The sequence below is a fragment of the Streptomyces sp. ISL-12 genome, from assembly GCF_018614415.1.
GTDB lineage: Bacteria > Actinomycetota > Actinomycetes > Streptomycetales > Streptomycetaceae > Streptomyces.
On the sequence record NZ_JAGGOO010000084.1, the window covers coordinates 1 to 57,175 of the forward strand.

51 protein-coding genes, 2 tRNA genes and 1 riboswitch (1 of these 54 cut by a window edge) are annotated in these 57,175 nt (G+C 71.5%); of the genes, 31 read left to right on the forward strand and 22 right to left on the reverse strand.

What is annotated here, in order from left to right; genetic code table 11:
- Positions 1-71 precede the first annotated feature (71 nt).
- Together J7I94_RS23170 and J7I94_RS23175 are read left to right on the forward strand one after the other, a co-directional pair.
- Positions 72-257, forward strand: coding sequence for a helix-turn-helix domain-containing protein (locus tag J7I94_RS23170; RefSeq protein ID WP_215169578.1), 186 nt, complete (start codon positions 72-74; stop codon positions 255-257).
- 64 nt (positions 258-321) lie between these two features.
- Positions 322-1,698 carry a tyrosine-type recombinase/integrase gene (locus J7I94_RS23175; protein ID WP_215169580.1) on the forward strand — a complete coding sequence of 459 codons (1,377 nt, stop codon included), beginning with the start codon at positions 322-324 and terminating at the stop codon, positions 1,696-1,698.
- Positions 1,699-1,835: 137 nt separating this feature from the next.
- Here J7I94_RS23175 and J7I94_RS23180 read toward each other — a convergent pair.
- Together J7I94_RS23180 and J7I94_RS23185 are read right to left on the reverse strand one after the other, a co-directional pair.
- Positions 1,836-1,922, reverse strand: a tRNA-Ser gene (locus tag J7I94_RS23180).
- A 92-nt stretch (positions 1,923-2,014) separates the two neighbouring features.
- On the reverse strand, positions 2,015-3,496 hold the full coding sequence (locus J7I94_RS23185) for a S1C family serine protease (RefSeq protein WP_215169582.1): 1,482 nt from the start codon (positions 3,494-3,496) through the stop codon (positions 2,015-2,017).
- Between the two features lie 278 nt (positions 3,497-3,774).
- Between J7I94_RS23185 and J7I94_RS23190 the strand changes: the two genes are divergently transcribed.
- The 3 genes from J7I94_RS23190 to J7I94_RS23200 all read left to right on the forward strand — a co-directional run bounded on the left by J7I94_RS23190 (position 3,775) and on the right by J7I94_RS23200 (position 6,708).
- Entirely contained in the window at positions 3,775-4,602 is an 828-nt protein-coding gene (locus tag J7I94_RS23190; protein WP_215169584.1) for a glycerophosphodiester phosphodiesterase, read from the forward strand.
- A 122-nt stretch (positions 4,603-4,724) separates the two neighbouring features.
- Positions 4,725-5,363 carry an ATP-binding protein gene (locus J7I94_RS23195; RefSeq protein ID WP_215169585.1) on the forward strand — a complete coding sequence of 213 codons (639 nt, stop codon included), beginning with the start codon at positions 4,725-4,727 and terminating at the stop codon, positions 5,361-5,363.
- Positions 5,364-5,745: 382 nt separating this feature from the next.
- Positions 5,746-6,708: a DUF5926 family protein gene (locus J7I94_RS23200; RefSeq protein ID WP_215169587.1), complete on the forward strand. Its 963-nt coding sequence runs from the start codon at positions 5,746-5,748 to the stop codon at positions 6,706-6,708.
- Between the two features lie 308 nt (positions 6,709-7,016).
- On the opposite strand, the gene J7I94_RS23205 is transcribed toward J7I94_RS23200, so the two are convergent.
- On the reverse strand, positions 7,017-7,682 hold the full coding sequence (locus J7I94_RS23205; RefSeq protein WP_215169589.1) for a bifunctional DNA primase/polymerase: 666 nt from the start codon (positions 7,680-7,682) through the stop codon (positions 7,017-7,019).
- 654 nt (positions 7,683-8,336) lie between these two features.
- Here J7I94_RS23205 and J7I94_RS23210 point away from each other — a divergent pair.
- Positions 8,337-9,731: a PP2C family protein-serine/threonine phosphatase gene (locus J7I94_RS23210; protein WP_215169591.1), complete on the forward strand. Its 1,395-nt coding sequence runs from the start codon at positions 8,337-8,339 to the stop codon at positions 9,729-9,731.
- Positions 9,732-9,833: 102 nt separating this feature from the next.
- Entirely contained in the window at positions 9,834-11,297 is a 1,464-nt protein-coding gene (locus tag J7I94_RS23215) for an aminopeptidase P family protein (protein ID WP_215169593.1), read from the forward strand.
- Between the two features lie 66 nt (positions 11,298-11,363).
- Here J7I94_RS23215 and J7I94_RS23220 read toward each other — a convergent pair whose 3' ends face one another.
- Positions 11,364-11,816, reverse strand: coding sequence for an ATP-binding protein (locus tag J7I94_RS23220; protein ID WP_215169595.1), 453 nt, complete (start codon positions 11,814-11,816; stop codon positions 11,364-11,366).
- 283 nt (positions 11,817-12,099) lie between these two features.
- On the opposite strand from J7I94_RS23220, the gene J7I94_RS23225 reads away from it, so the two are divergent.
- The 9 genes from J7I94_RS23225 (at position 12,100) to J7I94_RS23265 (ending at position 22,085) form a co-directional block, all read left to right on the forward strand.
- On the forward strand, positions 12,100-12,942 hold the full coding sequence (locus tag J7I94_RS23225; protein WP_215169597.1) for a hypothetical protein: 843 nt from the start codon (positions 12,100-12,102) through the stop codon (positions 12,940-12,942).
- Between the two features lie 112 nt (positions 12,943-13,054).
- Positions 13,055-13,795, forward strand: coding sequence for a YcnI family protein (locus J7I94_RS23230; protein WP_215169599.1), 741 nt, complete (start codon positions 13,055-13,057; stop codon positions 13,793-13,795).
- An 87-nt stretch (positions 13,796-13,882) separates the two neighbouring features.
- Positions 13,883-14,536 carry an SCO family protein gene (locus J7I94_RS23235; protein WP_215169601.1) on the forward strand — a complete coding sequence of 218 codons (654 nt, stop codon included), beginning with the start codon at positions 13,883-13,885 and terminating at the stop codon, positions 14,534-14,536.
- A 26-nt stretch (positions 14,537-14,562) separates the two neighbouring features.
- Positions 14,563-15,030, forward strand: coding sequence for a copper chaperone PCu(A)C (locus J7I94_RS23240; protein WP_215169707.1), 468 nt, complete (start codon positions 14,563-14,565; stop codon positions 15,028-15,030).
- A gap of 13 nt (positions 15,031-15,043) precedes the next feature.
- On the forward strand, positions 15,044-17,152 hold the full coding sequence (locus J7I94_RS23245; protein WP_215169603.1) for a copper resistance CopC/CopD family protein: 2,109 nt from the start codon (positions 15,044-15,046) through the stop codon (positions 17,150-17,152).
- Positions 17,153-17,160: 8 nt separating this feature from the next.
- Positions 17,161-18,450, forward strand: a complete 1,290-nt coding sequence (efeB, locus tag J7I94_RS23250) for an iron uptake transporter deferrochelatase/peroxidase subunit (protein ID WP_215169605.1) — start codon at positions 17,161-17,163, stop codon at positions 18,448-18,450.
- 52 nt (positions 18,451-18,502) lie between these two features.
- The gene (gene pheA / locus J7I94_RS23255; RefSeq protein WP_215169606.1) at positions 18,503-19,438 is read left to right on the forward strand and encodes a prephenate dehydratase; all 936 of its coding nucleotides are present in this window, start codon (positions 18,503-18,505) and stop codon (positions 19,436-19,438) included.
- Between the two features lie 536 nt (positions 19,439-19,974).
- Positions 19,975-21,252, forward strand: coding sequence for a serine--tRNA ligase (serS, locus tag J7I94_RS23260; RefSeq protein ID WP_215169608.1), 1,278 nt, complete (start codon positions 19,975-19,977; stop codon positions 21,250-21,252).
- Positions 21,249-22,085: an HAD family hydrolase gene (locus J7I94_RS23265; RefSeq protein WP_215169610.1), complete on the forward strand. Its 837-nt coding sequence runs from the start codon at positions 21,249-21,251 to the stop codon at positions 22,083-22,085. Before serS ends, J7I94_RS23265 begins: the two co-directional genes overlap by 4 nt.
- Before the next feature lie 14 nt (positions 22,086-22,099).
- Here the strand turns inward: J7I94_RS23265 and J7I94_RS23270 are convergent.
- The 5 genes from J7I94_RS23270 to J7I94_RS23290 all read right to left on the reverse strand — a co-directional run bounded on the left by J7I94_RS23270 (position 22,100) and on the right by J7I94_RS23290 (position 26,015).
- Positions 22,100-22,213: transfer RNA gene (locus tag J7I94_RS23270), tRNA-OTHER, on the reverse strand.
- 293 nt (positions 22,214-22,506) lie between these two features.
- Positions 22,507-23,226, reverse strand: coding sequence for an ABC transporter permease subunit (locus J7I94_RS23275; protein WP_215169612.1), 720 nt, complete (start codon positions 23,224-23,226; stop codon positions 22,507-22,509).
- An 11-nt stretch (positions 23,227-23,237) separates the two neighbouring features.
- The gene (locus J7I94_RS23280; protein ID WP_215169614.1) at positions 23,238-24,149 is read right to left on the reverse strand and encodes an ABC transporter ATP-binding protein; all 912 of its coding nucleotides are present in this window, start codon (positions 24,147-24,149) and stop codon (positions 23,238-23,240) included.
- Positions 24,146-25,054, reverse strand: a complete 909-nt coding sequence (locus J7I94_RS23285; RefSeq protein ID WP_215169616.1) for an ABC transporter permease — start codon at positions 25,052-25,054, stop codon at positions 24,146-24,148. The genes J7I94_RS23280 and J7I94_RS23285 overlap by 4 nt, the downstream gene beginning before the upstream one ends.
- A complete protein-coding gene (locus J7I94_RS23290) occupies positions 25,044-26,015 on the reverse strand; it encodes an ABC transporter ATP-binding protein (protein WP_215169709.1) in 972 nt (323 codons plus the stop codon). The genes J7I94_RS23285 and J7I94_RS23290 overlap by 11 nt, the downstream gene beginning before the upstream one ends.
- Before the next feature lie 306 nt (positions 26,016-26,321).
- Between J7I94_RS23290 and J7I94_RS23295 the strand changes: the two genes are divergently transcribed.
- The 3 genes from J7I94_RS23295 to J7I94_RS23305 all read left to right on the forward strand — a co-directional run bounded on the left by J7I94_RS23295 (position 26,322) and on the right by J7I94_RS23305 (position 29,076).
- Positions 26,322-26,885: an RNA 2'-phosphotransferase gene (locus J7I94_RS23295; protein WP_215169618.1), complete on the forward strand. Its 564-nt coding sequence runs from the start codon at positions 26,322-26,324 to the stop codon at positions 26,883-26,885.
- A 60-nt stretch (positions 26,886-26,945) separates the two neighbouring features.
- Positions 26,946-27,848, forward strand: coding sequence for an LLM class flavin-dependent oxidoreductase (locus tag J7I94_RS23300; protein ID WP_215169619.1), 903 nt, complete (start codon positions 26,946-26,948; stop codon positions 27,846-27,848).
- A gap of 358 nt (positions 27,849-28,206) precedes the next feature.
- A complete protein-coding gene (locus tag J7I94_RS23305) occupies positions 28,207-29,076 on the forward strand; it encodes a Cof-type HAD-IIB family hydrolase (RefSeq protein ID WP_215169621.1) in 870 nt (289 codons plus the stop codon).
- A 36-nt stretch (positions 29,077-29,112) separates the two neighbouring features.
- Here the strand turns inward: J7I94_RS23305 and J7I94_RS23310 are convergent, their stop codons facing one another.
- The 5 genes from J7I94_RS23310 to hisC all read right to left on the reverse strand — a co-directional run bounded on the left by J7I94_RS23310 (position 29,113) and on the right by hisC (position 38,139).
- On the reverse strand, positions 29,113-30,156 hold the full coding sequence (locus tag J7I94_RS23310; RefSeq protein ID WP_215169623.1) for a M23 family metallopeptidase: 1,044 nt from the start codon (positions 30,154-30,156) through the stop codon (positions 29,113-29,115).
- 218 nt (positions 30,157-30,374) lie between these two features.
- On the reverse strand, positions 30,375-34,154 hold the full coding sequence (cydD, locus tag J7I94_RS23315) for a thiol reductant ABC exporter subunit CydD (protein ID WP_215169625.1): 3,780 nt from the start codon (positions 34,152-34,154) through the stop codon (positions 30,375-30,377).
- A gap of 35 nt (positions 34,155-34,189) precedes the next feature.
- Complete coding sequence (cydB, locus tag J7I94_RS23320; protein ID WP_215169627.1) at positions 34,190-35,194, reverse strand: cytochrome d ubiquinol oxidase subunit II; 1,005 nt, start codon at positions 35,192-35,194, stop codon at positions 34,190-34,192.
- A 21-nt stretch (positions 35,195-35,215) separates the two neighbouring features.
- Positions 35,216-36,721 carry a cytochrome ubiquinol oxidase subunit I gene (locus tag J7I94_RS23325; RefSeq protein ID WP_215169629.1) on the reverse strand — a complete coding sequence of 502 codons (1,506 nt, stop codon included), beginning with the start codon at positions 36,719-36,721 and terminating at the stop codon, positions 35,216-35,218.
- A gap of 338 nt (positions 36,722-37,059) precedes the next feature.
- The gene (gene hisC, locus J7I94_RS23330) at positions 37,060-38,139 is read right to left on the reverse strand and encodes a histidinol-phosphate transaminase (protein WP_215169631.1); all 1,080 of its coding nucleotides are present in this window, start codon (positions 38,137-38,139) and stop codon (positions 37,060-37,062) included.
- 400 nt (positions 38,140-38,539) lie between these two features.
- On the opposite strand from hisC, the gene J7I94_RS23335 reads away from it, so the two are divergent.
- The 3 genes from J7I94_RS23335 (at position 38,540) to J7I94_RS23345 (ending at position 42,054) form a co-directional block, all read left to right on the forward strand.
- Positions 38,540-39,652, forward strand: a complete 1,113-nt coding sequence (locus J7I94_RS23335) for a LacI family DNA-binding transcriptional regulator (protein ID WP_215169632.1) — start codon at positions 38,540-38,542, stop codon at positions 39,650-39,652.
- 249 nt (positions 39,653-39,901) lie between these two features.
- A complete protein-coding gene (locus tag J7I94_RS23340) occupies positions 39,902-40,993 on the forward strand; it encodes a metallophosphoesterase (RefSeq protein ID WP_251075599.1) in 1,092 nt (363 codons plus the stop codon).
- Positions 40,994-41,175: 182 nt separating this feature from the next.
- Entirely contained in the window at positions 41,176-42,054 is an 879-nt protein-coding gene (locus J7I94_RS23345; RefSeq protein ID WP_215169636.1) for a hypothetical protein, read from the forward strand.
- A 175-nt stretch (positions 42,055-42,229) separates the two neighbouring features.
- Here the strand turns inward: J7I94_RS23345 and J7I94_RS23350 are convergent, their stop codons facing one another.
- Together J7I94_RS23350 and thiC are read right to left on the reverse strand one after the other, a co-directional pair.
- Positions 42,230-43,069 carry a hypothetical protein gene (locus tag J7I94_RS23350; protein ID WP_215169638.1) on the reverse strand — a complete coding sequence of 280 codons (840 nt, stop codon included), beginning with the start codon at positions 43,067-43,069 and terminating at the stop codon, positions 42,230-42,232.
- Between the two features lie 115 nt (positions 43,070-43,184).
- On the reverse strand, positions 43,185-44,996 hold the full coding sequence (thiC, locus tag J7I94_RS23355) for a phosphomethylpyrimidine synthase ThiC (protein WP_251075600.1): 1,812 nt from the start codon (positions 44,994-44,996) through the stop codon (positions 43,185-43,187).
- Positions 44,989-45,178: riboswitch (TPP riboswitch) on the reverse strand. Its footprint overlaps the gene before it by 8 nt.
- Before the next feature lie 72 nt (positions 45,179-45,250).
- On the opposite strand from thiC, the gene J7I94_RS23360 reads away from it, so the two are divergent.
- Positions 45,251-46,996 carry a YibE/F family protein gene (locus J7I94_RS23360; protein ID WP_308114667.1) on the forward strand — a complete coding sequence of 582 codons (1,746 nt, stop codon included), beginning with the start codon at positions 45,251-45,253 and terminating at the stop codon, positions 46,994-46,996.
- 245 nt (positions 46,997-47,241) lie between these two features.
- Here J7I94_RS23360 and J7I94_RS23365 read toward each other — a convergent pair whose 3' ends face one another.
- The 4 genes from J7I94_RS23365 to J7I94_RS23380 all read right to left on the reverse strand — a co-directional run bounded on the left by J7I94_RS23365 (position 47,242) and on the right by J7I94_RS23380 (position 49,514).
- Positions 47,242-47,679 (reverse strand): SsgA family sporulation/cell division regulator, encoded by a 438-nt coding sequence (locus tag J7I94_RS23365; RefSeq protein WP_215169640.1) that lies wholly within the window; start codon positions 47,677-47,679, stop codon positions 47,242-47,244.
- 98 nt (positions 47,680-47,777) lie between these two features.
- Positions 47,778-48,623: a helix-turn-helix domain-containing protein gene (locus J7I94_RS23370; RefSeq protein WP_215169643.1), complete on the reverse strand. Its 846-nt coding sequence runs from the start codon at positions 48,621-48,623 to the stop codon at positions 47,778-47,780.
- Positions 48,624-48,815: 192 nt separating this feature from the next.
- On the reverse strand, positions 48,816-49,028 hold the full coding sequence (locus J7I94_RS23375) for a DUF5326 family protein (RefSeq protein WP_215169645.1): 213 nt from the start codon (positions 49,026-49,028) through the stop codon (positions 48,816-48,818).
- Positions 49,029-49,196: 168 nt separating this feature from the next.
- Entirely contained in the window at positions 49,197-49,514 is a 318-nt protein-coding gene (locus tag J7I94_RS23380; RefSeq protein ID WP_215169647.1) for a cupin domain-containing protein, read from the reverse strand.
- A 59-nt stretch (positions 49,515-49,573) separates the two neighbouring features.
- On the opposite strand from J7I94_RS23380, the gene J7I94_RS23385 reads away from it, so the two are divergent.
- The 6 genes from J7I94_RS23385 (at position 49,574) to J7I94_RS23410 (ending at position 54,405) form a co-directional block, all read left to right on the forward strand.
- Positions 49,574-49,951 (forward strand): phage holin family protein, encoded by a 378-nt coding sequence (locus J7I94_RS23385; protein ID WP_215169649.1) that lies wholly within the window; start codon positions 49,574-49,576, stop codon positions 49,949-49,951.
- 4 nt (positions 49,952-49,955) lie between these two features.
- Positions 49,956-50,450 (forward strand): low molecular weight protein-tyrosine-phosphatase, encoded by a 495-nt coding sequence (locus J7I94_RS23390; protein WP_215169651.1) that lies wholly within the window; start codon positions 49,956-49,958, stop codon positions 50,448-50,450.
- On the forward strand, positions 50,447-51,622 hold the full coding sequence (locus J7I94_RS23395; RefSeq protein WP_215169653.1) for a cystathionine gamma-lyase: 1,176 nt from the start codon (positions 50,447-50,449) through the stop codon (positions 51,620-51,622). The genes J7I94_RS23390 and J7I94_RS23395 overlap by 4 nt, the downstream gene beginning before the upstream one ends.
- Positions 51,623-51,851: 229 nt before the next feature.
- Positions 51,852-52,757 carry a LysR family transcriptional regulator gene (locus J7I94_RS23400; protein ID WP_215169655.1) on the forward strand — a complete coding sequence of 302 codons (906 nt, stop codon included), beginning with the start codon at positions 51,852-51,854 and terminating at the stop codon, positions 52,755-52,757.
- Between the two features lie 63 nt (positions 52,758-52,820).
- Positions 52,821-53,303, forward strand: a complete 483-nt coding sequence (locus J7I94_RS23405; RefSeq protein WP_215169657.1) for an NUDIX domain-containing protein — start codon at positions 52,821-52,823, stop codon at positions 53,301-53,303.
- 232 nt (positions 53,304-53,535) lie between these two features.
- Positions 53,536-54,405, forward strand: coding sequence for a GNAT family N-acetyltransferase (locus J7I94_RS23410; RefSeq protein WP_215169659.1), 870 nt, complete (start codon positions 53,536-53,538; stop codon positions 54,403-54,405).
- 91 nt (positions 54,406-54,496) lie between these two features.
- Here J7I94_RS23410 and J7I94_RS23415 read toward each other — a convergent pair whose 3' ends face one another.
- On the reverse strand, positions 54,497-54,919 hold the full coding sequence (locus tag J7I94_RS23415) for a heme-binding protein (RefSeq protein ID WP_215169661.1): 423 nt from the start codon (positions 54,917-54,919) through the stop codon (positions 54,497-54,499).
- Positions 54,920-55,070: 151 nt separating this feature from the next.
- The gene (locus J7I94_RS23420; protein WP_215169663.1) at positions 55,071-56,276 is read right to left on the reverse strand and encodes an MFS transporter; all 1,206 of its coding nucleotides are present in this window, start codon (positions 56,274-56,276) and stop codon (positions 55,071-55,073) included.
- A gap of 139 nt (positions 56,277-56,415) precedes the next feature.
- On the opposite strand from J7I94_RS23420, the gene J7I94_RS23425 reads away from it, so the two are divergent.
- Both J7I94_RS23425 and J7I94_RS23430 read left to right on the forward strand, forming a co-directional pair.
- Positions 56,416-56,880 carry a MarR family winged helix-turn-helix transcriptional regulator gene (locus tag J7I94_RS23425; RefSeq protein ID WP_215169665.1) on the forward strand — a complete coding sequence of 155 codons (465 nt, stop codon included), beginning with the start codon at positions 56,416-56,418 and terminating at the stop codon, positions 56,878-56,880.
- 52 nt (positions 56,881-56,932) lie between these two features.
- Positions 56,933-57,175: the 5' portion of a GNAT family N-acetyltransferase gene (locus tag J7I94_RS23430; protein WP_215169668.1), read on the forward strand. Its footprint extends 210 nt past the window's final position; 243 of the gene's 453 nt are visible here — the first part of the coding sequence; the start codon lies at positions 56,933-56,935; its stop codon lies beyond the right edge, outside the window.

Below are 57,175 nucleotides of genomic sequence, written 5' to 3' on the forward strand. Positions count from 1 at the left end.
TCGCGATGAGTCACGACTCAGAGCAATGTGCGCCGAACTCATCCCCCTGAAGTCCACGAGGAGTAGCCACCGTGGCCAGCACCGAGAAGCTCAAGCTCCGTGAAGTCCTCGAAGAGATCGAAATGAGCCGCGCCGCCTTCTACCGGCTGCGCGCCCGTGGCAAGGCTCCCAAGCTGATCAAGTTGCCGAACGGGCAGCTCCGCTGCCGCCGCAGCGACCTTGACGCCTGGTGGGCCAAGTGCGAGATGAGTGCCTGACCCCGAACCACCCCAGAGGGACCCCCGCCAACCGGCGGGGGTCCCTCTCTCGTGAAGGAGATCGATGCACAGCTACGACGTGCGCCTCTGGAACGTCCGCAAGCGCAACAGCAAGGCCGCCCCCTATCAGCTCCGCTGGCTGGTCAGTGGCGAGGAGTTCCAGGAGAAGTTCGCGACCAAGACCCTGGCCGACTCCCGTCGGTCGGAACTGCTCTCTGCGGCGCGCAAGGGTGAGCCGTTCGACACGGAGACCGGCCTCCCCGTGTCGGAAGTGCGCGAGCGCAACCGTACGAGCTGGTACAGCCACGCCCGCGCTCACGCGGCCCGGAAGTGGCCGACCGCTGCGGCCAAGCACCGCGCGAGCATCGCTGAAAGCCTGACCATCGCGACGATGGCGCTCTGTCCGACCGGGAAGGGGCGCCCTGCGGACGACCTCTTGCGCCGTGCCCTCTACCAGTGGGGGTTCAACGCCGGACGCCATGACCAGGAACCCCCGGGCCCGGAAGCCAAGACCCTTGCTTGGGTAGAGGCCAACGCGCCGGCCGTGGTCGACCTGGACAGCGCCAAGCGCGTGCGCACGGTTCTGGAACACCTGGCCAAGCGACAGGACGGGAAGCCGGCCGCCGCCAACACCTTCCGCCGGCGTCGCGCGGTGCTGAGCAACTGCCTGCGGCTCGCTGTCGAGAACGAGTTGCTACCCGGCAACCCCCTGCTTCGTGTCCACTGGGAGACGCCCAAAGCGGTGGAGGAGCTGGACACCCGGAGCGTCGCAACGCCGGCGCAGGCACGGGCGCTGCTGGACGCCGTGCGGGCACAGGGAACGCGTGGCGCCCACCTGGTCGCGTTCTTCGCGTGCATGTACTACGCGGCCATGCGGCCCGAGGAAGTGTCCATGCTGAGCGCCGACCAGTGCGATCTTCCGGAGGAGGGGTGGGGGCGGCTCATGCTCACCGGCGCCCGGCCGCAGGTCGGTTCCGCCTGGACGGACGACGGCAAGCCGTACGAGGAACGCCAGTTGAAGCACCGGGCCCGACGCGCGATCCGGCCCGTGCCGATCCCGCCCGTGCTGGTCGGCATCCTGCGCACCCATCTGGAGACGTTCGGGACCACACCCGAGGGCCGACTATTCAGCGCCGTACGCGGCGGGCCGATCCGGTCGCAGGAGTACGGCGCCGTATGGAAGGAGGCCCGCCGGAAGGCTCTCACCCCGGCGCAGGTCTCCTCTCCGCTCGCTGCCATCCCGTACGACCTGCGGCACGCCTGTGTGTCGTTCTGGCTCCGCTCCGGGGTGAGCCTGGCCGAGACCGCCCGCCGGGCCGGTCAGAGCGTCGCCGTTCTTCAGCGCTACTACGCCAAGGTGCTGGACGGCGAGGAAGCGACGATGAACGCCCTGATCGAACGGGGCCTGGCAGAGCACGAGGGCGAGGCAGAGGGGCCGTGAATCCTGGCCGCAGGTTGGCCGCACGCACTGGTCAGAAGTGGGATACGGCCGGAACGGGGTGAGACAGGCCGCATGCCGAAGGGGTGCCGTTCCGGAGAGTGGCACCCCTTCTGACCTGCTAGGTCTCTGACCTGCTGCGGTGGGTGTGGGATTTGAACCCACGGTGACATCGCTGCCACGACGGTTTTCAAGACCGTTCCCTTAGGCCGCTCGGGCAACCCACCTCTGCCCCGTCCCGCCTGGGGCGGAGCGGGTACAGCGTACCGGCACGCGGTCGTGGACGGGGGCCGGAGGTGCGGGGAGGTGGTCGGGTGGATCAGTCGTCGCCGGTCTTGGAGCCCAGGGTGAGTTCCACCGTGTTCTCCTTGCCGTCGCGCTCGTAGGTGACCTTCACCTTGTCGCCGGGCTGGTGGGTCCAGATCTCGCCGATCAGGGTGGGACCGCTGTCGATGACGTGGTCGTCCAGCTTGGTGATGACGTCGCCGGGCTTGAGGCCGGCCTTGTCCGCGGGGCCGCCCGACTCGACGGGCTCGGCGCCGCTGACGCCCTGCTCGGTGATCTGGGCGCCGTCGGTCGTCTCCTCCAGGGAGACGGACGCGCCGATCTTCGCGTACACCGGCTCGCCGGTCTTGATCAGCTGCTGGGCGACGTACTTGGCCTGGTTGATCGGGATGGCGAAGCCGAGGCCGATGGAGCCGGCCTGGCCGGTGCCGCCGAGGCCGTTGCTCGCGGACTGGATCGCGGAGTTGATGCCGATGACGTTGCCCTGGGCGTCCAGCAGCGGGCCGCCGGAGTTGCCCGGGTTGATGGAGGCGTCGGTCTGCAGGGCGCTCATGTAGGACGCCTTGCTGGTGGCGCTGCCGTCGCTGGAGGCGACCGGGCGGTTCTTGGCGCTGATGATGCCGGTCGTCACCGTGTTGGACAGGCCGAAGGGGGCGCCGATGGCGATCGTGGAGTCGCCCACGGCCACCTTGTCGGAGTCGCCCAGGGCGAGCGGGTTCAGGTTCGACGGCGCGTTCGCCAGCTTGATGACGGCGACGTCGTAGCCCTGGGCGTGGCCGACCACCGAGGCGTTGTACTTCTTCCCGTCCGGGAACGTGGCGGTGAGCTTGCCGCCGTCGACCGCCTCGGCCACCACGTGGTTGTTGGTCAGGATGTGGCCCTGCTTGTCGAAGACGAAGCCGGTGCCGGTGCCGCCCTCGCCGCTGGTGCTCTCGGCCTCGATGGTGACCGTGCTGGGCAGCGCCTTGGCGGCCACGCCCGCGATGGTGCCCGCGTCGCGCTTGACCGAGCCGCCGGTGTCCGAGGCGGAGACCGTGGTGGAACCCGAGTCGTTGTTCTCGGCCAGGGTGTAGCCGAGACCGCCGCCGAGACCGCCCGCCACCAGCGCGGCGACCAGGACCGCGGCGACCAGTCCGCCGCGCCCGCCGCCGGACTTCGGCGCGGGCTGCTGGTACGGGGCGCCCCAGCCGCCGCCAGAGCCGTCACCGCCGCCGAAGCCCACACCGCTTCCGGTGCCGGCGCCGCCGCCCGCGTACGGGTTGGCCGGCGGCGGGGGCGGCGGCCAGGAGGCGTCGGGGGCCGAGCCCTGCGTGGCCGCTCCGTAGGGGGCCTGTCCCGGCGCCGGGTCGCCTGGGGCGCCGGGGTGGCCCTGGGAGGCGCCGTTCGGTCCCGCGGGCGGCGTCGGCGTGCCGCCCTGGGGCGCCGACGGCTGCGGGGAAGCTGCGGGAGAGTCCACCGGCACGGGGGGTGCGGACGGGGCCGGAGGTACCGCGGTGCCCTCGTTCTCGGTGCTCACAGCTTTTCTCCTCGGTCCACGGCTGTTGTTCGGTCCCACTGAGCAGCACTCAGCCACGCTCGTGCGCGCCGGCCCGAAGGGCTCCGACGCGGTGCAGCTGTGCATGTCTTTTTTGTATGCCCCAGCTTTTCCCACGGGCCGTCAGAGCACCATAAGCGGTCGCTGTGGGTCCGTGGCGATTTCTTACATAGGAAATGTAAGACATACCGGCCTGGATGCCCCGCCCCTGCCCCTACGTCCGTCTCACACCTGCCCCCGCGCGGTGACACCATGACGCGGTGACCCACGCACGACAGCACCGTATCCAGGTCGTCGCCCACCGCGGGGCCTCGGAAGAAGCCCCCGAGCACACCCTCGCCGCGTACACGAAGGCCATCGAGGAGGGTGCGGACGCCCTTGAGTGCGACGTGCGCCTCACAGCCGACGGGCACCTGGTGTGCGTCCACGACCGCCGCGTCAACCGTACGTCCAACGGGCGCGGCGCGGTCTCGGCGATGGAGCTGGCCGACCTGGCGGCACTGGACTTCGGCTCCTGGAAGACGCGCGAGGCGTGGCGGATCCGCGGCGAGGAGCCCCAGTGGGAGCACCGTCCGGAGGACCGGGAGGCGACCTCCGTACTCACCCTCGAGCGGCTGCTCGAACTCGTCGCCGACGCGGGACGCAGGGTCGAGCTGGCCATCGAGACCAAGCACCCCACGCGCTGGGCGGGGCAGGTGGAGGAGCGGCTGCTGGCGCTGCTGAAGCGGTTCGGGCTCGACGCGCCGGCCGACGCGGACGACACGCGCGTGCGCGTGATGAGCTTCTCGGCGCGTTCGCTGCACCGGGTGCGGGCCGCCGCGCCGGCACTGCCCACCGTCTACCTGATGCAGTTCGTCTCACCCCGGCTGCGCGACGGGCGGCTGCCGGTCGGCGTCCGGATCGCGGGTCCCTCGGTACGGATCGTGCGCAGTCATCCCGCCTACATCGAGCGTCTGAAACGAGCCGGTCACCAGGTGCACGTATGGACCGTGAACGAGCCGGAGGACGTGGACCTCTGCGTGAGCCTCGGCGTCGACGCCATCATCACCAACCGGCCCCGCGCGGTCCTGGAGCATCTCGGCCGCTGAGACCGCCGGCCGGCACGCGCACGCTGCGGACCAGCAGTCAAACCGGCACATTCCAGCCATTCAGCGACCATCTGATTACCCGGAGTGCCCCGGCGCGTTCGGTGCGTGGCCGCGTGTGTCGAATGCGTCACCGGGCGGGGATCGGCCGGTTTCCGGTTCAGGCCAATGGGGCATCCACACCGTGGCGTGGGGCAAAGGAGGTCTCGGGGGTGGCGTTGGTGGTGGCACAGGAGGTGCCGACGTCGTCGAGCATGGCCGTTCCCCATGGCCCTTCGGGCGTGGGGGGAGCAAGGCACCGCATGCGTGATCAGTTGCGCAGGAGCGGAGTCGCGGAAGCGGTCATCGACGACGCCGTACTGATCCTTTCGGAACTCTTGAGCAATGCGTGCAAGCACGGCCGGCCCCTGGGTGGCGCCCTGGCCGGAGACGGTGACGTGCGTGCCGCCTGGCGGGTGGACGCCGGCGGCCGGCTCCTGGTCGAGGTGACCGACGGCGGCGGACCGACCCGTCCGGCCCCGGCGACCCCCTCGGTGACGGCACACGGGGGCCGCGGGCTCAACATCATCACCGCGCTGGCCGACGACTGGGGCGTCCGCGACGACGCCCGGGGCGAGGTCACGGTCTGGGTCGTCGTCCATGCGGATGTGTACGACCCGGACGCCGGACACCGCCGCGACGACTTCGCCGCGCGGGTGGGCGCCCCGGCGGTGGCCGACATCCCGGGGCTGGACTTCGCGGACGCCTTCGACGACTTGGGCTGACGCGAACGCGGCGGCGAGCTGACGGCACGTCGGGCGACTCCTCGGCGGACGGGGGCGGCTGACGGGTTCGACCGACACTTCGGCCGACGGGTTCGATCATCGGGTTCAACTGACACTTGGGCCGACGCGTCCGGCCGACGGGACCAACTGACGCTTCAGCCGACCTGTTCGACCGACGGGCCGGACCGACGGGGGTTCGGGTCACGCTTCGGCCGACGGGTGCGACGGGCAGCCTCCCGGACGTCCCGCGAAACCCGTGCCGTAGTCCACAGTCCTGGAGCTGTCCACAGTCCCGGAGTTGTCCACAGGTTCCCGTCGGCCGCCGCCTGAACGGCTAGGCTCGCGCCCGTACGAGTAGAGCCGTAACCGGGAGACACCCACGATGGCCAAGAAGCGCCCCCAGACGAAGGCCAAGCGCCCTCAGCTCGATGCGGAGGTCCCGGTCGTCGGCGCCCGCGAGCCCTGCCCCTGCGGCAGCGGTCGCCGTTACAAGGCGTGTCACGGGCGGGCCGCCGCCCAGGCCGTGACCGAGCTGGTGCAGCGCCCGTTCGAGGGACTGCCCGGCGAGTGCGACTGGGTGGCGCTGCGCGAGTTGGTGCCGGCGGCGACGGCCGGGCTGCCGCTGAAGGGCGGCCTGCCCGAGGGCGTGCCGTCCGTGACCCTGGCGACGGTTCTGCCGATGGCCTGGCCGGCGCTGCGCCGTGACGACGGCTCGGTCCTGCTCGGCCTGCAGAACGACACGCCCTCCGGTGACATCAGCCGCGACCTGGCCGACACCCTCCAGCGGGCCCTGAGCGCCGAGCCGGGTACGCCGGTCCAGGCCCGCCGCGCACCGGCGGACGGGCCCCGGCTCCAGGACCTGCTCGACGCCGACGGCGTTTTCGAGCCAGTGGTGCACGAGGGCTTCGAGTTCTGGGTCCCGGACGCGGAGAACGCCACGCCCGAGGTGGCCGCCTCCCTGGAGCGGGCCAACGCCGCGGCCATCCCGACCGTCCGGCTCCAGGGCGTGGACGCCGCCTACTGGTGCGAGACGCCGGAGAAGAACCACCTGCGCTGGGTCATGCCGCACGAGGAGGAGCGACTTCTGGACGCTCTCGCGCGGCTGCACGCGGCGGGCCGGTCGTCCCTCGGGGAGGGCACCCGGCTCGTCGGTTCCTTCCGCGCCCACGGGCTGATCGTGCCGGTCTGGGACCTGCCGCGCGCCGTCTCCGCACAGGACGTCGAGAAGCCTGCGGCCGAGTTCGCCGAGCGCCTCGCCGAGGCTCTGGGCACGGACGCGCCGCTCACCGCCGAGGAGCGCCGGGCCCGTGGCGGTCTGACCAACCGGCAGGTCACGCTCAGCTGACGACCGGCCCCGGGGTGGGTGACTTCGGTCACAACTCCCGGTCAGCGCAGGTCAGTCGATGACCGGAAACGCAGAGACGGAATTTGCTAACCGCCGATCTCTTGTTACCGTTTCCAATAGCCCGGTTGCTGGTGCATCCCCCGTCGCCAGCAACCGGGCCTTTGTGCGTCCGGTGCCGTTCAGCACCGCACGGTGCCGTTCAGCGCCATTCACGTTCAGCACCGTTCAGCACCGCTCAGCGCCGTTCGTTCCGCCCTCGTTCACCGGGCGCCCACGGCCGCGCGCCCCGCGGCCGTACCTCCCGCGCCCTACATCTCGGGCGCGTTCACACCCGTACGAGTCAGGGCGTCGACCACCGCGTCGACCACGGCCTCCACGTCGGGCACCCAGGGCGAGGACGAGCCGGGCAGCGGAGCCCGCTCCCAGCGGACGGGGCCCGCGCCGCACTCGGACGGGGGCAGGGCGAGGTAGCCGCCCTCGCCGTGGAAGCGCAGGGAGCCGGGGACGAAGTCCTTGGCGTAGAGCAGTTCGCCCAACTGCTCCAGGGAGTACGGCTTGACGAGGATCGACCAGCGGGCCGGCGAGGCGACGACCGGGCCGAGCCGCATGCCCGTCCGGTCGAGCGCGGCCAGGGCGCGGGCGGCCGGCAGCGCGGGCAGGGACACGGCGCACGGGGCGTTGCCCCCGGTGGCCAGGATGATCGGGGCGGCCGGCCGGTTGGCCCACCACCAGCGCACCATACGTCCGTCGGCGGTGGCCGCGAGGAGCCCCGGGTCGAAGGGGTGCGCGCCGGGCACCGTGCACTCCGGGTCGGGGCAGGAACAGCCGGAACGCCCCTCCGGATCCGCCGCCACGCCCGGGAGAACGGGCCACTGCCATTCCGTGGCGTAGGTCAGGGCCGCGCTGATCAGGTCAGGCCCCCCGTCACCGCGCCGGGACAGGAGCCTGCGTCGCCTTCCGAGGATCTCGCGCATGAGCGCTCGTTCCTTTCCGTTGCACGCCTGGCAACACCGAGGTCCACATCACACCATGTGTCGATCTCTTCACTGCGCGAATCGCTTGCGCGCACTTGCGCGTATCTGTCGGCGCGTCACACCTTGCCGGGAGGCAAGGGGAACCCCTATGGGTCGAGCATCGGCTGCGTCCGCGGCCGGTCCGTCCATACTGCGTCGGGCAAAAGCATGGGCGTGGCGCGGGGGTGGCGGAGTCTGGCGTTTTGCCGTCCCGCGTATTTCTCTCCGCCTCCGCCACGGGAGGATGGGGCACGGTCGTCGGTGGATAGGACGCCCGGGTCCATCGCCAGGTTCCGGATGGTGCCGAGCACCCGCCGACCACCCCTGGCTTTCACCGAGTACGTACCCATCACGACCGCTGTGACGCTCCGTGAAGCACCACCAGTCGACCGCAACAAGAGGTACTGCGGGGCGTTTTCCAGCCAACTTTGTTTCTTCGCACAACACAGACCAGGACGCCACTTACGCCTCATGGACACCAGGAATTCCAGCAGGACAATGCTGGACATCCCCTCACGAGTGCGTGTACATGTGGAGACACTGCCGGCGACGCAGAATGACATGGGGGTTTGCGATGCTTTTGAGCAGTAAGAGCCGGTCGGGAAGCCGACTGCCATGAACGCGCCGCACCCTCCGAAAGTGGCCGGAATCGATTCAACGGTTCCCTCACCCGCCCACACTGCCGCGTCCGTCCCGCCGGGCGCCCCGGCGGTCCGCCCGGCCTCTCCCGGCGCTCCCGGCGCCCTCCTCCAGGACCGCCTCGCCGGCTGGGTCTCCGACCTCACCACGCTGCACGAACTGACCGAGCGCCTGGTCCGCACCGGCACCCTCGCCGACGCCTTCGACGAACTGCTGCGTGCCGGAGCCGCCCTGGTGGGCGCGCGCCGCGGCCTGGTCGTCCTGGAACCCGCCGACGGACTCGGCCCGGACACCTCGGCCGGCCTCGGCCTGGCCCGCGCCGACCTCGGGCACATCGAGACCGTGCCGCGCGCCTCACTGGCGTACGGACGGATCCTGGACGGGCTGCCGGTCGGCGAGGCCGGGATCGCCGAACCCGATCTGCTCGCCGAGGAGGGACTCGACCCCCGCCACCGCGACGTCGCCGTCCGCCTCGGCTACGCCGCCAGCTACGCGCTCCCGCTGCGGACCGAGACCGCCGGCCGCCTCGGCGCCGCCGTATGGCTGTACGACGAGCCCGCCGAGCCGCGTGAGCGGCAGCGGCACCTGGCCGGGCTGTACGTCCGCTACGCCGCCGAGCACCTGGACCGGCTCCGCGAACTGGAGCGCACGCGCGCGTGCATGGCCACGATCGCCGAGGAGTTGCTCCCCGCGCGGCTGCCGCGCGCTCCCGGTGTCCGGCTCGCCGCCCGGCACCGCACCGGCCCGCGCGGCGGCGGCGACTGGTACGACGCGCTGCCGCTGCCGGACTCCGCGCTCGGCCTGTGCGTCGGCTCCGTCACCGGCTCCGGGCCCGGCGCGCTGGCCGCGATGGGCCGGATGCGGGCCTCCCTGCGGGCGTACGCCGTGATGGAGGGCGAGGACCCGGTCGCCGTCCTGTCCGACCTGGAGCTGCTGCTGCGGCTCACCGAGCCCGCCCGCTCGGCCACCGCCCTGTTCGGCTACTGCGAGCCCGTGCTGCGCCGGATCACGCTGGCCGGCGCCGGGCACAGTCCGCCGCTGCTGACCGGGGAGCGGCGCACGGAGTTCGTGGAGACCTCCGTCTCCGCGCCGCTGGGCATGCTGGCGTGCTGGGAGGCGCCCAGCGTGGAGGTGTGCGCCGACCCCGGGGAGACGGTGCTGCTGTACACCGACGGGCTGCTGCGCCGTACCGGCGACCCCGTCGACCGCGCCTTCGCCCGCCTGCACGCGGCCGCCGCCGGGGTCCCCCGGGCCCGACGGCACGATCCGGACGCGGTCGCCGAGCACGTCCTGCGCACCGTGCTGCCGGACGGGCTGGACGAGGCGGACTCCGAGGAGGACGTGGTGCTGCTCGCCGTCCGGTTCGAGTAGCGGCGCGGCCGTCCCGGCCGCCGGTGTAACGGGTCCTCGGGCCCTGGGCCCCCTTCCGTACGACCGTACGATGGGAGGTGGTCCAGTGCCGTAACAAGGAGGATGACCGTGTCGGAGGAGCTGCCGGAGACCCCGGAATCCGCTGAGGAAGAGCCGATCAAGCAGCGCAAGAACGGCCTGTACCCGGGCGTGTCCGACGAGCTCGCCGAGAACATGAAGTCCGGCTGGGCCGACACCGAGCTGCGCGACGTGGAGCCGATCGCCCAGGCCGCCGAGACCGCCGCCCGCCGGGCCGCGCTGTCCGCTCGCTTCCCCGGCGAGCGCCTGGTGATCCCCGCGGGCAACCTGAAGACCCGTTCCAACGACACCGAGTACGCCTTCCGCGCCTCCGTCGAGTACGCGTACCTCACCGGGAACCAGACCGAGGACGGCGTCCTGGTGCTGGAGCCCGAGGGCGAGGGCCACCGGGCCACGATCTACCTGCTGCCGCGCTCCGACCGGGAGAACGGCGAGTTCTGGCTGGACGGCCAGGGCGAGCTGTGGGTCGGCCGCCGCCACTCCCTCACCGAGGCCGAGAAGCTGTACGGCATCCCCGCCTCCGACGTGCGCGAGCTGGCCGGCAGGCTGCGCGAGGCCACCGGCCCGGTCCGCGTCGTGCGCGGCCACGACGCCGGCATCGAGGCCGCGCTGACCGACAAGGTCACCGCCGAGCGCGACGAGGAACTGCGCGTCTTCCTCTCCGAGGCCCGCCTGGTCAAGGACGACTTCGAGATCGGCGAGCTGCAGAAGGCGGTCGACTCGACCGTGCGCGGCTTCGAGGACGTCGTGAAGGTGCTCGACAAGGCGGAGGCGACCAGCGAGCGCTACATCGAGGGCACGTTCTTCCTCCGCGCGCGCGTGGAGGGCAACGACGTCGGCTACGGCACCATCGCCGCCGCCGGCCCGCACGCCTGCACCCTGCACTGGGTCCGCAACGACGGCCCGGTCCGCTCCGGCGACCTGCTGCTGCTCGACGCGGGCGTGGAGACGCACACGTACTACACCGCGGACGTCACGCGCACGCTGCCGGTCAACGGCCGCTACAGCGACATCCAGAAGAAGATCTACGACGCCGTCCACGAGGCCCAGGAGGCCGGTATCGCGGCGGTGAAGCCGGGCGCCAAGTACCGCGACTTCCACGACGCGGCGCAGCGGGTGCTGGCCGAGAAGCTGGTCGAGTGGGGGCTCGTCGAGGGCCCGGTCGAGCGGGTGCTGGAGCTGGGGCTGCAGCGCCGCTGGACGCTGCACGGCACCGGCCACATGCTCGGCATGGACGTCCACGACTGCGCCGCCGCGCGGGTCGAGTCCTACGTCGACGGCACCCTGGAGCCCGGCATGGTGCTCACCGTGGAGCCGGGCCTGTACTTCCAGGCCGACGACCTGACCGTGCCCGAGGAGTACCGGGGCATCGGCGTCCGGATCGAGGACGACATCCTGGTCACCGCCGACGGCAACCGGAACCTGTCGGACGGGCTGCCGCGCCGCTCCGACGAGGTCGAGGCGTGGATGGCCTCGCTCAAGGGCTGATACGGGGGTTCACGGCCGGCCCGGAACACAGCGGCCGTTCACGGACCCGGGGCGCCCGCCCCGGGTTCACACCGCCACGAGCGGGGCGTCGTTCCGCCACTTGATGATCTTGTCGAAGCTCACCACCGCGCCGCCGCGCGCCGTCGCGCTGCCGATGTGGACGTGGTCGGCGAGTTCCCGGATGAGGCACAGCCCCCGGCCGTGCTCGGCGTCGGCGGGGGCCGGTGCCGGCCGGGACGGGCGGCCGGCGGTGAAGCCGGGTCCCGAGTCGGTGACCTCGATGCGGCACCGCTCGCCGTCCAGGTAGGCCGTGACGCGGTAGGCCGCGGAAGGGTCGCCGTGCGCGCCGTCCCCGCCGTGCTCGACGGCGTTGGCGCACGCCTCGGTGAGGGCGACGGAGAGGTCGTAGGAGATGTCGGGGTCGACGCCCGCCGTCTCCATGGTGCCGAGGAGCAGGCGGCGGGCCAGTGGCACGCTCGCAGCCTCGCGCCGCAGATGGAGTGACCACCAGATGCTCATGCTCCACCAGCCTCCTGGGCGCGGCTCGACATACCGTTACGTATTGCCCGGCGTGCCCGGCCGTAAGCGCGGGGTTGACGTGAGACCGCCCATACGGCGGATGCGCCCCGGCGGCCACCGGTGTATGCGGGGCTCCCGCACCGGGGTGCGAGGGGCTCCCGGGGCTCCCGGAAACGGCTCGTGCACGAGGGCGCACTCCCCCAGACGGTGACCTTCCGGTCGTACGGCATCTTGCGGACCTGCCGCACGGTGCGGGTGGGTCCAGTGCGATGATGAGCCCGCCATGACTGCCTCCCACCCGCCTACGGCGCGCTCCGGGAACGACCTCCGGATCCTGCGGGCCGCGGTGTTCGCCGCGGTCTGCGTCGTGCTGGCCGGGGCGGGGCACACGCTCGCCTCCTGCGCCGGTGTCCCGTTGTGGTCGCTGGGCGCCGGGTTCCTCGGGGTGGTCGTGGTCGCGGTACCGCTCGCCGGGCGGGAGCGGTCGCTGCCCGGTATCGCGGCGCTGCTCGCGGTCGGACAGACGGCGCTGCACGCGCTGTTCGGGCTCGGCCAGCACGGGGCCGCGGCCGCTGACACGACGGCCACGGCCACGGCCGCGACGGCGGACGCGACGCTGGTGCAGCAGGCGGCGCGGCTGGTGTGCGGGACCACCGCGGCGGCGCTCAGCCCGGCGCAGGCGCAGCGCATCCTCAGCGACGCGCGGGTCCGGCCGGACGCCGCCGACGCCACCGTCCACACGGCCCACCACCCGGCGGACGCCCTGTCGGCCGCCGTCGGCTCCCCCGCCGCCCTGCTGCCGTCCCTGCCGATGCTCCTGAGCCACGTCCTGGCGGCGATAGCCGCCGGCTGGCTGCTGCGCCGCGGGGACCTGGCCCTGGCGCGGCTCGTGGAGCTGTCGGCGCACTCCGCGCACCTCGTCACCGAGGGCGCGCTCGTACGCTCCCTGCGCGCCGCGCTCGCTCTGGTGCGCGCCCTGCGCGCCGGGCTGCCGGGCGCGCCGGACGAGGCCGCGCGCCCGCCGCGTACGGCCCTGCTCGCCGGACCCCGGCCCCGTACCACCGCACTCCAGCACACGGTGATCCGGCGCGGACCGCCGAGCGCCGCGTTCGTTCTCGCCGCCTGACACGACGCGACCGCCGCTCCGCCCACCGGTGGAGGGGGACGCCGTCGTGCGGCACGCGCGCGTGCGCGCGCTCCCCCATCACCTGCACATCGAGAGAAGCGGAGTGCTCTTCATGAAGGCTTCCCGTATCGCCGCCGCCGGCGCCGTCGCCGGCACCGCCGTGCTCGTCCTGTCCTCGCCCGCCTTCGCGCACGTCACCGTGCAGCCGGAGGGCGAGGCCGCCCAGGGCGGTTACGCGGTCGTCGACTTCAAGGTCCCCAACGAGCGGGACAACGCCTCCACCACCAAGCTGGAGGTCACCATGCCCACCGACCACCCGCTGGCCTCGGTGATGCCGCAGCCGGTCGAGGGCTGGGACATCAAGACCACCAAGAGCAAGCTGGACGAGCCGGTCGAGTCGCACGGCGAGAAGCTCACCGAGGCCGTCACCAAGGTGACCTGGACGGCGACCGGCGAGGGTATCGAGCCGGGCTACTTCCAGAAGTTCCCGGTCTCCCTCGGCGCGCTGCCCGAGGACTCCGACGAGCTGGTGTTCAAGGCGATCCAGACGTACTCCAACAAGGAGGTCGTGCGCTGGATCGAGGTGCAGCAGGAGGGCCAGGAGGAGCCCGACACCCCGGCCCCCGTGCTCGAACTGACGGCCGCCGAGGACGACTCCGCCGACGCCCACGGTTCCTCCGCCGCGGCGGCCGACGACACCGAGGCGGCGGCCGAGACCACCGAGGCCGCCTCCGACGACTCCGGCTCCACCGACACCACCGCCCGCGTCCTGGGCGTCGTCGGCATCGTCGTCGGCGCGGCGGGCGTGGCCTACGGCGTGCTCGCCGGACGCCGGCGCTCCACCACCGCCTGAGGCGGCCCGTACGTCCGGTGCGTGCCGGGGACCCGACGGTCCGGGCCCCGGTGCGCGCCGCAACACTCACCACTGGGACATTTCTCTATGCGCACCAAGACGTTCACCGCGGCGGCCCTGCTCGCCGCCGCCTCCCTGACCCTCACCGCCTGCGGCAGCGGCGACGACACCGGCTCGCCCGTCACGGTGGTCTCCGAGGACGCCTCCTCCCAGCAGGCCGCCACCGTTCTCGACCAGCCCTTCGACAAGCCGGACCTGGTCCTCACCGACACCCAGGGCGAGAAGTACGACCTCCGCGAGGAGACGGCCGGCAAGCCGACCCTGATCTACTTCGGCTACACCAACTGCCCCGACGTCTGCCCCCTGACGATGAACAACATCGCCGTGGCCAAGAAGCAGCTGTCCCAGGCGGAACAGGACGAGCTGCGCGTCGTGTTCGTCACCTCCGACCCCGAACGGGACACCCCGGCCGCGCTCGGCAAGTGGCTCAAGGGCATCGACCCGCAGGTCGTCGGGCTGACCGGCGACTTCGACACCATCCAGGCCGGCGCCCGCACCCTCGGCATCTCCATCGACCCGGCCACCAAGGACAAGAACGGCAAGGTCGTCTCCACCCACGGCACCCAGGTCGTCGCCTTCTCCCCGAAGACCGACAAGGGGTACGTGCTGTACGGCGAGGACGCCACGGTGGACGACTACACCAAGGACCTCCCCAAGCTGATCAAGGGGGAGAAGCCGTGAGCCACCGCCCCGCCCTGGGTGCGGTGATGCTGGCCGGCGCCCTCACCCTCACGGGGTGCGGCGCCGAGGACTCGGGCGACGCCGACCTCTCCGTCAGCGCCGCCTACGTGCCGCGGCCCGTCTCCGACACCATGGCGGCGGGCTTCCTGACCATCACCAACGACGGCGGCGCCGAGGACGAGCTGACCTCGGTCACCAGCGACGCCGGTGAGGTCACCGTGCACGAGACCGTCGACGGCGCCATGCGGCAGGTCGACAGCCTCCCGATCCCGGCGCACGGCAGCCTCGCCCTGCAGAGCGGCGGCGACCACCTGATGTTCGAGAAGCTGAAGCAACGGCCCGAGGAGGGCCAGACGCTCTCCGTCGAGCTGCACTTCGCCGACTCCGACCCCGTCACGGTCGAGATGCCGGTGAAGTCCGCCACGTACCGGCCCGGCACCTCCGACGCCGGACAGACGGAGCACGGCACACCGTCCGAGCACTCCAGCCACTGAGGGAGGGACCACCTTGACGCGGACCATCGCCCCACGCGCGCGGACCCTGGTGCTGCTGTTCGTGGCCGTGGCCGGCGCGCTGCTCGCCACCGCCGCCCCGGCCTCCGCGCACGCCGCGCTGACCGGCAGCGATCCCCAGCAGGGGGCGGTGGTCGACCGGGCCCCGGCCCGGGTGTCACTGACGTTCTCCGAGAACGTCTCCATGGACGACGACGCACTGCGCGTCCTCGACCCCAAGGGCAAGCGCGTCGAGGACGGCGCGCCGGCCAACGTCAGCGGCACCACGTACGGCGTCGCCCTGCACTCCGGGCTGCCGGACGGCACCTACACGGTGACCTACCAGGTCGTCTCCGCCGACAGCCACCCCGTCTCCGGCGCCTTCACCTTCTCCATCGGCGCCCCCTCCGAGACCTCGGTGTCGGCCACCGCCCAGGAGGCCGGCGGCGGGATCGTCGGCTGGCTGTACGGCCTCGGCCGCTACGTGGCCTACGCCGGCTTCGCCGTGCTGGTCGGCGGCGCCGCCTTCGTCCTCGCCTGCTGGCCGCGCGGCTCGGGCGTGCGGAGCGTACAGCGCCTGGTCGTCTCCGGGTGGCTCGCGCTGACCGCCGCCACCCTCGCCATGCTCCTGCTGCGCGGGTCCTACACCGGCTCCGGGAAGGCCGCCGACATCGTCGACCTGGAGCTGCTCGGCCAGGTCCTCCAGACCAAGACGGGCGCCGCCCTGGTCTCCCGGCTGCTGCTGCTCGCCGCGGCGGCCCTGTTCGTCGCCGTGCTCTTCGGCGCCCACGACAGGCGCGAGGACCAGGAGAAGCGGGACCTGACCTTCGGGCTCGCCGTCGGCGGGACGGTCGTCGCGGCCGGTCTCGCCGCCACCTGGGCCATGGCCGAGCACGCCTCGGTCGGTCTCCAGCCCGGCATCGCCATGCCCGCCGACGTCGTCCACCTGCTGGCCGTCGCCGCATGGTTCGGCGGGCTCACCACCCTGCTGGTCGCCCTCTACAAGGCGCCCGCCGACAACCCGGTCGACACCACCGCCGTTCGCCGCTTCTCCCTGGTCGCGTTCGGCAGTGTGGTCGCGCTGGTGATCACCGGTACGTACCAGTCCTGGCGCCAGCTGGGGTCCTGGTCGGCGCTGACCGACACCCGGTACGGACAACTGCTGCTCGCCAAGATCGCGCTGGTGGCGGTGCTCGTCGGCATCGCGTACCTGTCCCGGCGCTGGACGGCACGGCTGGCCGGGACGGCGGGCGACGTACCCCGTCCCCGGGAGAAGGAGCGGTCCGGGGCCGCCGGCACCGCGACGGCCGGCAGGACGGCCGCCCCGGCAGCCACGACGACCTCCACCTCGGCATCGGCCAAGGCGTCCACCGGCACAGTTGCCGAGAAGACGTCCGGCACGGCCTCCGGCCCGACGTCCAGCGGGGCGTCCAGCGGGGCGTCCGCCAAGGCGTCCGACGGGGCATCCGCCGCGGCCTCCGGCGGGGCGTCCGCCCCGGCGTCCGCCGGGCAGCGCACGGGCGGGGTCAAGCCCGTGGGCAACGCCAAGCGCGCCGCCCAGCTCGCCCGGCAGCGGGCCGCCGTGGACGCCGCGCGGCAGAAGCGGTTGCGCGACGGCGACCCCCACCGCTTCGGACTGCGCCGCTCCGTCCTCGCCGAGGCCGGTGTCGCCGTCGTCCTGCTCGCCGTCACCACCGTCCTGACCCAGACCGAGCCGGGACGGACCGAGCAGGAGACGGCGGCCGCCACCTCGTCCGCCGGCTCCGCCGACGCCCAGGCGACCGGCGCCGTGACCCTGGACATGCCCTTCGACACCGGCGGCGAGGACGGCAAGGGCGTGATCCGGGTCGAGGTGGACCCCGCCCGGGTGGGCGCCAACGACGTGCACGTCTACGTCGAGGACCCCAAGGGCCGTGCCGTCGACATCCCCGAGGTGAAGCTCGCCTTCACCCTGGAGACCAAGGACATCGGGCCGCTGCCCGTCGCCCCCGACCACATCACCACCGGACACTGGTCGGCGAGTGAGGTACAGATCCCCATGGCCGGCGACTGGGAGGTCGCCGCGACCGTGCGGACCTCCGACATCGACCAGGTGACCGTCTCCAAGAACGCGCAGATCGGCTGAACCGCACCATGGCTGACCACTCCATCCCGGAGGCCCGTACCCCCGAAGCCCCGGTCGTCGAAGAGACCCCCGCCGCCGCGGAGGGCGTCTCGCGGCGCCGGCTGCTCACCACGGCCGGCGCCACCGGGCTCGTGCTCGGCACCGCCGGCGGTGCCGTCGGCTACGCCGCCGCGCCCTCCGGGGCGACGCCGCTGACCTCGCTGGGCGAGGGGCAGGTGCCGTTTCACGTGAAACACCAGCCCGGCATCACCACCCCCGCCCAGGCCCGCGGCCATCTCATCGCGTTCGACCTGGCGGCGGGCGCCGGACGCAAGGAGGCGACCGCGTTGCTGCGCTGCTGGTCCGACACCGCCCGGCGGCTGATGGCGGGCGAACCGGCCGGCTCCGGCGACACGGACGTGGCCCGCGACGCCGGGCCGTCCTCGCTCACCGTCACCTTCGGGTTCGGCCACAGCTTCTTCGGCCGGACCGGCCTGGAGAAGCAGCGCCCGGTCTCCCTCGATCCGCTCCCCGACTTCTCCTCCGACCACCTCGACAAGAACCGCAGCAACGGCGACCTGTGGGTGCAGATCGGCGCCGACGACGCCCTGGTCGCCTTCCACGCCCTGCGCGCCCTCCAGAAGGACGCCGGATCGGCCGCCCGCGTCCGCTGGCAGATGAACGGCTTCAACCGGTCGCCGGGCGCCACCGCCCACCCCATGACCGTGCGCAACCTCATGGGCCAGGTCGACGGCACCCGCAACCCCAAGCCGTCCGAGGCCGACTTCGACCAGCGGATCTGGGTGCCGGAGTCCGGCTCGGACGACCCGGCCTGGATGGCGAACGGCTCCTACGTCGTCGTACGCCGCATCCGCATGCTCCTCGACGACTGGGAGGAGCTGTCGGTCAAGGAGCAGGAGAACGTCATAGGGCGCCGCAAGTCCGACGGGGCACCGCTGTCCGGGGGCGGCGAGACGACCGAGATGGACCTGGAGAAGACGGACGAGGCCGGGAACCTGGTCGTCCCGATCAACGCCCACGCCCGGATCACCCGCCCCGACCAGAACGGCGGCGCGGCCATGCTCCGCCGGCCCTTCTCCTACCACGACGGCTTCGACACGGACGGCGTCCCGGACGCCGGTCTGCTGTTCATCTGCTGGCAGGCCGATCCCCTGCGCGGCTTCGTGCCCGTACAGCGGAAGCTGGACCGGGGGGACGCCCTGTCGACGTTCATCCGGCACGAGGCGAGCGGCCTGTTCGCGGTGCCGGGCGGCGCGGCGGAAGGGGAGTACGTGGGGCAGCGGCTGCTGGAGGGGTGAGGGCCGTCCGCTCGGCGCACGGGGCGGCGGCAGGGCACATTAGGGTGAGGTCATGCCTGCCAGCTACGCGTATCTCGGTCCCGAGGGCACCTTCACCGAAGTCGCCCTGCGCACGCTCCCGGAGGCGGCGACCCGCGAGCTGGTGCCGTACGTCTCCGTCCAGTCCGCGCTCGACGCGGTGCGCTGCGGCGAGGCCGAGGCGGCGTTCGTGCCGATCGAGAACTCCGTCGAGGGCGGCATCACCACCACCCTCGACGAGCTGGTCTCCGGCCAGCCGCTGATGATCTACCGCGAGGTGCTGCTGTCGATCACCTTCGCGCTGCTGGTACGCCCCGGCACCAAACTGTCGGACATCAAGACGGTCACCGCCCACCCGGCCGCCCAGCCGCAGGTGCGCAACTGGCTGAAGGCCCATCTCCCGGAGGCCGTCTGGGAGTCGGCCGCCTCCAACGCGGACGGCGCCCGCCTGGTCCAGGAGGGCCGCTACGACGCCGCCTTCGCCGGTGAGTTCGCCGCGCCCCGCTACGGTCTGGAGCCGCTGGAGACCGGCATCCACGACTCGCCGCACAACGCCCAGACCCGGTTCGTACTGGTGGGCCGTCCCGCCCGGCCCGCCGCGCCGACCGGCGCCGACAAGACGTCCGTCGTGCTGTGGCAGCGCGACGACCATCCCGGCACCCTGCGCGATCTGCTGGGCGAGTTCGCCACCCGGGGCATCAACCTCATGCTGCTCCAGTCCCGGCCCACGGGCGCCGGCATCGGCAACTACTGTTTCTGCGTCGACGCCGAGGGACACATCTCCGACCGGCGGATGTCCGAGGCGCTCATGGGGCTGAAGCGGGTCTGCCTCCAGGTGCGGTACCTCGGCTCCTACCCGCGCGCGGGCGTCGGCCCCGGCGAGGCGGCCGACCGGTTCCCGGGGACCTCGGACGAGGAGTTCGTGGCGGCGGCGGAGTGGGTCGCGCGGTGCCAGGACGGCCGGTTCTGACGGTCAGCGGCGGGAGGCTCTGACCGTCGTATCTGCTGATCTTAGTTATCCACAGGCGTTATCCACAGGTCCTCATCTCGACCTGAGGACAAGTCGACAACGACGTCCCATTCGGTCGACAAATCACCCTTCAGGGCATATCTCCATCCACAGAGCCGCAGGTCACCCTTCGTCTACCTGTTTCTCACCCCTCATCCTCCGGAGTGACGCGTTTCCACTCGTAAGTGGCCGTTCCGGGGGTTTGGAAGAGGAATTCTCCGTCCCGGATGTCCGATTAGGAATGATCACTTCCGCAGTCCACAGAACTTCCGCACAGCCTGTGGATAACTCTCCGGGGATGTGGATTCCTGTGGACAGCGAGGCCCCAAGTCCCGCTCCGCGCAAGGCGATCAGGTCAACCCACCGCTCCGCACCTGCCTCGTTCCAGGGAATGAGACGCTTTTTATTGACCGCCGTGGACCATCGCGGACCGTCGCGGAGCGCCTCGGTCAATAGTGAGTCGAACGCCGTCACCGGGCACCGGTAGCCTTGACCGTGTGATTGACCTTCGCCTGCTCCGTGAGGACCCCGACCGTGTGCGCGCTTCCCAGCGTGCCCGTGGAGAGGACGTCGCGCTCGTCGACTCCCTCCTTTCCGCCGACGAGCGGCGCAGGTCGTCCGGCGTCCGCTTCGACGAGCTGCGCAACGAGCAGAAGGGACTCGGCAAGCTCATCGGCAAGGCCACCGGCGACGAGAAGGCCGAGCTGCTGAAGCGCGCGAGCCAGCTCGCCGCCGACGTCAAGGCCGCCGACGCCGAGCGCGACGCCGCCGACGCCGAGACCCAGGAACTGCTCCAGAAGCTCGGCAACCTGGTCCACCCCGACGTCCCCGTGGGCGGCGAGGAGGACTTCGTCACGCTGGAGACGCACGGCACCCACCGCGACTTCGCCGCCGAGGGCTTCGAGCCCCGGGACCACCTGGAGCTGGGCCAGCTCCTCGGCGCCATCGACGTCGAGCGCGGCGCCAAGGTCTCCGGCTCCCGCTTCTACTTCCTCACCGGCGTCGGCGCGCTGCTGGAGCTGGCCCTGGTCAACGCGGCGATCGCGCAGGCCACCGCGGCCGGCTTCACGCCGATGCTGACCCCGGCGCTGGTCCGCCCGCAGTCGATGGCCGGCACCGGCTTCCTCGGCCAGGCCGCGCAGGACGTCTACCACCTCGACAAGGACGACCTGTACCTGGTCGGCACCTCCGAGGTGCCGCTCGCCGCGTACCACATGGACGAGATCATCGAGGCCGAGCGGCTGCCGCTGCGCTACGCCGGCTTCTCGCCCTGCTTCCGCCGCGAGGCCGGCTCGCACGGCAAGGACACCCGGGGCATCTTCCGCGTCCACCAGTTCGACAAGGTCGAGATGTTCTCCTACGTCCTCCCCGAGGACGCGCGGGCCGAGCACCAGCGCCTGCTGGAGTGGGAGAAGCAGTGGCTGACCTCGCTGGAGCTGCCGTTCCGCGTCATCGACGTTGCCTCGGCGGACCTCGGCGCCTCGGCCGCCCGCAAGTTCGACTGCGAGGCGTGGATCCCGACCCAGGGCAAGTACCGCGAGCTGACCTCGACCTCGGACTGCACCGAGTTCCAGTCGCGGCGCCTGTCGATCCGGGTGCGCGAGGACAAGAAGGTGCGCCCGCTGGCCACGCTCAACGGCACGCTGTGCGCCGTACCGCGGACCATCGTGGCGATCCTGGAGAACCACCAGCAGGCCGACGGCTCGGTCCGCGTCCCCGAGGTGCTGCGCCCGTACCTGGGCGGCCGGGAGGTCCTGGAGCCGGTGGCCAAGTGAGCGACGCCGTCTCCGACACGGGTTCCGCCGGCTTCCCGTACCGCCTGGTCGCGACCGACCTCGACGGCACGCTGCTGCGCTCCGACGACTCCGTCTCCGCGCGCACCCGGGACGCGCTCGCCGCGGCCACCGCGGCGGGCGCCGCCCACATCGTGGTCACCGGCCGCGCGGTCCCCTGGACCCGGCACGTCCTGGACGACCTCGGGTACGACGGGCTGGCCGTCTGCGGGCAGGGCGCGCAGGTGTACCACGCCGGGGAGCACCGGCTGCTCACCTCGGTCACGCTGGACCGCCAGCTGGCCGGGGTGGCGCTGGCGAAGATCGAGGCGGAGACGGGGCCGCTGTACCTGGCGGCCAGCCGCGACGGTCTGGACGGGGAGGTCCTGGTCGGGCCCGGGTACGCGGTCGGCGGCGGTCTGCCGGCGATCCCGTTCACGGACGCCTCCGACCTGTGGTCGGCCCCGCTGAACAAGATCTACATCCAGCATCCGACGCTGTCGGACGACGAACTGGCGCAGGTGGCCCGGCGGACGGCGGGCGGTTTCGTCACGGTCGTCATGGCGGGTGCCGGGATCGTCGAGCTGCTCCCACTCGGCCTGTCCAAGGCCACCGGCCTGTCGCTGGCGGCCCGCCGCCTGAAGCTGAAGGCCGCGGACACGATCGCCTTCGGCGACATGCCCAACGACATACCGATGTTCGGCTGGGCGGCGCGGGGCGTGGCGATGGCCAACGCCCACGCCGACCTGCGGGCGGTGGCGGACGAGGTGACGTCCTCGAACGACGAGGACGGTATCGCGGTGGTGCTGGAGCGGTTGCTCGACGGCCTCGGCTGACCTGCCGTCGTCGGCGGAGGATGCACGGATCGAACGTGCGCGGGCTTTCCAGGCCCGACCGCGGCCCGCTTCCCGGTCCGTGCGGGACAGGGGAGCGGGCCGGTGCCTTACCACTCGGCCAATCCTCCGGGTGGGCGGTCCACGCGACCGCGGTGCGCGCCGCGTGCTCGAAGCGACCGCCCCGGGCGGCTTCCCGTGTGCGGCAGGCTCGACGGAGGGTGGGTTACTGCTCCGGAGCCCGCCGCGGGCCGCCCTGTCGGGAGCCGGACGGACTGTCGTACCTGGACATCGCCCCGCTCCTCTCCCGGTCCACGGCGCCCCGCGACCAGCGGGGCCCGAACATGACACGAGTGTGCGGGAACGGGCAGGCCGGGCGCCACCGATTAAATCGGACGCCCGGCCGCTGCTCCCCGTCTCCGGCTCACTCCTCCCCGGCGAGGGTCAGCGCGCGCAGTTTCTGCCCGGCGTACCAGGTGGCGAGCACGGTCACCAGGACCAGCAGGACCGTCGCGGTGGTCAGGCCGACGTCGGAGGTCACCAGTTCGCCGCCGGCGATGTTCTGGGCGACGGCGAGCGACCACTGCTGGACGCTGAGGGTGCGGGCGCCGGGTACCAGGGAGCCGAAGAGGGCCTCCCAGACCAGCGCGTACACCAGACCGAACACCACCGCGTGCCGGGAGACCGTGCCGAGCAGCAGGAAGAGCGCGGCGTAGGCGATGGAGGCGACCAGCGCGGCGACCGTGTAGGCGACGGCGATCTGCTGGCCGTTGCCGTTGAGGATCAGGCCGGCGAGCAGGGTGGGCAGCGCGGAGAAGACCATCGTGACGGCGATGGCGACGATCAGCTTGGTGAAGATGATCGTCGGCCGCTTGAGCGGCTTGGACAGCAGGTACACCACCGAGCCGTCGTCGATCTCCGGGCCGATGGCGCCGGTGCCGGCGATGACGCCGATGATCGGCACCATGGTGGCGAGCGCGAAGCCGCCGAGGACGTCGGAGGCGGTCTGGTCGTCGGCGCCGGTCAGGGCGCGTACCGCGACCGCGATGACGAGCAGCAGCAGGGGCAGGGCGCCCAGGATGAGGGCCCGGCGGCGGCCGAGCAGGGCCCGGTAGGTGAGCCGGGCGACTGTGGGGTCGTACATTCTTCGGCCTCCTACGCCGCGACGAGATACGAGAAGACGGACTCGAGGGACTCGTCGGAGGGCGAGACCGTGAGCAACCGGATGTTGTGGTCCCGGGCGACCTTGGGCAGCAGGGTGGTGAACCGGGCGAAGTCGACGGCCTGGACGCGCAGCGCGCCCTCGGCGTGGTCGACCTCGATGCCGGAGGTCGACGGGTCGGCGATCAGCGCGGCGGCCAGCGCCCGGTCGTCGCTGGAGCGGACCAGGTAGCGGTGCGGGCGGTCGGTCATCAGGCGGCGGATGCGGCGGAAGTCGCCGCTGGCCGCGTGGCGTCCGGCGACGATGACCTCGATGTGCCAGGCGAGCTGTTCGACCTCTTCGAGGATGTGCGAGGAGAACAGCACCGTGCGGCCCTCGTCGCCCATGCGGCGCAGCAGGTCCATCAGCTGCATGCGCTGGCGCGGGTCCATGCCGTTGAACGGCTCGTCGAGCAGGAGGAGCGAGGGGTCGTGCACGAGGGCGCTCGCCATTTTCACGCGCTGGCGCATGCCCTTGGAGTACGTGGCGATCTTGCGGTCCTGCGCGTACTCCATCTGTACGGTGGCCAGGGCGCGCTGCGCGGCCTTGGCGCCGAGGCCGTGGAGTTCGGCGTTGGCGAGGACGAACTCCTTCCCGGTGAGGAAGTCGTACATCGCCTCGCGCTCGGGGACGATGCCGATGTGCTGGTAGATGCCCTCGTTGCGCCAGACCTGCTGGCCGTCGAGGGTGACGGTGCCGGTGGACGGGGCGAGGAAGCCGCCCATCATGTTGATGAGGGTGGACTTGCCCGCGCCGTTGGGGCCGAGGAGGCCGGTGACGCCGGGGCCGATCGTCATGGTGATGTCGTTGACGGCGACCACGTTGCCGAACCAGCGGGAGACGTGGTCGATGCTGAGCGTGGTCACAGGCCCACCTTCTTGTAGCGGCGGATCAGCAGGCCGTAGGCGCCGGCGATCAGGCCGAGGGTGACGAGGACGTAGACCAGGCCCTCCGCGGTGCCGGGCCCGTGGCCGCCGGGGAAGGCGGAGGTGGCGCCGAGGAAGGCGGACTGCACGCCGTCGATGAGGGTGATCGGCGAGAACAGGCCGATCCAGGCGATGGCGCCGGTGCTGTCCTGGACGTCGGCGATGGCCTGGAGGGTGGATACCGCGCCGTAGGTGATGGTCAGGACGGCGATGACGGCGGCGATGCCGAAGCCGCGGCGCGGGGTGACCGAGGCGATGACCAGGCCGATGCCGGCGAAGAGCAGCGAGAGCAGTGCCACGGAGACCAGTCCCTGCGCGAATCCCTTCGTCTGGTCGGCGAAGTCGAGTTTGGCGAGCAGAGCGCCCACGTAGAGGACGATCAGCGGAGCGGCCGTCAGGATGAACAAGGCCGAGGCCAGGGCCGCGTACTTGGCGCGGACGTAGTCGGAGGTCTCGATCGGCCGGGAGAAGTAGAGCGGCACGGTCTTGAACCGCAGGTCGCGGGAGACCGCCTGGGGGGCCTGGGAGGCGATGTAGAGGCTGATGACGGCCTGGAGGACGATCGCGTAGCGCGTGTAGTCCAGGGGCAGGTCCTTGGACTTGGCGAAGACGGCGACGGCGACCATGATGCCGGCGGGCAGGCACATGACGACGAACAGCAGCATCGGCAGCACCTTGGACTTGACCGAGCGGCCGAGGCCGTAGGCGCCGCGCAGGGACTGCGAGTAGAGCGAGCGGCGGGCGTAGGCGCGGCCGAGGCGGGGGCCGTCGTAGGCGCGGTAGCCGATGTTGTGGATGCGGGTCTGGTCGCCCGTCACGGCGGCTGTGGGCTGCTCAGTTGCCATGGCCGACCGCCTCCTTCCGCTGTGCGGCAGCGTCGTCGCTGTCCTTGAAGACCTCTGAGATGTGGTGCCGGCGCTGCTCCATGCGGACCAGGCCGAGGCCGAGGCCCGCGATCACGTCACGGATCACGTCGTACGTCTCGTCGCCGGTGGCGGTCAGCAGCAGCACGTGGCCCGCGCCGGGCAGGCCGCTGCCGTCCTCGACGGCGATCCCGCGCGCGTGGAGCGCGTCGCGCACCGCGCGGGTGCCGTCCGGGTGCTCGTCGGTGTCGGTGACCTCGACGGCGAGGGTGGTGGTGGACTGGGTGAAGTCGGTGGTGGAGCTGGAGCGCAGCAGCTTGCCGCCGTCCACGACGACGACGTGGTCGCAGGTGCGTTCCAGTTCGCCCAGCAGGTGGGAGGTGACCAGGACCGAGATGCCGAAGTCGGTGTGGATGCGGCGGATGAGGCCGAGCATCTCGTCGCGGCCGACCGGGTCGAGGCCGTTGGTCGGCTCGTCGAGGAAGACCAGCTGGGGGTCGTGGACGAGGGCCTGGGCCAGCTTCACGCGCTGCTTCATGCCGGTGGAGTAACCGCCGATGGGGCGGTAGCGCTCCTCGTAGAGGCCGACGTGGCGCAGGGTGTCGGCGGTGCGTTCGCGCGCGGCGGCGGGCGGCAGGCCGGACATGCGGGCCATGTGCACGACGAACTCGGTGGCCGAGACGTCGGGCGGCAGGCAGTCGTGCTCCGGCATGTAGCCGACCCGTTCCCGGATGGCGGCTCCCTTGGTGGCCACGTCGAGTCCGAGCACTTCGGCACGGCCCTCGCTGGCGGGGGACAGACCCAGCAGGATCTTGATCAGGGTGGACTTGCCGGCGCCGTTGGCCCCGACGAGTCCGGTCACACCGGCTCCGATGTCCACGGAGAGACGGTCGAGCGCGGTCACCCGGGGGAACCGCTTGCTCAGGCTTTCGGTCGCGATCACAGTCACGTCCATGACGGTAGTGACGCGCGCCTCACCGGTCGTCAGACCGAGGGGTCGTCTTGGCATCCGACTCCAGGCGTACGGGGCCTCAGGGGGAGCCCTGCCTGAGGGCTACGGCGAGCGGCGCCGGACTCGGGGTCGGGACGCCGGGGCTCTCGGCTGTGCTGCGGCCGGTTTCCCCTCGATGGGCACCGGTTCTCCACAGGCGGGCCCAATTCCCCTGTGGATAACACCACTTCGCTGTGGACCAAACCTGCGCGAGGAAATCATTCGCGTGATGCGCGTCTCTTTCGGCACTCTGAACACGTGAACGAAGACGACAAGAGGAGCACGGCCGACAGACGCACCGTGAAGGTGTCGAAGTATCTGTCCAAGCATCTGCGTCACCAGCCCGAACGCATCGGGCTCACCCTCGACGAGGGCGGCTGGACCGAGATCGACGCGCTCATCGCGGCGGCCGCCGCGCACGGCTTCCGCTTCTCCCGCGAGGAGCTGGACCACGTGGTCGCCACCAATGACAAGCGGCGCTTCGCGGTCGAGGGCACCCGCATCCGCGCCAGCCAGGGGCACAGCGTCGACGTGGACCTCGGCCTGCCCCCGGCGGTCCCGCCGCCGTACCTGTACCACGGCACGGTCGCCCGTCACCTGGACGCCATCCGGGCCGAGGGGCTTCGGCCGATGAACCGGCATGCCGTGCATCTCTTGCCCGACCGGGAGACCGCCACCCGGGTCGGCGCCCGCCGCGGCCGTCCGGTGGTACTACCGGTGGACGCCGCCGCGATGCACCGTGACGGCCACGTCTTCCAGGTCAGCGCCAACGGGGTGTGGCTGACGGAGGCCGTACCGCCGCGGTATCTGCGCTTCTCCTGACGTGGCCCTTTCCAGGCGGGGTTTCACGTGAAACAGGAGACGCCGCTTAGGCTCGGACGCATGACCCTGCGCCTGAGCACCGTGATCCTCCCCTACCGCCGCTGGCACGAGGGCGGCCGTTCGGCCTGGACACGGGCCGAGCAGCTCGGTTTCCACGCCGCGTACACCTACGACCACCTGTCCTGGCGCAGCTTCCGCGACGGTCCCTGGTTCGGTGCCGTACCGACGCTGACCGCCGCCGCGGCGGCCACCGAGCGGATGCGGCTGGGCACCCTGGTGACCTCGCCGAACTTCCGGCACCCGGTGACGCTCGCCAAGGAGCTGATCTCCCTCGACGACATCTCCGGCGGACGGATCACCCTGGGCATAGGAGCGGGCGGCACGGGCTTCGACGCCACCGCGCTCGGCCAGGAGCCCTGGACGCCGCGGGAGCGGGCCGACCGGTTCGCCGAATTCCTCCAGCTCCTCGACCGGCTGCTGACCGAGGACGCGGTCTCCTACGAGGGTGACTTCTACGCGGCGCACGAGGCGCGCAACATCCCGGGCTGTGTGCAGCGGCCCCGGCTGCCGTTCGCGGTGGCCGCGACCGGTCCGCGCGGACTGCGGCTCGCCGCCCGGTACGGACAGGCGTGGGTGACCACGGGCGACCCGAAGCTGTTCGAGAACGGCACGCCCGAGCAGTCGGTGCGGGCGCTGCGAGCGCAGGCGGAGCGGCTGGCGGACGCCTGTGCCGGTATCGGCCGCGACGTCGGCGAACTCGACAAGGTGCTGCTCACCGGCTTCACCCCGGACCGCGACGAGCCGCTCCGGTCCCTGGACGCCTTCGTGGACTTCGCCGGACGCCACCGCGAGCTGGGCTTCACCGAGATCGTCGTCCACTGGCCGATCCCGGACTCCGACTTCGCCACGGACGAGAAGGTCTTCGAACGGATCGCCATGGAGGCGCCGGCTCAGCTGGGCTGAGGCTCCGCCGCACGGGGCCGAGGTGCGAGGCTCCGCCGCACGCACGACGGGGGCCGAGGCGCGACACTCCGCCGTGCGCACGGGGGTCGATGCGCGACACTCCGCCGCGGTCACGGGCGGCCGGGTCTGAGCCTCGCCGCACGCACAGGCAGCCGGGTCTGAGCCTCGCCGCACGCACGGGCGGCCGGGTCTGAGCCTCGCCGCACGCACAGGCAGCCGGGTCTGAGCCTCGCCGCACGCACAGGCAGCCGGGTCTGAGCCTCGCCGCACGCACAGGCGGCCGGCACCGATGAGAGCCGTACCTCACAGATGGGCGGCTCCCGCACGCCCGTGCGGACCTTTACGTGACAATGGCCCGGTGACCTCAGCGACTCGACAGCCCCAGCCCCCGGCCGCCGCCGCTCGCCCCCGGCTCATCGCCACCGATCTCGACGGAACCCTGCTGCGCGACGACAAGTCGGTCTCGCCCCGTACGGTCGCCGCGCTGGCCGCCGCCGAGGAGGCCGGCATCGAGGTCTTCTTCGTCACCGGCCGCCCCGCGCGCTGGATGGACGTCGTCAGCGACCATGTGCACGGCCACGGCCTCGCCATCTGCGGCAACGGCGCCGCCGTGGTCGACCTGCACGGCGGCCCCGGCAGCCACCGGTTCGTGAAGGTGCGGGCACTGGCCCGGGAGAACGCCCTGGACACCGTACGGCTGCTGCGCGAGGCGGCCCCCGGCACGGTGTACGCGGTCGAGCAGACCTACGGCTTCAACCAGGAGCCGGAGTATCCGAAGATGCACCTGGAGGTCCCCGACGTCCTCCGGCCGGCCGAGGAGCTGCTGGGTCCGGACGGTCCGGCTCCGGACGAGCCGGTGCTCAAGATCCTCGCCTTCCACCCCACCATCGAGCCCGACGCCTTCCTCACCCTGGCCCGCCTCGCCGTGGGCGACCGCGCCAACGTCACCCGGTCCAGCCCCAGCGCCCTGCTGGAGATCAGCGGCCCGGACGTCTCCAAGGCCAGCACGCTCGCCCTGTGCTGCGCCGAGCGCGGCATCTCGCACGAAGAGGTCGTCGCCTTCGGGGACATGCCGAACGACGTGGAGATGCTGACCTGGGCGGGACAGTCGTACGCCATGGGCAACGCCCACCCGGACGCGGTCGCCGCCGCCTCGGGGCGGACGGTCGCCAACAACGACGACGGGGTCGCCCTCGTCATCGAACAGCTGCTCGCGCGGACCGCCTGACACGAGTCACGGTCATGATCGTGGTCGTGGTCGCGGTCAGATCGACACGCCCCGCTGGGCCAGCCAGGGCACCGGATTCAGCGCCGAGCCCATGTCCGGGGTGAGCCGTACCTCGAAGTGCAGGTGCGGTCCGGTGGAGTTGCCGGTGCTGCCCGACTGCCCGATCCACTGGCCGGCCTCGACGCGGTCGCCCTGGTCGACGGCGACGCCGGCCAGATGCGCGTACTGCGTGTAGTAGCCCCCGGCGTGCTGAAGCACGATCTGGACGCCGAAGGCACCGCCGCACGACACCTTCACCACCCGCCCGGCGCCGACCGCCCGCACCGGCGTGCCGACCGGCACGGCGAAGTCCTGCCCGGTGTGCCGGTTGGCCCACCGCGACCCTCCGCTGCCGAAGGACGCGGACAGCTGGTACGTCTCCACCGGCGCCACCCAGTCGCGGCCGGAACGGGCGTCCGGCTGGTCGAGACGGACGGCGCCGGGACAGGACCCCGCGGCGGCCGACGACTCGGACCGGCCCCGGAGTTTCGACCGGGCCGCCTCCAGCTTGCGTTCGATCTCCTTCTTGAGGATGGCGAGTTCGGCGTTCCGCCGGTCCAGCTCCCGCCAGGCATCCTCGGCCTTCGCCTCACTGGCGGCCAGCCGGGCCTCGGCCCGCCGGCTCTTGCCGAGGGCGTTGCTGACCGCGAGGTCGGCCCGCGACGCCGCACGCTGACCGCGCATCAGCTCCTCCGGGTCGTCCGCGAGCAGCATCCGCGCGGTGATCGGCAGCCCGCTCCCGCCGCGGTACTGGGCGCGGGCGAGCCGGCCCAGGTCCTCGTCCAGGGCGGCGATCTCCCGGCGCTCCCGGTCGAGCAGCTGCTCGTACCGCTCGGCCTCGGCCCGCCGGACCTCCGCCTCGCGCCGTCCCTCCTCGTACCGCCGGGTCGCCGTGGCGGCGTCCTGGTAGAGCCGGGCGACCTCCGTGCCGGCGTCGGCGCCGGGACCGGCGTCGCGGTCCGAGGCGGGGCGGGCCGCGAGGACGGCGAGCGCGCACAGCAGCGCCGGAACGAGCAGCGGGTGTCGGCGAGGTGAGCGCATGCCAGTGATCGTGGCCCCTGAGGCCTCGCCAGGTCATCTTCAACTCGTACGGCCGGGGGAGAGGTTGCTGCACACGGGGCATCGGCGGCGCTCCACCGGCCGTTCCGGCGCATCAGTACGGCGCTTCCGTACGACGGTCGTACCGGCACCGCCCGCCCCGACGACGCCCGGTCCCGTCCGACCGGACCCACCGGGTGCCCGGCATCCGGCGCCGCCACCTACCCCGCCGCCACCAGCAGGTCGGCGGCGGCCTCCCGTTCGGCCATCGACCGCAGCGGCCCCGGCGCGGCCGCCAGCTCCGCGAACGTGCCGCGCTGCACCACCCGTCCGGCGTCGAGCACGACGACCTCGTCGACGCTCTCCAGCCCGGCCAGCCGGTGCGTGATGAGCAGGGTCGTCCGTCCCTCGGTGGCGGCCAGGAGATCGGCGGTGAGCGCGTCCGCGGTCGGCAGGTCGAGGTGTTCGGCGGGCTCGTCGAGCACCAGCACGGGAAAGTCGGCGAGCAGCGCGCGGGCCAGCGCGAGGCGCTGCCGCTGGCCGCCGGAGAGCCGGGCCCCGTGTTCCCCGACCAGGGTGTCCAGACCGTCGGGCAGGCTGTCGGCCCACTCCAGCAGCCGGGCCCGGCCCAGCGCGTCACGCAGCTGGGCCTCGGTGGCGTCCTTCCTGGCCAGCAGCAGGTTCTCCCGCACCGAGCTGTCGAAGAGGTGCGCGTCCTGCGCGCACAGCCCGACGAGCCGGCGTACGTCGTCAGTGTCCAGGGCGCGGGCGTCGACCCCGGCCAGCGTGTACGACCCCGCGCTGGGGTCCAGGAACCTCAGCAGCACCTGCGCCAGCGTCGTCTTGCCCGACCCGGACGTCCCGACCACGGCGATCCGGCGGCCCTGGGCCAGCGTCAGGTCCAGGCCGGCCACGGCCTCCCGGTCCTGCCCGGGGTGGCGCGCGGCGAGGCCCTTGACGACGAGCGGGAACGGCGTGGCGGGGGCCTGCCGGGGCCGCTCCGGCTCCCGTACGGGCTCGGGGGCGTCGAGCACCTCGTACACGCGCTCGGCGCCGCGGCGTACCCGCTGCCGGTACTGCACGGCGAGCGGCAGCCCGAGGACGGCCTCGAAGGCGGCGAGCGGGGTGAGGGCGACGACGGCCATGGCGACGCCGCCGAGCCGTCCGTCGGCGACCGCCTGGACACCCACGAGGGCGGCCGTCACGACGGTCAGGCCGGAGATCAGCGCGGTGAGCCCGTCGCCGAGCGCGGTGGCGGTCGCCGCACGGGAGGCGATCCGGGTCAGCGCGGAGTCGGCCCGGCGGGCGTCGTCGGCGCGGGCGGGCAGGGCCCCGGCCACGGTCAGCTCGGCGGTGCCGGTGAGCAGGTCGGTCACCCGGGTGGCGAGCGCTCCCCGGGCGGGGGCCAGCCTGCGTTCGGCCCGGCGGGCCGTGGCACCGGTGACCAGCGGGACACCGACACCGGCGGCGAGCAGACCGGCGGCGAGCACGGCTCCGGCCTCGGGCAGCAGCCAGGCCATGAAGCCGACGGAGGCGGTCGAGACGACCACCGCGGAGCCGGCCGGCAGCAGCCAGCGCAGCCAGTAGTCCTGGAACGCGTCCACGTCGGTGACGAGCCGGGAGAGCAGGTCGCCGCATCGGCTGCGGCGCAGCCCGGCGGGCGCGATCCGCTCCAGCCGCCGGTAGACGGCGACCCGGGTGTCGGCCAGCATCCGCAGCACCGCGTCGTGCGACACCAGCCGCTCGGCGTAGCGGAAGACGGACCGCCCGATGCCGAAGGTCCGGGTCGCCGTGACGGCCACCATGAGATACAGCACCGGCGGCTGCTGCGAGGCCCGCGAGATGAGCCACCCGGAGGTGGCCATCAGGCCGACGGCGCTGCCGAGCGCGAGGCTGCCGAGCAGCAGGGCGAGCGCGAGGCGTCCGCGCCGGGCGGCGGACACCGCGCGCACCCGGGCGAGCACGCCACGGCGGGCACCGGCGGCGGCGTCCGGGACGCCCGGACCACCGGCCTCGGTCACCGAACCATCCGGCCTACCCGCCTCAGCCACCGCATCACCCGGACCACCCGCCGCGGCCACCGCATCACCCGGACCACCTGCCGCGACCACCGCATCACCCGGACCACCTGCCGCGACCACCGCGCCGACCGCAGTACCGAGCCGTTCCGAGCCCGACCGCTCCCCGAGCGGATCCGGCACAGAGCGTGTGAGAACGGCCCTCGCCGAGTCCGAAGCGTCTCGCCCGGAGACACCCACCCCCGCACCCGACGCGCCCCGCCCGGCAACATCCGACCCCGCACCCGGTACGTCCCGCCCGGAAACACCTACCACCGGACCCGGTACGTCCCGCCCCGAAGCGGCAGCACCCGGCTCCGCCAGCCGCACCACCCGGTCGGCCACCTCCAGCAGCGCCGGACGGTGCACGACCAGCAGCACCGTCCGCCCCGCCGCCAGCCGCCGTACCGCCGCCACGACCTCCGCCTCGGTCGCCCCGTCGAGCGCGGCCGTCGGCTCGTCCAGCAGCAGGACGGGCCGGTCGGCGAGGAACGCCCGGGCCAGCGCCAGCCGTTGCCGCTGCCCGGCGGAGAGTCCGGCCCCGTCCTCGCCCAGCACCGTCCGCGCCCCCTCGGGCAGCGCGTCCACGAACGCCAGCGCCCCGGCGTCCCGCAGCGCACCGCGCACGGCGGCGTCGTCCGCTCCGGGCCGGGCCAGCCGTACGTTCTCGGCGATCGTCGTGGCGTACAGGTGCGGACGCTGCGGCACCCAGGCGACCCGGGCGTGCCACTCGGCCGGGTCCAGCCCGGCGAGATCGGCACCGCCGACGCGTACCCGTCCCTCGGCGGGCCGCACGAAGCCCAGCAGTACGTCGAGGAGGGTGGACTTGCCCACCCCGCTCGGGCCGACGAGGGCGACCGTCTCGCCGGGCTCCACGGTGAAGCTCACGTCCGAGACCGCGTCCGCCGCGCGGCCGGGGTAGCGGACCGTCACGCCCTCGAAGGACAGCGCCCCGCTCGCGGGCACCGGCCCGGTACCCGGCGCCGGAGCCGGCGTCTCCAGAACCTCGAAGATCTCCTCGGCCGCCGCGAGCCCCTCGGCCGCCGCGTGGTACTGCGCCCCGACCTGCCGCAGCGGCAGATACGCCTCCGGTGCCAGCACCAGCACGACCAGACCGTCGTAGAGGTTCATGTCGCCGTGGACCAGGCGCATGCCGATCGTCACGGCGACCAGGGCGACCGAGAGCGTGGCGAGCAGTTCCAGGGCGAAGGAGGACAGGAAGGCGATCCGCAGCGTTCGCAGGGTCGCCTGCCGGTAGTCGTCGGTGATCTTCTTGATCGACTCGGCCTGTGCCTTGGCCCGGCCGAAGACCTTCAGCGTGGGCAGGCCCGCGACCACGTCCAGGAAGTGCCCGGACAGCCGGGACAGCAGCCGCCACTGCCGGTCCATCCGGGACTGGGTGACCCAGCCGATCAGCGCCATGAAGACCGGGATGAGCGGCAGGGTGACGACGATGATGGCCGCCGACACCCAGTCCTCGGTGACGATCCGGGCCAGCACCGCGACCGGGACGACCACCGCGAGCCCCAACTGCGGGAGGTAACGGGAGAAGTAGTCGTCCAGGGCGTCGACGCCCCGGGTGGCCAGGGTGACCAGCGAGCCGGTGCGCTGTCCGGTGAGCCAGCCGGGACCGAGGGAGGTCGCCCGCTCCAGCAGCCTCCCGCGCAGCTCGGACTTGACCGCCGCGCTCGCCCGGTGCGCGGCCAGTTCGGTGAGCCACCCCACCAGGCCCCGGCCCCCGGCGACGGCCACCAACAGCAGCAGGGGAGTGCGCAGTTCGCCGGCCGCCAGCCCCTTCTGGAAGGCGCCCACCACGATCTCGGCGACGAGCATCGCCTGGGCGATGACCAGCCCCGCGCCGACGGCGCCCAGGGCGACGACGGCGATCAGGAAGAGCCGGGTGGTGCGGGCGTACCGCAGCAGACGTGGATCGATCGGTTTCACGTGAAACACTCCCCGGCCGGGCTCGATGCCCGGACTCAGTGCGCGGCTTCGGCGAGGTGCTGGGTACCGATGCGCTTACGGAAGACCCAGTACGTCCATCCCTGGTAGAGCAGGACGACGGGCGTGCCGATCGCCGCCAGCCAGGTCATGATCTTCAGGGTGTACGGGCTGGACGAGGCGTTGGTGACGGTGAGGCTCCAGTCCGCGTTCAGCGTGGACGGCATGACGTTCGGGAACAGCGTCAGGAACAGCATGGCCACGGCGGCCACGATGGTGACGCCGGAGAAGGTGAACGACCATCCCTCGCGCCCGGCCTGGTTGGCCACGAGCGCGGCGACCAGCGCGGCGACGGCCACCACCAGCGCGACCAGGCTCGCGCCGTCACCGCTGTCCACCTGGGTCCACAGCAGGAAGACCAGGGCAAACACGGCCGTGACCAGGCCGACCCGCAGCGCGAGCTTCCGTGCCCGCTCCCGGATCTCGCCGACCGTCTTGAGCGCCGTGAACACCGTTCCGTGGAAGGTGAACAGGGTCAGCGTCACCAGGCCGCCGAGCAGGGCGTAGGGGTTGAGCAGGTCCCCGAGGGTGCCGACGTACTCCAGGTCCCGGTCGATCTTCACGCCGCCGACGATGTTGCCGAAGGCCACGCCCCACAGGAACGCGGGGATCAGCGAGGTCCAGAAGATCGCGTGCTCCCAGTTGCGCTGCCAGCGCTCCTCGGGCCGCTTCACCCGGTACTCGAAGGCCACGCCCCGGATGATCAGGCACAGGAGGATGACCAGCAGGGGCAGGTAGAAGCCGGAGAACAGGGTGGCGTACCACTCGGGGAAGGCGGCGAAGGTGGCGCCGCCGGCCGTGAGCAGCCAGACCTCGTTGCCGTCCCAGACCGGGCCGATCGTGTTGATCAGCACCCGCTTCTCGGGCCGGTCACGGGCCAGCAGCTTGGTCAGGACGCCGACCCCGAAGTCGAAGCCCTCCAGGAAGAAGTAGCCGGTCCAGAGGAAGGCGATCAGGACGAACCAGACGTCGTGCAGTTCCATGACTGTGCAGCTCCCTTACGCCTAGTACGAGAAGGCCATCGGCTTGTCGGCGTCACGGGCCTCGCCGCCGATCTTCGTGGGCGGGTTGAGGTCCGCCTCGGTGAGTTCGGGCGGGCCGGCCTTGACGTACTTCGCCATCAGCCTGACCTCGATGACGGCCAGGACGGCGTAGAGCAGGGTGAAGGCGGTCATCGAGATGACGACCTCGGTCGTCGAGACGCCGGGGGAGACCGCGTCGCGGGTCTGGAAGAGGCCGTAGACGACCCAGGGCTGACGGCCCATCTCGGTGAAGATCCAGCCCCAGGAGTTGGCGATCAGCGGGAAGCCCATCGTCCACAGGGACAGCAGCCAGTACAGGCGGGTGAGGCGGTTGCCGAGCGGCTTCCTCAGCAGGACCAGGTGCGGCACCTCGTCGTCACCGGTCCGCCAGGCGGCGGGCAGCAGGAACTTCTTCCGCGTCAGCCACAGCCCGGCCAGGCCGAGCGTGAAGGACGCCATCCCGAAGCCGATCATCCAGCGGAAGCCCCAGTAGGCGACGGGGACGATGGGCTTGTAGTCGCCGGGACCGAACTTCTCCTGCTCTGCCTTGTTGGTGTCGTTGATGCCGGGCACGTACGAGTCGAAGTCGCTGTGGGCGAGGAAGGACAGCAGGCCCGGGATCTCCAGGGCGACCTTGTTGTGGCCCTCGTCGACGTCCCCGTAGGCGAAGACGGAGAAGGGCGCCGGTTCCTCGCCGTCCCACAGCGCCTCGGCCGCGGCCATCTTCATCGGCTGCTGCTCGTACATGACCTTGCCGAGGGTGTCGCCGCTGATCGCGGTGAGCAGGCCGCCGACGGCGAGGGTGACCAGGCCGAGGCGGAGCGAGGTCCGCATCACCGGGATGTGCTTCTTGCGCCGCAGGTGGAAGGCGGCGATGCCGACCATGAAGGCGCCGCCGGTCAGGAAGGCCGCGGAGAAGCTGTGGAAGACCTGGTTGAGCGCGGTGTTCTGGGTGAGGACCTGCCAGAAGTCGGTCAGCTCCGCCCGGCCCTTCTCCTCGTTGATCCGGTACCCGACGGGGTGCTGCATCCAGGAGTTGGCCGCGAGGATGAAGTACGCCGACAGCAGCGTGCCGATCGAGACCATCCAGATGCAGGCCAGGTGGATCTTCTTGGGCAGCTTGTCCCAGCCGAAGATCCACAGGCCGATGAAGGTCGACTCGAAGAAGAAGGCGATCAGCGCCTCGAAGGCCAGCGGGGCGCCGAAGATGTCCCCGACGAAGCGGGAGTAGTCGGACCAGTTCATGCCGAACTGGAACTCCTGGACGATGCCCGTGACCACGCCCATCGCGATGTTGATCAGGAAGAGCTTGCCCCAGAACTTGGTCGCCTGGAGGTACTTCTCCTTGCCGGTGCGCACCCAGGCGGTCTCCAGACCGGCCGTGAGGGCGGCCAGGGAGATGGTCAGGGGTACGAACAGGAAGTGGTAGACGGTCGTGATGCCGAACTGCCAGCGCGCCAGGGTCTCCGGCGCCAGGGCCAAGTCCACGTCGTCACTCTCCTCACATCGCCGTGGTCAGCGGCAGATTGTGCGTGTACGACACACCCATATCGGGAGCGATCCGACACGCTTGTGAACGCGTTCACATTCACAAGCAATTATGACCTACAGCTTTTCAACGCCGGAAGGGGGGTCCCCTGTGACGTCAACCCCTCGGGCGGGCCTTTCTGGAGGCCGTTGAGCGCCGTACCTGGCACGGAAGGCCCGTTTCACGTGAAACGGCCGCGAACAGGGCACGAAAAGGCGCCCCGCAGAGTGACCAACACCACTCCACGAGGCGCCTCGGCCTCCTGAACCGCCGCCTGACCCGCCTCCTGAACCGCGCCCTACAGCCCCTTGCGGAACCCCTCAGCCACCTTCAGGAAGATGTCGTTCGCCTCGCTCTCCCCCACCGTCACCCGCACCCCGTCACCCGGGAACGGCCGGACCACCACGCCGGCCCGCTCACACGCCTCGGCAAAGGCGACCGTGCGCTCCCCCAGCCGCAGCCACACGAAGTTGGCCTGCGTCTCCGGCACCGTCCAGCCCTGGGCCCGCAGGCCGTCGACCACGCGCGTGCGCTCGCACACCAGCGAGCCGACCCGGCCCAGCAGCTCGTCCTCGGCCCGCAGCGAGGCGATCGCCGCCTCCTGCGCGATCTGGCTCACGCCGAACGGCACCGCCGTCTTGCGCAGCGCCGCCGCCACCGGCTCATGCGCCACGGCGAACCCGACCCGCAGCCCGGCCAGCCCGTACGCCTTGGAGAACGTCCGCAACACGCAGACGTTGGGCCGCTCCCGGTAGAGCTCGATGCCGTCCGGCACCCGGGGGTCGCGGATGAACTCGCGGTACGCCTCGTCCAGCACCACCAGCACATCGCCGGGCACCCGGTCCAGGAACCGCTCCAGCTCCTCGCGCCCCACCACCGTGCCGGTCGGGTTGTTGGGGTTGCAGACGAAGATCAGCCGGGTCCGGTCGGTGACCGCGTCGGCCATGGCGTCCAGGTCGTGCACGTCACCGTCGGTCAGCGGCACCTGGACCGCCGTCGCACCGCTGATCCGCGTGATGATCGGGTACGCCTCGAAGGACCGCCAGGCGTAGATCACCTCGTCACCGGGGCCCGCCGTCGCCTGGAGCAGCTGCTGGGCGACACCCACCGAACCGGTGCCGGTGGCCAGGTGGGAGGCCGGGACACCGAACCGCTCGGACAACTCGGCCATCAACCCCGTACAGGCCATGTCCGGGTAGCGGTTGAAGGAACCGGCCGCCGCGAGGACGGTCTCCATCACGCCCGGCAGCGGCGGATACGGGTTCTCGTTGGAGGACAGCTTGTAGGCCGCCGGCCCGTCGGCCGCCGCGGGCTTGCCCGGCTTGTAGGTGGGGATCTCCTCCAGCTCGGCGCGCAGCTTGGGGCTCGTCTCGCTCACCGCAGTCCTCCTCGTGACCACCACCGGCTTCGAATACTTCTCACCTTATGAGGATTGGGCTCCGGTGCGTACAGGCGAGGACGAGCCACCCCGCCCCACCGACATCAGGGGCATCAGCACCCGAAGGCGTACGTTCCACAGGGGCGCCCCTACATATATCTATGCGCCGGTGGCTCGCGCCGTGGCGCGCGTCCCCCGTAGTGGTGAGTTGAGACCTCTTCGCAACATCGCACTCTTGGCAGGCCCACGTGCACCGACACACTACGTCCGTGGGTAGCGAGACGTAACTGGCTTACTTTCCAAGGCAGTTGATCCACCTCAGCCATGCAGAAACGTGCCTGTCAACGCGTGCATATGCGTCCGCCCTACCCCACTCCATGAGCCCTACTATCGGCTCGCCATGACAGCAGCAGGGAAGCACCAGGTGAGCCGCGCGGAAACCTCACGTCGAGGCAGTCGGCCGGGCCGGGCGGGCATCAGAGACGTCGCCGCCGCCGCCGGAGTCTCCATCACGACCGTCTCCGATGCCCTCAACGGCAAGGGCAGGCTCCCGGACGCCACCCGCCGCCATGTCCGCGAGGTCGCCGACCGGCTGGGCTACCGGCCGTCGGCCGCCGCACGGACACTGCGCACCGGCAAGTCGGGACTCATCGGCCTGACGGTGACGACGTACGGGAATGAACCTTTCACCTTCACGGAGTTCGCGTACTTCGCCGAGATGGCGCGGGCCGCCACGTCGGCCGCGCTGGCCCGCGGCTACGCGCTGGTCATCCTCCCCGCGACCTCCCGCCACGACGTGTGGTCCAACGTCGCCCTGGACGGCACGGTCGTCATCGACCCCTCCGACCAGGACCCGGTCGTCAGCGAACTGGTCCGCCAGGGACTGCCGGTCGTCTCCGACGGCCGCCCGGCCGGGACGCTCCCGGTCACGGCCTGGGTGGACAACGACCACGAGGCGGCCGTCCTCGGCATCCTCGACCACCTCGCCGACGCCGGCGCCCGCCGCATCGGCCTGCTCACCGGCACCACCACCGACACCTACACCCACCTGTCGACCACCGCGTACCTGCGCTGGTGCGAGCGCGTCGGCCAGGACCCGGTCTACGAGGCCTACCCGGCGCACGACCCGTGCGCGGGCGCCGTCGCCGCCGACCGGCTGCTCGCCCGCCCGGACCGGCCCGACGCCGTCTACGGCCTCTTCGACCCCAACGGCACCGACCTGCTCGCCGCGGCCCGCCGCTACGGGCTGCGCGTCCCCGACGACCTGCTGCTGGTCTGCTGCAGCGAGTCCACCGTGTACGCCAACACCGAGCCGCCCATCACCACGCTGTCGCTCAAGCCGCGCCGGATCGGCACGGCCGTGGTGCAGCTGCTGATCGACGCCATCGAGAGCGTCGAGGCCAACCAACCGGTCGAGCAGGTGATACCGACCGAGCTGATCGTGCGGACTTCCTCACAGCGCCGGCCGCCCCGCACGACCGTCAGCCCGCCGCGCTCGCCCGAGGGTCAGTAGGAACCGCGGGAGCGCTCCCTCTTCGGGGGTCGGGGATCGGCGGGGAAGACGGGGCAAGAGGTGACCGTGAGGTGACTGAGGGGCAGGAGAAGAGCGGGCCAATCGGGGCGAAAGCCGCGTCACGACGGGGACCTGTTCCGATTCACCACCCCTGGGTCATCACACAGCGCGATCCGCATTCCTATGATGGGCCCACGACACCGCGGGCCGCTGCGACCAGGCAGTCCGAAGCGGTGCAGATGCGGCGCGATGGTGGAGGGGTCGATGACTCAGGGGGCCGGTCAGGGACCCGAGGTGGAGCGGACGGCGACGTTGCGCGACTTCCGAGTACCCGCGTACGTCCACGAGACCGGTCCGTACGGCCAGGGCGCGCACCCCGGCGACACCGTCCCGGCGCCCGAGACGGCCGTGCCGGACGGGTACACCCCCACCGAGCGCGACCTGCCCGTCATCGACCGGCAGGACACGGTCCCGGTGGCCGTCGAGCCCGTACCGGCCCCGGCGGCGCCGCCCGCCCCGGGCCCCGGGCCGCTGTACGTCGTGGGTGACGTGCACGGTTATCTCGACGAGCTGGTGGCCGCGCTCCAGGAGCAGCACCTGATCGACGCCGAGGGCCAGTGGTGCGCGGGCACCGCCCGCCTGTGGTTCCTCGGTGACTTCACCGACCGCGGCCCGGACGGCATCGGCGTCATCGACCTGGTGATGCGGCTGTCCGCCGAGGCCGCCGCGGCCGGCGGTTACTGCAAGGCGCTGATGGGCAATCACGAGCTGCTGCTGCTCGGGGCCAAGCGGTTCGGGGACACGCCCGTCAACTCGGGCGCGGGCACCGCCACCTTCCAGGCGGCCTGGCTGCTGAACGGCGGCCAGAAGACCGACATGGACCGCCTCCAGGACCACCATCTGCAGTGGATGGCCCGGCTCGACGCCGTGGAGGAGGTCGACGGCCATCTCCTCGTCCACTCCGACACCACCGCCTACCTCGACTACGGCGGTTCCATCGAAGAGGTCAACGACACCATCCACGACACGCTCACGCGCAACGACGCGGACGAGGTGTGGGACCTGTTCCGCAAGTTCACCAAGCGCTTCTCCTTCCGCGACGAGGGCGGCGCCGACGCCGTGCGCTCACTGCTGGACACCTACGGCGGCGCCCGCATCGTGCACGGGCACAGCCCCATCCCGTATCTCCTCGGCGAGGTCGGGTCCGAGGACGGCGAGGACGACTCCGGTCCGACGGTCGAAGGACCGCATGTCTACGCCGACGGACTCGCCATCGCGATGGACGGCGGCGTGACCATGGCCGGAAAACTGCTGGTCCAGCAACTGCCGATGCCCGACTGAGCGTCCCCGGGACGGCCCGGTCCCCGGCGGCGGACATGCGGGCCGGCACCCAATTTCTGGAAACCCCCTGTCACCGCGCGGCGTCACCGCTCTACCATCGGCTTATCCGTAGCAGGCTCCCCTCCGTTTCTGCCCGACGGCTCGTTGGCATGCGAGCCCCAAGCCCTACGGAGCATCGGGGGATGCACATGAACAGCGTTCCGCAGCACCTGTTGAACGAGGACCGCCAAGAATACGAGCGGGTTCTCAACGAGGCGCTGCGCTCCGCACCACACCGCCCGGAACTGGCCGCTGTGGGACAGCGGCTCAGCTCGGATCAACTGCGCACCATGGCGCTCAGCGCCACCGCCCTGATCACCGCGGCGGCGGCGACCGAGTACCAGCACTATGTGAAGGTCCGCGAGGAACTGCGTCACCCGGCGCCGTCCGCCTCGCCGTCGTCCGCCCGCGAACCGGGTCCCGCCGAGTCCGGTACGCACTCGATGGGCCTCGCCGCCACCATGGGCGAGGTCGTCGAGAGCGCCGGCGCGGGCGCGGGCGCCGTCATCACGGTCCTGGCTCCCGTCCTGACCGGCACCGCGGCCGCGATCTTCCTGCTCGTCGGGTACGTCCTGAAGGTGATCGCGCCGGAGCAGGCGTTCGCCCGGACCATGCTCACCGCCGGCTGGGTGTTCGGTGCCCTGACGGCGATCACCATCCTCGTGGCCGCCGTCGGCCTGCTGACCACCGCGCTGCGCAACCGCCCCTCGGCCGAGGCCGCGGCGTACGGCGAACGCGACGGGGAGGTGAGGCGGGCCAGGGAAGCCTGGCGTGCGGCCCTGCTGGAGCAGGGCATCGTGCCGTTCCTGCGGGACGCCCTGGCCGATCCGGCCGCGGCGCCGGCAGCGGCGACCGGCGGTACGGGGCCGTCCGCACCGTCCAGCCGTATTCCGCAACTCGGCTACGGACGCCCCGGCTTCAGCAGCCCCGACGAGGGCTCGGGCGCCGGTTCGCGCCCGAGTTACTCGAGCCCGGACTACTCCAGCCCGGACTTCGGCGGACCGGAACACCGGCCCGAGTGACCACCAGTGTGCGCTCCCCGGCGGGCAGGTCCCGCCCTGGGGGAGCGCACACCGGTCGCGCACCGGATGCCTCCCTGGTGGCACATCGGACGGCTCCCCGGTGGCGCACCGGATGCCTCCTTGGGGGCGCACCGGGTGGCCGTCTCCTCCTGTTACCTGTGGACGCCGACCCATGTCACCGGGCCGGCCGGACGGCACGGCTCAGCCTGGGTTGTGAGCGCAAGGCCGCCAGCCTGCGATGATCATCGGGACCGGACAGGCTCTCGCCCACGGCCAACAGCGACAGGAGCTGCACGGGACGCCCGGCCGACGCCGCCGCCTCCAGCTTGTGATGGCCGTCGAGCAGGAAATGCGTCAGCCCCCAGTGCTCGTACTCGTCGGTCGAGTGGAGACTCACCGCGGGCCGGCACAGATCCAGCGTCGACACCGCGACCGCCGTCGGCACGGTTCCGCCCCGCATCCGCTCGGCGTACTCCGCCACCCGTTCCCGGTCGTTCCACAGCGGAGGCACCATGGGTACGACGAACTCGTAGAGGTGCGCGGTGTCGTCCACCACTGTCTCGAACGTGCGGTAGTACGGCGTGCGCGGGTGCTCCGGGAGGCCCCAGAACTGGTCGGGTCCCCACGTGGCCACCTGCTCGGTGCTGAAGTAGTCGCCCTCCTGCCCCGGAGTGACCAACCGCGGCTCGACACGGAGCAGCAAGGGAAGGTAGTCGCCTTCCGGGAGCAGGGAGCCGAACGCACCCAGGATGCCGTCGTCCAGGTCGGAGACCCGGCCGGCGAGGAGTTCCCGCATGCCCTCCGACGACAGCGTCTGGTCGGCTCCCTCCAGCCGCTGGAACAGGAACTGGCACGTCCCGCACCACATGGAGAGCTCGAACGCGGGCTTCCCGTCGAGCACCAGCAGCCTGCGCCGCGGCGCCGTCCCCGGGCCGTGGGGTTCCGTCTCGAACCTCAGTCTCGCCTCGGGTCCGGGACTTCCGAGCCGGCGCGGCTCGCCGGCGACCATGCTCATCACCCGCACGACCGTACGAGGACCCACCGCCACGCACCAAGCCGGTTCCCGGAACCAGCCCTTACGGGCGAGGGCTGGGTGGCGCCGCTCAGCGTCGGAGCCACCCAGTCGCCTCTCAGTCCGCGATGGGCAGGTAGACCCTGTTGCCCGCCTGCGCGAACTCCTTGGACTTCTGGAGCATCCCCTCCGCGACCTCCTCGGGAGACGCCCCCTCGGCCGCCGCGCCGCCGAACCGCTCGGTGATGCTGTGGCTGATCTTCATCGAGCAGAACTTCGGCCCGCACATCGAACAGAAATGGGCCGTCTTCGCGGGCTCCGCCGGCAGCGTCTCGTCATGGAACTCCCGTGCCGTGTCCGGGTCGAGGGCGAGGTTGAACTGGTCCTCCCACCGGAACTCGAACCGGGCGTCGGACAGCGCGTCGTCCCATTCCTGCGCGCCCGGGTGCCCCTTGGCGAGGTCGGCGGCATGCGCGGCGATCTTGTAGGTGATGACACCGGTCTTGACGTCGTCGCGGTTGGGCAGGCCCAAGTGCTCCTTGGGCGTGACGTAGCAGAGCATGGCCGTGCCCCACCAGGCGATCATCGCGGCGCCGATGCCGGAGGTGATGTGGTCGTAGGCCGGAGCGACGTCGGTGGTCAGCGGGCCGAGCGTATAGAACGGAGCTTCATCGCAGATCTCCTGCTGAAGGTCGATGTTCTCCTTGATCTTGTGCATCGGGACATGGCCCGGGCCCTCGATCATGGTCTGTACGTCGAAACGCTTCGCGATCCGGTTGAGTTCCCCGAGCGTGCGCAACTCCGCGAACTGCGCCTCGTCGTTGGCGTCCGCGATCGACCCCGGCCGGAGGCCGTCGCCGAGCGAGTACGTCACGTCGTAGGCGGCGAGGATCTCGCACAGCTCCTCGAAGTGCTCGTACAGGAACGACTCCTTGTGGTGCGCCAGGCACCACGCCGCCATGATCGATCCGCCGCGCGAGACGATGCCGGTCTTCCGGTTGGCGGTCAGCGGTACGTACGGCAGGCGTACGCCCGCGTGGACCGTCATGTAGTCCACGCCCTGCTCGGCCTGTTCGATGACCGTGTCCTTGTAGACCTCCCAGGTCAGCTCCTCCGCCCGGCCGTCGACCTTTTCGAGGGCCTGGTAGAGGGGGACCGTGCCGATGGGCACGGGGGAGTTGCGCAGCACCCACTCGCGGGTGGTGTGGATGTTGCGGCCGGTGGAGAGGTCCATGACCGTGTCGGCGCCCCAGCGGGTCGCCCAGGTCATCTTCTCGACCTCCTCCTCGATGGAGGACGTCACCGCGGAGTTGCCGATGTTGGCGTTGACCTTCACCAGGAACCGCTTGCCGATGATCATCGGCTCGATCTCCGGGTGGTTGACGTTGGCCGGCAGCACCGCCCGGCCCGCCGCGATCTCCTCGCGTACGACCTCCGGCGAGACGTTCTCCCGGACGGCCACGTACTCCATCTCTGGAGTGATCTCCCCCCGGCGCGCGTACGCGAGCTGTGTCACCGCCTGCCCGCCGCGAGCGCGCCGGGGCTGGCGCGGGCGTCCGGGGAAGACCGCGTCCAGGTTGCGCAGTCCGCCGCGCGGAGAGGTGTGCTTGATGCCGTCGTCCTCGGGGCGGACGGGGCGGCCCGTGTACTCCTCGGTGTCGCCGCGGGCGATGATCCAGTTCTCGCGCAGCGGGGGCAGCCCCCTGCGCACGTCGGTGTCGACGAGCGGATCGGTGTACGGACCCGAGGTGTCGTACAGGGTGACCGACTGGCCGTTGGTGAGGTGCACCTGACGGACCGGCACGCGCAGGTCGGGGCGTGAACCCTCGACATACGCCTTGTGCCAGCCGATGGACTTCCCGGTCTCCACGGGTTCCTCCTGGGCGGAGTTCTGCGCGGAGGCAGGCGTGCGTGCGTCCTTGTTGGTCATGAGACCTACTCCCTACGCCGGCATTACCCGGTAACAGGTTCGGCGGTCGACGCAGCGGTATCCGTCCTCCGACGTCTCGTGGGGAACATCACTCGATTTCGGTGATGTTTCCCGTGAAACATCGCTGGGACGGAGGTCAGCGCCCTCTCAGCCCGGTGCTCCGAGCTCCCGCGTGTACAAAAGGTGCCTCCACGCTAGCGTCAATTCGGGCGCGGTGAACAGATGGCCCCCTTCGTTCTTGCGATGATCGGGCCGTGACCACGACGCAGCATCCCCCCTTCCCCCCGCCCGAACCACGCCGCGGACCGGGCATCGGAGGCGGTGACGGCAGCCGTTCCCTGGGCGGTGACGGCTCCCCCTCCAGGGACCACGGAAAGGGCCAGGACTCCGTGCGGGGGCAGGGACAGGGCTCCGTCCGGGGGCAGGGACAGGAACACGGCCGCGGGCACGTTCAGGGGCACGGGCACGGGCACGGGCAGGAGTATGGGCAGGGGCAGGAGTACGGGCAGCGGGGTGCGAACGCGGGGCCGGGCGGCGGACACGGTCCCGGGCCCAGCGGGGGCGGACACGGTCCCCGGGACGGCGGTCATGGTCCCGGTGGCGGTCATGGTCCCGGTGGCGGACACGGCTCCGGTGGCGGACACGGTCCTGGTGACGGCGGGTACGGTCCGGGGAACGGTGGGCACGGCCCCCTCGGCGGCGGGCACGGGCACTCGCACAGTCATGGTCCGGCGGCTCCCGTCTCCCTGCACCTGCGCAAGGTCATCGCGGCGGTCCTGGTCCCCTTCGCCGCGGCCGTCGTCGTAGGGCTCGCCCTGCTGTGGCCGGGCGGGGCTCCGGCGCACGAACGCACCGGGGTGGGGTTCGACCGGCAGACGCAGCAGGCCACGGTCACCAAGGTGCAGGCGATGAGCTGCCAGGAGGTGAACGGCTCCACCATCCCCTCGACCGGCGACACCTCCACCGCGGAGGGCTCCGAGGCGCAGCAGCAGGAGAACGGCACCTGCAAGAAGGCGACGATCCGGGTCGACACCGGCAAGGACAAGGGCCGTACGTTCACCGAGGTCGTGCAGCCCGACCAGTCCCGGCAGCTGAGCCAGGGCCAGGAGGTCGTGGTCTCCTACGAGCCCTCCGCGCCGAAGGACCTGCAGTACTCGGTCTCCGACATCGACCGCGGGTTCCCGATGGCACTGCTCGCCGGGATCTTCGCACTCGCCGTCGTGGTCGTGGGGCGGCTGCGGGGCGTGATGGCGCTGGTCGCGCTGGCCATCAGCTTCCTGGTGCTCAACTTCTTCATCCTGCCCGCGATCCTGCAGGGCTCGAACCCGCTGCTCGTGGCCGTGATCGGGTCGAGCGCCATCATGCTGATCGCCCTGTACCTGTGCCACGGGCTGTCGGCCCGTACGTCCGTGGCGGTGCTCGGCACCCTGGTCTCGCTGGTGCTGATCGGCGTCCTCGGTTCGCTCTTCATCGGCTGGGCCGCGCTGACCGGGGACACGGACGACAACACCGGCCTGATCCACGGCCTGTACCCGTCGATCGACATGAGCGGTCTGCTGCTGGCGGGGGTCATCATCGGTTCGCTCGGTGTGCTGGACGACGTGACGGTGACGCAGACGTCGGCGGTCTGGGAGCTGCACGAGGCCAATCCGACAATGGGCCGGCGGGGTCTGTACCGCGCGGGCATCCGCATCGGCCGGGACCACATCGCCTCCGTCGTCAACACGCTCGTCCTCGCCTACGCGGGTGCCGCCCTGCCGTTGCTGCTGTTGTTCTCCATCGCGCAGAGCAGCGTCGGCTCGGTCGCCAACAGCGAGCTGGTCGCGGAGGAGATCGTGCGCACGCTGGTCGGGTCGATCGGCCTGGTGGCGTCGGTACCGGTGACGACGGCTCTCGCGGCGCTGGTCGTCTCGGCCGACCGCCCGGGCGCCGGCGAGGCTCCTGCGGGGGCCGCTCCGGTTGCGGTTCGCGGGGGGCGGGGCCGCCGCCGTAAGCGCTGAGGTCGCCGACCGCCGTATGCGGGTGAGGCTGCTGCGGCCGTGTGCGGTGGCGCTGCCGCAGGGCCGGTGCGCGCTGGACGCACCGGTGGCCTCGACTGCGACGGCGCACCCGTAAGGCTCCGGCCTGCTCCGAACCGCTCCGGACCGCTCCGGACCGCTCCGGCAAAGGCTCCGCAGGATCGTTCCGGCACAGTGGCCACCGTCCGGCGAAGCGTTACGCCACCTCCACGAGGCCGCCGGAACGCTCAGCCCGCGCTCTGCTCCTCGGCCAGGATGCGGTCCAGCGCCTCGTCGAGGTGAGCGTCGAAGTCGGCGAGCATCCCCTCCTGGCCCAGTGGCACCAGCTTGTCGGTGCGGTCGAGGAAGGCCACGAGCGGTGCCGCCGAGGAGCGGAACAGGGCCTGGTCGGCACCGACCTGAAGGCGGATCAGCACCTCGGTCAGCGGCTCGGGGTCGACGGGCGAGATGCGCACGTCACCGTCACCACAGGGCCGGCCCACCCCGTCGATCAGCAGCTCACGCCCGAAGGCCCAGGTCACCGGGGCGTCACCGGGCAGATGGAAGGTCAGTCGCACGGCGTAGGGATCACTGGTCTCGTAGCGCAGCTCCACCGGGATACGGAAAGAGAGCTCCTCGGAGACGAGAAAGCTCATCATGACCTCTGCCTGTACGGACTCACGCATCGCATACCCCGTCATTCGCCGTCGACTGGCCGGGAATCAACCTCTAACACTGGTGGCATCTTGCTGAACGTACACACCAGATCACAAGGAGTTAGTTTTCACATACTGATAGAAGGCGAAAGGGACCCCAGGATTCGCCCCACCTCGCCCTGCAACTGGCGCAGTGCGGGCAGCAGCCGGTCGGCCTGGCGCACGGGCAGGGAGATGGCCACGGTCGCCACCGTGCTGCCGACGGTGAGCGGGATCGCCCCGCACACCGTGCCCAGCGCGTACTCCTGGTACTCGGTCACCGGCTCGGTACGGCTCACGCGCTCCAGCCGCTTCAGCAGGCTGTGGTCGTCGCGCACGGTGTACCGGGTGACGGGCCGCACCGGATGGCGGTCGAGGTGGTCCCGACGGGCCGCCTCGTCCAGCTGAGCCAGCAGGCACTGCCCGATGGCGTGCGCGTGCGCCGTCTCACGGAAGTCCGCCCATTCCTCGACCGCGGGAGCACCCGGGGTGTCGGCGACGCACACGATGTCGACCTCCCCGTCGCGGTACATCGCGTAGTACACGGGGGCGCCGATCGTCTCGCTCAGCCCCGCGAGGGCCTCCGCCAGCGCGCTGCGACGTTTCTGCTGCGTTCCGCTGCTGCTCAGTCGCTCGGACGCCTCCCCGAGGAAGAACAGACCCTTGTCGCGGCGCAGATAGCCCTCGTGCACCAGGGTGCGCAACAGGTGGTACGCCGTGGGCAGCGCCAGCCCGGTCTCCCGGGCCAGTTGCTTGGCGGGGGCGCCGTACCGGTGCCCGGCCACGCACTCCAGCAGGCGCAGCGCCCGCTGGACGGAGCCGATGAGGGTCCCGGAGGGAGGGTCCGGGGCCGGGGCGTCCGCGGTGGGTGCCGGGGAGCGGGGCTGTGCGGGGAGCGCGGGCGGATGGACTGGTGCGGTGTCAGCCGTGGCCAAGGGTCACTCCCGGAGCGAGGGGGCAGCCGTTGCGGGGAACACGGGTGGGGGTGTACGCCGCTGCGGGGTCGCCCCCGCCTGGAGTTCCGGACTTTAACCGCCTGTCACCGCTCCCAGGCGGCCTGCCGGGGAAATGTCCCTCGCGCGAGGGACCCGGCGGTTCCTGTTACCCCCACCGGTGCCCCGCCGGCCTCACCAGTCGCTGCGTGAGGAGGAGTTCGACATGAACTTGCGCACGATGTAGATCAGTCCGCCGACCAGGGCCACGAAGACCAGCACCTTGAAGAGCAGCCCGATCACGAAGGTGGCCACGCTGACGATCATGCCGCCGAACACGACCAGGGCGATGACCGGCACCGCGATCCACTTCACCCACCACGGCAGTCCCGCGAAGATCTCACGCATCGCCCTCGTCCTCGTCTCTCCCGTTCCCGGGAATCTCCCGGTGTCCGGGAATCCTGATGTCCTGCACTCGATGCTAGGCGGCGGGTGTCCGGTACGGGGGCCCGGCAGCCCTTGTCCTCCCCTGACCGATCCCCTAGGGAACCCGGAGGCCGCAGCTCAGACTTCCGGTCAGCCCTCGGGCGGCGAGAAGACCACCAGCACCCTGAGGTCCTCGCTGATGTGGTGGAACTTGTGGGCGACCCCGGCCGGCACGTACACCACGCTGCCGCGGGCCACCTCGGTCGTCTCCATGCCGACGGTGATCGCGGCCCGGCCGCTGACCACGAAGTACACCTCGTCCTGCGCGTGCGGCTGCTGCGGGTCGGAGGTTCCCGCGTCGAGCGCGTACAGCCCGACCGACATGTTCCGCTCTCGCAGGAATTGCAGGTAGGCGCCGTCGTTGGCGGCGCGTTCCGCCTCCAGTTCGTCCAGCCGGAATGCCTTCATCGCCTCGTCCGCTCCTGCTTCACCATGGGGTGCCGATCGTGTCTGCCACGATCAGACACATGAAGAATTTCGTAGTCAAGACGATCGCCAACGCGGCGGCCCTGGCGGTCGCGGTGTGGCTCATCGACAAGATCACGCTGACCGGGGGCGGCACCGGCGAGAAGACCGCCACGCTGATCCTCGTCGCCCTGGTCTTCGGCCTGGTGAACCTTCTGGTGAAGCCGATCGTCCAGGTGCTGACGTTTCCGTTGTTCGTCCTGACCCTCGGCCTGTTCACCCTGGTGGTGAACGCGCTGATGCTGCTGCTCACCTCATGGCTGGCCGACGCGCTCGATCTCAGCTTCCATGTGGAGGGGTTCTGGACCGCCGTCCTCGGCGGCCTGATCATCTCGATCGTCTCCTGGGCCCTGAACATGGTCCTGCCCGACAAGGACTGACCCCATGACCTACCGCGTCTGTTTCGTCTGCAGCGGCAACATCTGCCGCTCACCGATGGCCGAGGCCGTCTTCCACGCGCGCGTGGCGGACGCCGGGCTCGACGGCCTGATCGAGGCCGACAGCGCCGGCACCGGCGGCTGGCACGAGGGCGAGGGCGCGGACCCGCGCACCCTGGACGTCCTGGCGGCCGGCGGTTACGCCCTCGACCACACGGCCCGGCAGTTCCACGCCTCCTGGTTCTCCCGCCTGGACCTCGTCATCGCCCTCGACTCCGGCCATCTCGGGGCGCTGCGCCGGCTGGCGCCCACCGCGCAGGACGCGGCCAAGGTGCGCCTGCTGCGCTCCTACGATCCCGCCGCCGACGCCGACGACCTCGACGTACCCGACCCCTACTACGGGGGCATGGACGGTTTCGAGGAGTGCCTTGAGATGGTGGAGGCGGCGAGCGACGGTCTGCTCGCCGCCGTACGTGAGCAAGTGGAAGGACAGGCGGCATGAACGATTCCGCTACCCAGGGGCGCGATTCCACGGAGGCAGCGCTTCCGCAGGACGCGGGTGACGGCACGCGCGCCGTGCGCGCCGGGCTGCCCGAGCCGGTCAAACACGAGCCGACCCTGCCCGGCCCGGTGTTCGCCGCCCACTTCCATCTGCCGGGCGACCCCACCGGTCCGTACACGTACGGCCGCGACGAGAACCCCACCTGGACGCTGCTGGAGCGCGCCATCGGCGGGCTGGAGGCGCCGGGGCGCGACGACGTGGAGACGCTCGTGTTCGCCTCCGGCATGGCGGCGATCTCCTCGGTGCTCTTCTCGCAGCTGCGCGCCGGCGACGCGGTCGTGCTGCCGAACGACGGCTACCAGGCGCTGCCGCTGGTGCGCGCACAGCTGGAGGCGTACGGCATCGAGGTGCGCACCGCGCCGACCGGCGGGGACGCCCAGCTCGACGTGCTGGACGGGGCGAAGCTGCTGTGGATCGAGTCGCCCTCCAACCCCGGCCTGGACGTCTGCGACATCCGGCGGCTCGCCGAGGCGGCACGCGCGCGTGGCGCGCTGGTCGCCGTCGACAACACCCTCGCCACGCCGCTGGGGCAGCGCCCGCTGGAGCTCGGCGCGGACTTCGTGGTGGCCAGCGGCACCAAGCAGCTCACCGGCCACGGTGACATCCTCCTCGGGTACGTCGCCGGCCGCGGCGGCGAGGCCATGACCGCGGTACGGCGCTGGCGCAAGATCGTCGGTGCGATCCCCGGCCCCATGGAGGCGTGGCTCGCCCACCGTTCGCTCGCCACCCTCCACCTGCGCGCCGACCGGCAGAACGCCACCGCGCTCAAGGTCGCCGAGGTCCTGCGGACCCGCCCTGAGGTCACCGGGCTGCGGTACCCGGGGCTGCCCGACGACCCGTCGCACGAGATCGCCTCGCGGCAGATGCGCCGCTATGGGTGCGTGGTCTCCTTCACGCTGCCCACGCGCGCGCGTGCAGATCGTTTCCTGGAGGCGCTGCGCCTGGTGGACGACGCGACGAGTTTCGGCGGCCTGCGGTCCACCGCGGAGCGGCGCGGGCGGTGGGGCGGCGACGCGGTGCCGGAGGGCTTCGTCCGTCTGTCGGTCGGTGCCGAGGATCCGGAGGACCTGGTGGCCGATCTGCTGCGGGCGCTGGACGTGTCGGCGGACTGACCTGACGTGTCCCCTGGCAGGGCAGGCGTTTCCTGGCAGGGCGGGCGGTCCGAGCCTCCCCCCTCGTGGCTCGGACCGCCCTCGGTTCCGCGCGCGAAGAACCGCGTGCACAAGGCTAGTTGACTCTGTGTCAGTGTCCAATCACAGTAGCGACAGGGTCCTATCGACATATTTATAGTTGGGCGGTGCCGGGGGGCCGGGGGAAGGGCAGAAGAGGGGAAGGGTTTTCGTGGATCTGGCCTTGCTGCGGACGTTCGTGACGGTGCACCGGGCTGGTTCCTTCACCCGTGCCGCCGCCCTGCTCGGCCTCTCCCAGCCCGCCGTCACCTCCCAGATCCGCACGCTGGAGCGGCAACTGGGCCGGCCGCTCTTCCTGCGCCAGGCCCGCGGCGTGACCCCCACGACCATCGGCGACGAACTGGCGCACAAGGCCGCGCCCCACCTCGACGCCTTGGTCGAGATAGCCGAGACCGGCCTCGACGACGAGTCGTCCTTACGGACGCTGCATCTGGCCGGGCCCCCTGAGTTCACCGCCGAGCGGGCCCTGCCCGCGCTCACGGAGCTCACCGGCGAGGACAGCCAGGGTTTCGCCCTGCGCGCCTCCTTCGGCAACGCGGACGAGACGCTGGAGGGTCTGGCCGCCGGACATCACGATCTGGCCATCAGTACGGCCCGTCCGCGCGGCGCTCTGCTCACGGCGACTCCGCTCTGCGACGAGGAACACGTCCTGGTCGCCGCTCCTCGCTGGGCCAAGCAGATCGGTGCCGCACAGCGGGCCGGCGCCGGAACGTCCGCGTTGGAGCGCGTCCCCGTGGTCGAGGTGCACGAGTCGCTGCCCTTCGTGGCCCGCTATTGGGCCTCCGTCTTCGACGCGTGCCCGACCACCCCGGGGACGATCATCGTCCCCGACCTGCGGGCGGTGCTCGCCTGCTCCGTCGCGGGTGCCGGGCTGGCGGTACTGCCCCGTTACCTCGGCGCCGAGGCGCTGAAGCGCGGCGACCTGGTCTCCCTGCACGACCCGGCGGTGCCGCCGCTGCGGACGTACTTCCTGGCGGTGCGCACCGGCACGCTGGCGATGCCGCACATCGCACGGGCCCACGAGTGGCTGTTGCAGGCCGCTGCCGACTGGGACTGAGCATGCCCGTCCGGGGACGTTCCACGATGTTTCACGTGGAACCAGCCGGGCCACATTTCCCCCATGACCGACCGACCCGTGGTCAAGCGCACCGCCCGTGCCGTGCTCCTGGACGGCGCCGACCTGATTCTGATCAAGCGCACCAAGCCCGGTGTGGATCCCTACTGGGTGACCCCCGGCGGCGGAGTCGAGCCAGGAGACTCGACCGTCGTCGACGCGCTGCACCGCGAGGTGCACGAGGAACTCGGTGCCAAGATCACCGACGTGGTGCCCTGTTTCGTGGACACGGTGGAACACATCGGCGAGGACGCCGGCGCGACGGGCGTGAAGGTGCAGCACTTCTTCGTCTGCCGTCTGGAGTCCATGGACCCGGCCCAGCGGCATGGCCCCGAAGTCGAGGAGCCGGCCGGCGAGTACGAGATCGTCCGGGTGCCGTTCACGCGGGTCGGTATCGCCTCGGTCCATCTCGTCCCGCTGTCACTGCGGCACTATCTGGACGGCAACATCGAGGGGGTACGTGCCCTGCACGCCCGTGACCTGGGCTGAGACCGGGGCGCTCAGGGTGCGGCGGATGAGGAGGGCGTCCGGGGACGCGTCTGCCCGTCTGTCTCCGATCCGTCAGCCTTCTGGGGCGACATTCCGCGTTCGCCGCTGTTTCACGTGAAACACCACCGCGGGACCACCAGCCGCACACGTCACCCATGACATGTCCAAAAGCCTGTACGTCTCCCCGGAAACAGGTGGACGGCAGGGGCCGCCGTCAGACAGCCTGGCCCGCGTGCCGACTCCTTCCCTCGCCGCTCTGCCGATCCGACGCCTGACCTTCCGCGACCTGGCCGCGTGCGCCGATCTGTCCCAGGACCGCGGCTGGCCCCGCGAAGAACACAAGTGGGGCCTGCTCCTCACGGCCGGGCAGGGCTACGGCATCGACGACCCCGATGGCGGACTGGTGGCGGCCTGCACCGTCACCGAGTACGGCCCTCCCGGGCGCCCGGCGCTCGCGGCCGTCGGCATGGTGCTGGTCGCCGCGCGGCACGCCCGCCGAGGAGTCGGACGCCGGCTCATGCGCCACGTCATGTCGACGATGGGCCCCACGCCACTGACCTTGCACGCGACCCCGAACGGCCGGCCGCTCTACGAAGAGCTGGGTTTCAAGGTCACCGGCAGCGCGGAAATGGTCCGCGGACACTTCTCGCCGGGCGGCGGCCCCGCGTCCCGGATCGCCACGCGGGCGGCCACGGCCGATGACCTGACCACGGTGGTGCGACTCGACGGGGAGGTCTTCGGGACGGATCGCACGCACATCCTCGCGCGACTGCCCGCCTTCGCCGACCGGTTCCGGGTCGCGGAGGAGAACGGCCGGCTCATCGGCTACGCCGCGGCCTGGCCCAACACGGACAGCCATGTGGTGGGCCCGCTCATCGCCCGTGACACGGAGACGGCCAAGGCTCTGCTCTCCTCCCTCGCCACACAGACCGACGGCCCACTGCGCACGGATATCGATGTACGGCACGAGGAACTGCTGGCCTGGGTCAAGGCCCGTGGCCTGTCGTCCGTCGCCCGCAACGCGGTGATGACCCATGGCATCACCGAGCTGCCGGGGGACTGGAGCCGCCGGTTCGCTCCGCTGACGGTGGCGGCCGGCTGACCCGGTCCGCCCCCCGGCGAACGGCCCGTGCCGCCGGACCGTGAGACCGTGCGGCCCGGTCCGCCGGTCCGCCGGTCCGTCCGTCGGTACCTCAGGCCAGGGACTCCACGGCGGTCGAGGCGAAGGCGTGGTCCTGTTCCGGAGCCCCGCCACCGACACCGATGGCGCCGATCAGCCGGCCGTCGCGGTGGACCGGCACGCCGCCCGCGATGAACAGCAGCGGCCGGTCCAGCGCGGTGGGCAGCGTGTGGAAGACGCCACCGGGCTGGACCGCCTCGACCAGGTCAGCGGTCGGGCTGTCCAGCTGAAGCGCCGTGTACGCCTTGCGGGTACTCGTCTCCCCGGAGATCAGCACGGCCCGGTCGTCGCGCCGGAAGGCGATCAGGTGACCACCCGCGTCGAGGACGGTGACGCTGACCCGGACTCCGGCGTCCTCGGCGGCGCGGTACGCGACGGTGACGAGGGCTTCGGCGTCCTGGGTGGTCAGCGGGGCGGGGGCTGTGGTGGTGCTCATCGGGGGTTCTCCCTTTTCTGCGGGGGGTTTCTGCGGGGGTATCCGGGGTGCTGTGGGGCCCGCTGTGTGTGGTTGTGGGGCCCGCTGCGTCCGGGTTCCGCGACCGCCTCGGTCAGGAGGCCGCGGCAGGGGGATCGGTGGACGGGGTTGTTCAGTGAACGGCGGTCCGCTGCCCGGTCGGCAGGGAGCCCGTGACGACCGTGCTGCGCGCACCGTCGCGCCGCTCGAGGGCGGCCGAGAGGAAGGCGAGGACCAAGGCCGCCGCGGCCAGGACGGCACCCACCCAGTTCGGGGCGGTGTAGCCCAGTCCGGCGGCGATGACGAGACCCCCGAGCCAGGCGGACAGCGCGTTGCCCAGGTTGAAGGCACCGATGTTCACGGCGGAGGCCAGGGTCGGGGCTCCGTGGGCCTGGTCGAGGACACGCTTCTGCAGCGGCGGAACGGTCGCGAAACCGAGGGCGCCGATCAGCACGATGGTCACGGCCGCCGTGATCTCGTTGTGCGCGGTGAGCGTGAACAGCGCCAGCACCACGGCCAAGGCGCTCAGGGAGACGTACAGCAGGGGCATCGTGGCCCGGTCGGCCAGCCGGCCGCCGACCAGGTTGCCACCGACCATGCCGAGTCCGAAGAGCACCAGCAGCCAGGTGACCGAGGCGTCGGCGAACCCCGCGACGTGGGTCATCATCGGCGCGATGTAGGTGATGGCCGCGAAGACCCCGCCGAATCCGAGGACGGTCATCGCCATCGCGAGCAGGACCTGGACGTTCCGGAAGGCGGCCAGCTCATGCCGGAGCCGCACTCCCTCGGGCTTCGGCAGGTCGGGGACCAGTTTCGCGATGCCGGCCAGGCCGACGACGCCGAGTGCGGCGACGAGGCCGAAGGTGACCCGCCAGCCGACGGACTGACCGACGAGGGTGCCCAGCGGGACACCGACCACGTTGGCGACGGTCAGCCCGGTGAACATCATGGCGATGGCTCCGGCCTTCTTGTCGGGAGCCACCAGATCGGCGGCGACGACCGAGCCGATCCCGAAGAAGGCGCCATGGGCGAGCGAGGCCACCACCCGGCCGGTCACCATGACCCAGAAGGAGGGGGCGAGAGCGGAAAGCAGGTTGCCGACGACGAACAGCCCCATCAGCAGCATCAGCATCCGCTTGCGGGGGATCCTGGTGCCGAGGACGGTCATCAGCGGAGCGCCGAACATGACGCCGAGGGCGTAGCCGGTCACCAGGAAACCGGCGGTGGGAATGGAGACCCCGTAGTCACCGGCGACCTCGGGCAGCAGCCCCATGATCACGAACTCGGTCGTTCCGATCCCGAAGGCCCCGATCGCCAGGGCGAGGAGCGCGAGAGGCATGAGCGGGTACACCTTTCCAGAGATTGCAGGAGCGCTTGAACCGCGCCCACAATAGTTGCATACGCTGGCTAACGGCAAACGCCATCTATTGCATTCCTGGCTTACCCTTGTCTCAGCCGCTCCGGGACGGAGGAACGCCATGACAGCGACAGACCCCGCACTCACCGCCCTCGCCCAGGGATGGTGCGCCCTCTCCCTGCTCCACGGGAGGATCGAGACCCACATCGAGCGCGCCCTGCAGGCCGGTCACGGCCTCAGCGTGCGCGAGTACTCCCTGCTCGACGTACTCAGCCGCCAGCACGAAGGTGACGGAGGGCATCTGCAGATGAAGCAGGTCGCCGACGCGGTGGTGCTCAGTCAGAGCGCCACCACCCGCCTGGTGACCCGTCTTGAGGACCGCGGCCTGCTGGAGCGCTACCTCTGCCCCACCGACCGTCGCGGCATCTACACCAATGTCACCGAGGACGGTCTGAAGCTGCTGGAGGAAGCCCGGCCCACCAACGACACCGCGCTGCGTGAAGCCCTCGACGAAGCCTCGCGGAACCCCGACATCGCCCCGCTGGTCCGGGCCATCGAGACCCTGAAGGCACCGGTCCCCGCCTGAGCCCGTTCGGAACCGCGGTCCATGCCGCCGCCCCCTGCGTAGGGTGCGGGACATGGGAGATCTTGAAATAAGGCCGACCGTCGAGGACGACATCGCCGCGATCGTCGCCATGCTGGCCGACGACCCGCTGGGCGCTCAGCGCGAGTCGCCCGGCGATCTGCGTCCGTACCTGGCTGCTTTCGAGCGGCTCAGCACCGACCCGAACCAGCGACTGATCACCGCTGTCCGCGCGGGACGAGTCGTGGGCACGCTCCAGCTGACCGTCATCCCCGGCCTGTCCCGGCGCGGCGCGACC

Bases quoted from the DNA above. Each gene is read 5' to 3' on its own strand.
- J7I94_RS23175 (WP_215169580.1), top strand. From the start codon at position 322: ATGCACAGCTACGACGTGCGCCTCTGGAACGTCCGCAAGCGCAACAGC.
- J7I94_RS23195 (WP_215169585.1), top strand. From the start codon at position 4,725: ATGCGTCACCGGGCGGGGATCGGCCGGTTTCCGGTTCAGGCCAATGGG.
- J7I94_RS23200 (WP_215169587.1), top strand. From the start codon at position 5,746: ATGGCCAAGAAGCGCCCCCAGACGAAGGCCAAGCGCCCTCAGCTCGAT.
- J7I94_RS23205 (WP_215169589.1), bottom strand. From the start codon at position 7,682: ATGCGCGAGATCCTCGGAAGGCGACGCAGGCTCCTGTCCCGGCGCGGT.
- J7I94_RS23210 (WP_215169591.1), top strand. From the start codon at position 8,337: ATGAACGCGCCGCACCCTCCGAAAGTGGCCGGAATCGATTCAACGGTT.
- J7I94_RS23215 (WP_215169593.1), top strand. From the start codon at position 9,834: ATGACCGTGTCGGAGGAGCTGCCGGAGACCCCGGAATCCGCTGAGGAA.
- J7I94_RS23220 (WP_215169595.1), bottom strand. From the start codon at position 11,816: ATGAGCATCTGGTGGTCACTCCATCTGCGGCGCGAGGCTGCGAGCGTG.
- J7I94_RS23225 (WP_215169597.1), top strand. From the start codon at position 12,100: ATGACTGCCTCCCACCCGCCTACGGCGCGCTCCGGGAACGACCTCCGG.
- J7I94_RS23230 (WP_215169599.1), top strand. From the start codon at position 13,055: ATGAAGGCTTCCCGTATCGCCGCCGCCGGCGCCGTCGCCGGCACCGCC.
- J7I94_RS23235 (WP_215169601.1), top strand. From the start codon at position 13,883: ATGCGCACCAAGACGTTCACCGCGGCGGCCCTGCTCGCCGCCGCCTCC.
- J7I94_RS23240 (WP_215169707.1), top strand. From the start codon at position 14,563: ATGCTGGCCGGCGCCCTCACCCTCACGGGGTGCGGCGCCGAGGACTCG.
- efeB (WP_215169605.1), top strand. From the start codon at position 17,161: ATGGCTGACCACTCCATCCCGGAGGCCCGTACCCCCGAAGCCCCGGTC.
- pheA (WP_215169606.1), top strand. From the start codon at position 18,503: ATGCCTGCCAGCTACGCGTATCTCGGTCCCGAGGGCACCTTCACCGAA.
- J7I94_RS23275 (WP_215169612.1), bottom strand. From the start codon at position 23,226: ATGTACGACCCCACAGTCGCCCGGCTCACCTACCGGGCCCTGCTCGGC.
- J7I94_RS23285 (WP_215169616.1), bottom strand. From the start codon at position 25,054: ATGGCAACTGAGCAGCCCACAGCCGCCGTGACGGGCGACCAGACCCGC.
- J7I94_RS23300 (WP_215169619.1), top strand. From the start codon at position 26,946: ATGACCCTGCGCCTGAGCACCGTGATCCTCCCCTACCGCCGCTGGCAC.
- J7I94_RS23310 (WP_215169623.1), bottom strand. From the start codon at position 30,156: ATGCGCTCACCTCGCCGACACCCGCTGCTCGTTCCGGCGCTGCTGTGC.
- cydB (WP_215169627.1), bottom strand. From the start codon at position 35,194: ATGGAACTGCACGACGTCTGGTTCGTCCTGATCGCCTTCCTCTGGACC.
- J7I94_RS23335 (WP_215169632.1), top strand. From the start codon at position 38,540: ATGACAGCAGCAGGGAAGCACCAGGTGAGCCGCGCGGAAACCTCACGT.
- J7I94_RS23340 (WP_251075599.1), top strand. From the start codon at position 39,902: ATGGTGGAGGGGTCGATGACTCAGGGGGCCGGTCAGGGACCCGAGGTG.
- J7I94_RS23345 (WP_215169636.1), top strand. From the start codon at position 41,176: ATGCACATGAACAGCGTTCCGCAGCACCTGTTGAACGAGGACCGCCAA.
- J7I94_RS23350 (WP_215169638.1), bottom strand. From the start codon at position 43,069: ATGAGCATGGTCGCCGGCGAGCCGCGCCGGCTCGGAAGTCCCGGACCC.
- thiC (WP_251075600.1), bottom strand. From the start codon at position 44,996: ATGACCAACAAGGACGCACGCACGCCTGCCTCCGCGCAGAACTCCGCC.
- J7I94_RS23365 (WP_215169640.1), bottom strand. From the start codon at position 47,679: ATGCGTGAGTCCGTACAGGCAGAGGTCATGATGAGCTTTCTCGTCTCC.
- J7I94_RS23375 (WP_215169645.1), bottom strand. From the start codon at position 49,028: ATGCGTGAGATCTTCGCGGGACTGCCGTGGTGGGTGAAGTGGATCGCG.
- J7I94_RS23380 (WP_215169647.1), bottom strand. From the start codon at position 49,514: ATGAAGGCATTCCGGCTGGACGAACTGGAGGCGGAACGCGCCGCCAAC.
- J7I94_RS23385 (WP_215169649.1), top strand. From the start codon at position 49,574: ATGAAGAATTTCGTAGTCAAGACGATCGCCAACGCGGCGGCCCTGGCG.
- J7I94_RS23390 (WP_215169651.1), top strand. From the start codon at position 49,956: ATGACCTACCGCGTCTGTTTCGTCTGCAGCGGCAACATCTGCCGCTCA.
- J7I94_RS23395 (WP_215169653.1), top strand. From the start codon at position 50,447: ATGAACGATTCCGCTACCCAGGGGCGCGATTCCACGGAGGCAGCGCTT.
- J7I94_RS23405 (WP_215169657.1), top strand. From the start codon at position 52,821: ATGACCGACCGACCCGTGGTCAAGCGCACCGCCCGTGCCGTGCTCCTG.
- J7I94_RS23415 (WP_215169661.1), bottom strand. From the start codon at position 54,919: ATGAGCACCACCACAGCCCCCGCCCCGCTGACCACCCAGGACGCCGAA.
- J7I94_RS23420 (WP_215169663.1), bottom strand. From the start codon at position 56,276: ATGCCTCTCGCGCTCCTCGCCCTGGCGATCGGGGCCTTCGGGATCGGA.
- J7I94_RS23425 (WP_215169665.1), top strand. From the start codon at position 56,416: ATGACAGCGACAGACCCCGCACTCACCGCCCTCGCCCAGGGATGGTGC.